Origin of the sequence: Marinicella litoralis, assembly GCF_002591915.1 — a bacterium.
GTDB lineage: Bacteria > Pseudomonadota > Gammaproteobacteria > Xanthomonadales > Marinicellaceae > Marinicella > Marinicella litoralis.
Window position 1 is genome coordinate 115,343 of the sequence record NZ_NIHB01000002.1, and the last position, 57,671, is coordinate 173,013.

Sequence of the window (57,671 nt, forward strand, 5' to 3'; positions counted from 1 at the left end):
CACTTTAAATTTGCCAATAAATCCACATATTAAATACTGAGCTATCACATTAATATTAATAAATTAAGGAGTTATTATATGTCATTTGAACTACCCAAATTACCTTACGATATTTCAGCTTTGGAACCTCACATTTCTAAAGAAACTTTGGAATATCATCATGGTAAACACCACAATGCTTATGTAAATAATTTAAACAAAATGATCAAAGGCACTGAATTTGAAGGCAGTTCTCTGGAAGACATTGTGTTGAATTCAGAAGGTGGTATTTTCAATAACGCCGCACAAATTTGGAATCACAGTTTTTATTTCAACGGTTTTTCACCACAAGGTGGAGGTGAACCCACTGGAGTATTGGCAGACAAAATAAATGCCGCGTTTGGTGACTTTGCAACTTTTGTTGAGCAGTTCAATCAAAAAGCCGCCAGTACATTCGGTTCTGGCTGGGTTTGGCTGGTACAAAATAAAGCCGGTGATTTAGAAATTGTAAACACCTTCAATGCTGGCAACCCAATGACAGAAGGTTATCATCCGTTGTTAACCTGCGATGTATGGGAACATGCCTATTATGTAGACACCAGAAATGACCGAGGTGCTTATGTTAAAAACTTCTGGAACATCGTCAATTGGGACTTTGTTGCTGATAACTTGAAATAATAAACTTCAATCCAACCAAAAACCGATAAGTCAGATATGACTTATCGGCTTTTTGATACTCAGTGAATTTTTCAATTAACTGACCACAGAGACTCTTTCATTCTCACTTTCACCGGAAGTTGCCTTATTCCTTTTGAATAACTTTCTGGCTCCTTCTTTGATGTCCAAACCAATGCCATACAAGGAAGGCACCATCAACAAAGTAACAAAGAATGCCATAAATACCCCAAAGGCCAATGACACTACAATGGGTTGTAAGAACGCCGCTTGAATTGAACGTTCCATCATCATTGGAACCAGGCCAACGATGGTGGTCACCGAAGTCAACAAAATGGGCCTGAACCTTGCCACACCAGCCTCAACAATGGCTTCTTTGGCCGCCATGCCCTTTTCACGTAACTTATTGCAATAGTCCATCAATACCAAGTTGTCATTGACTACCACGCCAGCGGCAGCAGCAATGCCGAAATAACTGAAAATTGCCATGGTCATATCCATAGCAGCATGTCCAACCACAGCGCCAACAAAGGCGAATGGAATGGCAATCAAGATCAATAGAGGTTGTGAATAACTCTTAAAGGCAACGGCCAACAAGGTGTACATGGCAAAGAAAGCCATCAAATACAGCCCCATCACTTCTTTTAAGAACCTCGCTTCACCTTCAGCTTGCCCAACTGAACCGCGGATGATGCCAGGGTATTTGGCTTCCCACGTTGGGTAAAAATTTTCATCCAAATCTTTGTTGATATCATCTCGAACATCTTCTTTCAAGTCTGCACTGATGCGCGCCGCTCGGTTGCCATTCCACCTTTGAATGCTTTTGATGCCAGGGGCGTACTCAAGATCTGCCACTGCCAACAAAGGCAACTCACGACCATCAGCAGTTCTGACATAGAAATTATTTAAACTTTCAATCGACCTTCTTGATTCAACCGGATAGCGAACTTTAACCCGCACATCTTGACCGTTTCTGGGTACCCTTTGAACTTCTTCACCAAAATAAGCTTGTCTGACTTGGCGGTTGATATCAGCCAAGGTCAAACCCAGTTTCGTGGAACCTGGCTTAAGGGTTAGCCTGATTTCTTCAGAAGCACCTTCTAAGTTATTGCGCACGTCATAAAGGTTTTCATACGTTCGCAATTGTTCTTCTAATTCATTGGTGGCAGCTCTGAGCACATCCAGATCTGGGTGACGAATGGATAACTCATATCCCGGATCGTTGTTGCCTTGGGTGTACTGGACAGAGACTTCTTTGGCATCTGGGACATCGCCCATCAGTTCGCGTAAGCGCACCGAAGCGTCTTTGGCTGACATGTTTTGTACTGCCAATGGACGGTCTTCTGGCGGAGTCAATTTTACAATGGCAATCACGCTGTCTCTGCGAGAACGGGTATACCAATTCTCAATCAAACCACCCTGACCATCGGTTTTTTCATTGATTTCTTCTTCAAGGGCTTTTTCGGCGTTTTGTAATTGCGCCAAAATTTCCAAAGCACGACTGTATGGCGCACCTTCAGGTAAAACCACATTAACAATGATTTCATCAGATTCGATGTCTGGCATAAAGCTTTTCTTAACCAGGCCGTTGTTGAACATACCGAAGCCAATAATCAAGATGCCAATAAAGACGCTGGTGGTTAAATACCGATGATTCAATGAAAACTGGCCAATTTTACGGTAATGTTTATGAGCAAAATTAATGATGCTTTGCGAAATGGCTTTTTGCATGCGTCCAAAACGATTCTGATCTTTGCGTGGTTTCATGTTGGACAGGTGCGATGGCAAAATCAACAGTGATTCAATCAAGGAAAACGCCAATGCCAGAATCACTACCCATGTGATGTGACGGGTGAACTCACTGGTAGAGCCACCTAAAAACAACCACGGCATGAATGCCATGATGGTGGTTAGGACACCAAATATAACAGGTTTTGCCACCAACTGAGCACCTGAAATGGCCGATTTGGTGCCGCCACCTAATCGATTAGATTCACTGTGAATGCCCTCACCGACTACAATGGCATCATCTACCACAATCCCTAGCACCAGTAAAAAGGCAAAGGTAGACAGCATGTTCAGAGAAACACCCACCGTTGGCAAGAAGACAAAAGCCCCTGCATAGGCCGTACCAATCCCCACAGCCACCCAAAAGGCCACTTTAGGCCGCAAGGTCAGCATCAAGACAATCAACACCAACAACAAGCCCAGCATGGCCGAACTACCAATGGTTTGCATCCGACCTTTGAAATCTTCTGCTTGGTCATTCCACAAGGTCAACTTGGCTCCATTGGGCAAGGTTCCTTGTTTTTCACCAATCCATTTTCTGACGGAATCTGATGCTTTAACGATGTCCATGATCTCAGTGGTCATCACTTGAATCAAAACACCGGGTTCACCGTTAAGGGTCGCTAAAATTGGGTTGTCTTCGAAACCATCTATTACAGTCGCCACATCACCCACTCGGATCACCCCGCCATCTGCCGTCTCTTTAACAATAATCGCAGCAAATTCTGATTCGGTGTCTGCTTGGCTTCTGACTTTAAGTTGATAGGTTCCGACTTCGGTCCTGACTGTGCCGGATGATTGGTTCATGGAGGAATTTCTGATGGCAGCGGCGACTTCGGAAAATGTTATGCCATATCGTTTCAATGCATCTTCACCAACCTCTATGGAAATTTCTTCTTCTCGTGTCCCAAATAATTGCACCACTGTGATGGCAGGTAATTGAGCCACTTCACGACGTAATTTTTCAGCCAATCGTTTTAAGTCTCTTTCTGACAAGTCGCCATGCACGGCTATGCGGATGAATTCATCGCGATTAACCCATTGTTGAACGATGGGTTGTTCCATGTCTGATGGGAAGGTGGAAATTGAATCAACACGAATTTTCACATCATTCATAAATTGATTAAAGTCGACTTGTTGTTCAGCCAATATATACACTTGGCCGACACCCTCTCTGGAAGATGATCGCACCCATTCAATCGCATCCATATCACTGACAGACTCTTCGATGCGTGCGACCAATTGTTCTTCTACATCTTGTGGAGATGCACCCGGCCACCCTACATTGATTTGCAGCCCTGGGAACCTGACTTGTGGGTCCATTTCACGTTCTAAAGAGTTAAAGCCAATAAAACCAGCCACAAAAATACCAATCATAACCAAGTTGGCTGCCACTGAATTATTTGCCCACCAAGCAATTAATTTATTCATCATTTCACCTGTTTGTTATGAAGTTAAAGCTGAGAAACTAAATCGGCATTGATCACATCTTTGCTGATGGGTTGCACCAACATACCGTGTGAAGCATTGGGCACTGTTGAGATAGCCACTTTTTCACCAACACTGACACCGGCACTCAGCAGCACCTGCTCTTCTGAAGTTGAAATCACTTCAACTGATCTGATGTCCAGCTTGTTGTTGCTGTCTACCACATAAACTTTATCGGCATTCCTCAATGCATCTCTCGGAATAACCAAAACTTGTTTTGACTCAACCCCTTGTATTTCTGCAGTGACAAACATACCCACTGCCAATGGAACTCCAAAATCCGCTCCTTTACCATAAGGGTCAATGACTTCAGCAGTGACATAAATCAATCGAGTTTGTTGATCTACAGATGCATTGGTTCTGATGACCCTTCCTTGCCATTGATGTTGTGATCTCCCCATGCTGGTAGAAAAATTAACCACAGGACCTTTACCAGGTTCAGCCATATAACCCATGGGCAAATCCAGTTCGGTCAACTGTAAATCAGTCAAGGGCAACCGCACTTCAACGGAATCAACCGAAAATACTTTACCCAATTGAGTGCCCGCAGTTATGTATTGACCCAGGCCAACCAATTTGCTGACAACCCTGCCGTTGAATGGAACTTTGATTTCAGTTCTTGTGACATTCAATTTGGCTTCTTTCAAATCTGCTTTCGCAGCCCTTAAATTGGCTTCAGCTTCCAGAACCTGAGGTTTATTAAGGGCAAATGCAGATGGCGTTACATCACCACGTTTTTGCAACCAAGTGTCTTTTTTCATTTTGGCGTTGGCCAATTCTCTTTCTAATCCCACTTCGGCAGAAGCCACTTTGGCTTCAGCCCTAATCACTGCCACCTTATAATCAGTGTCATCAATTTTAATTAATGTGGTTTCTGAATTGAATTCAGCACCTTCAGCAAAAGAATCAGAAATGCTTACGACATGGCCGGTCACTCTTGAGGTTAAATTAATTTCAGTTTTTGGTCTCACTTCTCCTTGTGATTTAATGCCTGGTGTGATCTCTTCGGATTTAACTTCATCCACATAAAGTGAAATCAGTCTCTGTGTAGGTTCTTTCTTTTCAGGAACAGGTTTAGAGGCAGCCAGTGCTTGTACGATAAAGACACTGATGATCAGTACAGAAATTGGCGCAACAATCTTGATAAACTTTTTCACAATTCAATCCTCACTTCTTGAAATATAGGTTATTTGCTTGATTAACGAGGGATTAACTAGATAGTTACATTATTTTTAACATTCAGTACTAATGGCCTATACCGACCACAAATGAATTGTTTTTGTAAAAAACAACTGGTCCCAAATCGTCTTCTACTATTATTTGAACACAGATATTTTTAAAAAAGTATGGGCTAATGGTCATCAATTACAGCTTGTTTCGTAGGCCAATAGTCACGGTTCTTGGCCTAACCATGACTTTCGACCTGTTATTTGATTGCTGGATATACCAAACCAAATAAAAAGAAATTAATGGCAATCATCAACAATTGCCGCTTAAGTCAACAATCAAAACTGACATGCAGATTGATCAATCTGCTTGCAATGGCCCGTAAGGTAAAACTTCCAATCTTTAATGGGTTGTTTGCCTTCAGTGGTGATGGTTTCAGTATTCAAATGACTGGTTAAGTAAAACAGTCGTTGAATGTCTTCTTTTTCACCAGGACCGATGTGAGCGTCACTGAACCGGTCTTGTAAATAGGCGGGTGGAATGGACTGGTTGAATAAATTAACAGTGACATAACTGACTTTTTCCATTTCTGCTTCACTCAATTTAATTTGATAGGATATGTGATCACTGCCGGTTTTGCTTTTATCATAATAATCAGCATCATTGGCCGCATTGCCAATCAACACGCCCAACATTTGAATGTATGGAGATTGATTGTCCAAAAAGAATTGAGGATCAAAACCTTTACCTCTGATTCTGTTGTCTTTCTTGTCTGCGACTCTTCTGAGGAATGAGGTGGTGTTGTGTCCTGCTGAATCTTGGATGATTTCCTGGTAAATTTGCACTTGGTCAGGCGCTGAAATGACTTCATAATGAGGCTGATACAATTTTTTATCTTTTCCACCCTGCTCTGTTAACAATGGTTTATCAGTTAAGCCATCAAGAATAACACCCAATTCATTGGTTCGACCCGAAGCCCACAGCGGCTGATCATCTTGGTCATAAACAATGGTTTCTATAAATACCCTACGAAATCCAACGCCTGATGGTAAAAAATGTCCTGTTAGATTTTTAACTTCAACGTCAACTGTCAGTGTGTCTTTGTTAACGGGCTTGATTTGTTCAATGTTCACTGCAGCAGTTTGCTTTTCAGCCATTTCAATCATCGAATCACGCCCAGTGATTAACGCTGGTTGCACATTTGAATTGACCATGTAATCCATTTGGCGCAAGCCAAGAATCATTGGGAATTGTTGAAACATCTCATTGATAAACACATTCAGACCATGTAAAGAATGCCTGGCAAACTCATCCCGCGGGGTTAAGGTAATGTCTTTGTCTGGTAAACGATGGGTGGTTGGAGCAAAATCATTGCTTTCTATGTTGGCAATTTTCATGCCTTTTAAATCATTGTGTGTGTCGCCTACTTTGAACTCAGTTGGCATATGACAGTCCTGACAACTTTGGAAGTCTTGCTTTTTCGAAAAATCTGAATTAACCCACTCTAAATGTGTGGTTTGTTCATAGGTGGCATTGACTTTTTGACCATCAGGTGCGGTGTAATAATGTGCTGTACCATCATTATTGTAGGTAGGCAGCAATATATTATGACAAGACCCACAGATATCAGAATTTTGAATCTGTTGACCAAATTCAGGGGTGATTCCCAAAGCATTTTGCATGGGCTTTTGAATGACTTCTGCAGAATCATAGGGACCGACAACTGTGCCTGGTTCATTGGTCACAAAATTTCCTGTATACCCAGCTTCGGTACCCAAACCGTTGTTGTTGATTTGGTGACAAACCATACAAGAAATACCATCTCTGGCTAAAGCGCCATATTGTGCATCGTGGTTATTGGGTAAATTGTCTTGCCATCGAGTGACTGTGGATTTAGCAAATGGCTTACCAAAAGGCACCCCTTCAGGTGGTGCAACGGCAAAGATACTTTTACATTCATCCGATGGTCCAGAATCAATGGCGTATTGTCTTTGACCCATGACACCATGACAATGCAAACAGGTATTTTCAATGCATTTTTTGGCCGCTGGCAGGTTATTGGTTTCACTTTGTAACTGTGAAAAGAAAATGGGGTCTCGACCGGCCAATCCCATTGGTGACACCCGCCATTCACCATAAGGTGACACATTAATTTTACTGTCACTGTTGGCTTTATCAATCAACATATTGGCTTCAGCTGAATTGGCATATGTGGCATCATGACAATTGATACATTGGTCTGAGGTTAAATACTGATCCAGATCATTTAAACGAGACAAATGATGATCAAATGATTCAGCAGGTAACCTCAGGTTCCATGCTTGGTTAAATTGATTGATACCCAATTCGCCATAATAATCAACAAAGGCTTTATTGATGGACGACAACGGTTGTGAGAATGGGCTTTGTTTGGTCTTAGATTGAGTTGATAAAGAATTTTCTACCTGCCGATGAAGCCCTTGTTTCAAATCAAGTTTGGTGCTTTTTTCTGGCTTTTCAGGATACCATTTATATTGCAAGCCCTCACTGACCACATTATCTAAAGATGAAAATGTCAGTTGACTTTCTGCGGTGGCATGACAATTGATACATGCAGCACCGTACAGGCTATATGGATACACCACTGTATTGATTTTACTTGATCCAGCATAACCGGTTGGGTACCATGCTTGGTTTCTAGTCACAGGGTTATTGGGTACATTTTTTGCCCAGGTGAATGCTGATTTATCTATTATGGGCGGGTTGCCGTCTCCATTGACTGCATCAATTACTTTCGGTGTATTGGTTGGATTGGCCCAATACCATTGATCATGTGTCACATCAGTACGATACATCACGGTCCATGAATCAGGAAGCCGATCTTTGTCATCTGGAATGTGCATACAATCATCGGTTTTTACAATGCCTAATTTTTGATCAATACTGGCCATTTCTTTGATGATCATGGCGCCTTTTACCAGCTCAGACTTTCTATCACTACACATCCAATCTACCATTTCAGGAGAGTAATACACCCTCACTGCTGGATGAACTCCGTAACTTTGGCCTTGGCCAAATTCCCCAACATATGGCCCAGTCATTCGCCAATTCAAATCCTTGGCCCATTTAAGCTCACTGGCATAAACGCGAGACCTTAAAAAATTCCTTAATTGGCGGTCAAATGCGTTTTTTTTATCCAGGTCAGTCATTTGTCCTGGTTCAAGCACAAAACCCACATTGAGTCGCCAGTTTAAATCAGTCAAATTGGGTTTATTGGCATCACACCAGGCTGCAGATTTTCTTTCTATTTCAGCTGTGTGAGCGGTAGAACAAACCCAATCATTTGGGTTGTCAGGTAATTGTGCATGGCTTGCACCTGTTAACATGAATATAGCCATGAAGGCCAGAAGTCTTGAAATTGTTGGCATGAATCCCCCGTTTTTTTAACCAAGTTAAAATAATTTATTCACACACACAGTTATGATAAACAATTGTTAATTTAATTACAACATTATTGTATGTGCGAATTCAATGGGGTAAACAGAGAATAAAGCTGGCTTAACCAATCAATCTAAATGCAAGAAGCGATCCTTTTTGGTTTTTAAGTAGGCTTTGTTGTGGGTGTTGTGTCCCACTTTGATGGGCAATCGATCGACCACTTGAACACCTTGCGACTCGATGGATCGAATTTTATCTGGATTGTTGGTCATTAACTTAACCTTAGATACGTTCAAATGCTTAAAAACATCAGCCAACATGTCATAACTGCGACCATCAGGCAAATGTCCCAATTGAACATTCGCATCGAATGTATCTAGTCCCTGGTCTTGTAATTGATAGGCTTTTATTTTTTCAGTCAACCCAATGCCACGCCCTTCTTGACGTAAATAAACAACCATACCCACACCTTCATGCGCGATTTGCTCCATTGCATAAGCCAATTGAGGGCCACAATCACACCTTAAACTGAACAAACCATCACCGGTTAAACACTCTGAATGGACCCGCGTAAGTATGGGTTCACCACCAATAAAATCACCTTGGGTCAACACCAAATGCTCTTGTCCATGGTGTTCAAACACATGAATAACAAACTCACCAAAAGCCGTGGGTAATTTGGCTTGGGTGATAAATCGTGTACTGTCAGATGCCTTCATTGTCTATTGAGTTCATGCTGCATGCGCAGTAAAGCCACAGTGGCTTGTGCCGCTTCTTTGCCTTTGTTTTCTTTGCCCAAGCTTTCATCCACACTGGAACGAGCCAAGGCTTGTTTTTCATCTTCTACGGTAATGATGCCATTACCAATAGGCATGTTATTTTCCAATGACACATTCATGATGCCACGAGCACTTTGTTCACAAACATGATCAAAATGCGCCGTTTCGCCTCTGATCACAGCACCCAAAGCCACAATCCCATCAAACCTTTCTGTTTTTGCAATGTACTGACAGGCCAATGGAACCTCTAAGGCACCAGGTACGTCAAACCTTTCGTATTCGACATTTTCACGGTTCAGGTAGTTGGTGGCACCTTCAAATAAACCATCACTGATGTGGCGATAAAAAGGGGCTGTTATGATAGCTATTTTCATGTTGTTTCCTAAAGTATTATTTGTTGTAGGAAATAAATTCGGTGATTTCCAAACCAAATCCAGACAAGGCTGGAAAACGAATTTCCGGACTCATTAATTTCATTTTACCTACACCCAGGTTTTTTAATATTTGAGAACCTATGCCTACATTTTGATAGGCATAATTGTCCTTACTTTTGCGGGCCCCTATTTCATCAATTTCAATGGGTACTGATTCGTTCGAGTTAAGCACCACCATCACACCACTGCCATTGTCAGCAATGGTTTTCATCGCCCTTTGTGCCGTCCAATAATCATCATTGGATTCTAACCCCCGAAGCTCTCTGAAAAAATGACCATACTGAACCCTAACAGGAACCGCTTTCTCAGCGTTGAGTTCACCCTTAAAGAATGCCAAATGTTCAGTTTCAGTGATTCGATCTTTGAACTTTTTAACTTTAAACTCACCCCATTGGGTGGCATAAACAAATTCATCTTCAACCGAAACAGTGGTTTCATTCATCATGCGATATTCGATCAGATCCGCAATGGTACCAATCTTTAAATCATGTTTTTGTGAAAACTTGATCAAGTCTTCGCGTCGCGCCATGCTACCATCATCGTTCATGATCTCAACGATCAATGCTGCTGGTGTTCTTCCAGACAACTTAGCAATGTCACATCCTGCTTCTGTGTGTCCAGCCCTTGCCAACACACCGCCTTGCTGGGCCATCAATGGAAAAATGTGTCCTGGTACCACAATGTCGGCAGGTTTGGCATTGACCTGTACCGCATCAATCACTGTTTTGTACCTGTCATAAGCAGAGATTCCGGTGGTAATGCCTTCAGCTGCATCGATAGATACGGTGAAGTTTGTTGCCAGCTGTGCGGTATTGTTGTCCACCATCAATGGTAACTCCAACCTTTTACACTGTTCAGGCATCAAAGTTAAACACAACAATCCCCTGGCGTATTTGGCCATAAAATTAACCACTTCAGGGGTGACCGCATTGGCAGCAATCACCAAATCACCTTCATTTTCTCGATCTTCATCATCCATTAAGATGACCATTTTGCCATCTTTGATATCGGCGATCAGTTCCTCAGTGCTGTTTAATTCTAAACTCATGTTTTTCTCAGGTTATTGGTTCAAATGAGGTCTCAGCATTTTCTCAACGTAACGAGCAATGGTGTCGACTTCTATATTGACGGCTTGATTGGGCATTAACTGGCCTAAATTGGTGTGTTCCATGGTATGTGGAACCAAATTAACAGTCAATTTATTGTCATCGATGGTATTGACCGTCAAACTAACTCCATTGATTGTGATCGATCCCTTGGTCACCACAAATCGACACAGATCATGCGGAATTTCAAACTCAAAAATTTCAGACCTGCCACTGTCGACACGACTTAAACAATGTCCTATGGCATCAACATGCCCAGATACCAGATGTCCACCCAGTTGATCTTGTAAGGTCATCGCTGGCTCTAAATTGAGTTGACTGCCCACCTGCCACTGTGCCACCGTTGTCTTGTTGACTGTTTCAATCGAAACATCCACTTCGACTTGGTCTGAGTTGATTCGGGTTACCGTTAAACAAACCCCATCCATGGCAATAGAATCACCCAGTTGAATTTTTTCTGGGGCATTGAAATGGGTTTTAATGGTGAACCGCAAATCACCGGAAAGCGCTTTCTTTTCAATGACCTTGCCGATGGATTGAATGATACCTGTGAACATAACTATTTAATGATCAGCGCCCGCAGTCGCCAATCTTTGCCTATGGTTTTTAAAGAGATGGGCTTTATATGGAGCCGTTGTGACATTTCTTCAATATTTATTTTTAACAATGGTCTTGCTGATGAACCCATAATCACTGGTGCAGTGTAAACCAACAGTTCATCAATCAATCCTTCATTCAATAAGCCCCCAGCCAAGGTGGCTCCTGATTCAACCAAAACTTGATTGATTTGCTGTTTACCCAGGTAGGCAATGAGTTGGGCTAAATCAACCGATCCTGACTTGCCTTTCATGACTTTGATTTGAACACCTAACGACTTGAGCTTTTTGGCTTTGTCATTGTTATCTACAGTGCTAACCATCAGTACTTGGTTGGGCTTATGCAAAATTTTTGCATTCAATGGAATCCTCAAATGACTGTCTACAATCACTTTTAATGGCTGTTTTTTATCAAAATCATGAGGTATTTTTCTGTTGCTTTTTGAAAATGATTCAGGTCTGACTGACATTCGACAGTCATCCAGCAAAACGGTATCGATGCCTGTGATGATGGCACCACTGCGGCCACGCCAAAATTGTACATCAGCCCGAGATTTATCCCCAGTGATCCAATAACTCTCTCCACTGGACATGGCAGTCCGACCATCTAAAGATTGGGCCATTTTACAACGCACCCATGGTAAATCGGTTTTCATCCGATGGAAAAAACCACGATTGAGGTCAATCCCTTGTTTACTCAGTACGCCTGTAATGACTTTGATGCCCGCTTGCTTTAACAAATGATAGCCTTTCCCTGCGACCAATGGATTGGGGTCGTCATTACAAACCACCACTGTTTTGACCTTGGCTTTTACCAAGGCTTCAGCACAGGGTGGATTTTTACCATAATGACTGCAAGGTTCCAGGGTAACGTATACGGTAGAACCTTCAGCATCGTTGCCTTTGATTCTTGACAAAGCATTGACCTCAGCGTGTTTGCCACCCACTCTTTTGTGGTAACCCTGAGCGATGATTTGATCATTTTTAACAATAACACAACCGACCCGTGGATTCGCTCCTGTAGTGAACACGCCCTTGGCTGCTAACTTCAGTGCTTTTTTCATGTATTTTTTGTGCGTGCTCTTGTGCTTCATTCTGTGGTCAAAGATAATGTCATATTATTAAATCAATGATCGGCATTTTAACAGCCTGAAGACAGGCCTGCGACAGAAAAACTTATGAACCCAGTAAATTATCGACACATCATAGCCAGTGCATTGTTAGAAGACATCCAAACGGGTGATTTAACCAGCGAAGCCATATTCCCAGCAGAACAAGATTGCGAAGCCAAACTCATAGCCAAACAAGACGGTGTCATCGCTGGCCTGCAAGTTTTTAAGGAAACCTTCCTATTGTTTGATTCATCGGTAAAAGTGGAACTGTTGTTTAACGACGGCGATCGATGCCTTGACCGTGATGTCATCGCCAGAATACACGGACCTGTGTTGTCTGTGTTGGGTGCTGAAAGGGTGGCTTTGAACCTGCTACAACGAATGAGTGGAATCGCAACACTGACCAATCGATTCGTCCAACTGGCAAAAGGAAAGTGTCGTATTTTAGACACCCGAAAAACTGCGCCCAACCTACGTGTGCTGGATAAATGGGCCGTGACTTTGGGTGGCGGAGTGAACCACCGACATGGTTTGTATGACATGGCAATGTTGAAAGAGAACCACATCAAAGCAGCAGGTGGCATCACTCAGGCTGTTGATAAATTATTGAAGTATGACAATCACCAAAGACCGATCGAAGTAGAAGTCACCAACTTAACTGAATTGCGCGAAGCCTTGACCTGCCCAGTTGATAGAATCATGTTGGATAACATGGACAATGAAACCATGGCTGAAGCAGTTAAAATCACCGCTGATAAAATTGATTTAGAAGCTTCTGGCAATGTCTCATTAAAAACCATAGAAGGTATTTCATTAACGGGTGTTGATTATGTATCAATTGGCGCCCTCACCCATTCAGTCAAAGCAATGGATTACAGTTTATTGGTGGTTTAACCCAACCGATGAATAAAACAAAATCAAAAACTCTCATGAAAAAACCCAATATCAACATTGCCATGGCTCAACTCAACGTCAAAGTCGGTGACCTGGCTGGCAACCAACAATTAATTTTAGATGCCATTCAAGAAGCACGCAATGAACACATCGATATCTTGGTTTTTACAGAGTTGGTGGTGTGTGGCTATCCACCTGAAGATTTGTTATTTCACCAACAGTTTCTAGATGATTGTTTGGACTCAGTCAAGTTCATTGCTGACCACACAGATAACATCACCGTCATTCTGGGTTTTCCAAGAAACCACCCGAATGAACCGGAATTGCTGCACAATTCGGCGGCCTTGATCCAAGACGGTGAAATCAAAATGGTCTATGACAAACACAAGCTACCTAATTATTTGGTGTTTGATGAAAAAAGATATTTCAGTGCCGGTAAGCATGACGGCATTGCTGAAATAACCATTCAAAATCAGCTGCTGAAAATTGGAGTCACCATTTGTGAAGACATTTGGTACGAGGCTGAACCTGTGGTTTACCAAGCCAGTGAAAATGTGGACTTATTGATTAATATTTCTGCGTCTCCTTATGCCACTGATAAAATCAACAGTCGAATTGCGATGTTACAAAGAAGGGCCAAGAGGTTTGCCACACCCTTGGTTTATTGTAACCTGGTCGGTGGCCAGGATGAGTTGATATTTGATGGAACCAGTTGCGCCATTGATGCCGAAGGTGAATTAATGGCATTAGCACCTTCCTTTGAAGCGGCGTTTACCCAAGTCAATTTTGCCAAAGATCAAAAATTCATCACCGTTACAGAACCACCACTGGCAGAACTTTATGATGCCTTGGTATCATGTACCCGCGATTATTTTCAAAAAAATGGTTTCAGCCAAGCCGTACTGGGCTTGTCAGGCGGCATTGATTCTGCCTTAACTGCGGTGATTGCTGCCGATGCCATTGGCGCAGAAAATGTTACTGGCATTTTAATGCCATCTAAATTTTCATCTGACCATTCCATAGCCGATGCTCAGGTGTTGGCTGATACCCTTGGTATGAACAGTCAATTGGTGCCAATAAAAACCATGCACGATTCATTTCATGGTTTCCTGGCACCTGTCTTCAATGAATTATATGGTGATTATTTTCAAGGCCAAACCGATGAAAACATCCAAGCCAGAATTCGAGGTGTGTTGTTGATGGCTTTCTCCAATAACAACAATGCCATATTATTGTGCACCAGTAACAAAAGTGAAACCGCTGTTGGTTACACCACACTGTATGGTGACATGGCCGGAGGGTTTGCACCCATCAAGGATTTATTCAAACTGCAAGTATATGCCTTGAGTGAATACCGCAACAGCATCGACCCTGCAGGTCCGGTTATTCCCGTAAACACCATCACCAAACCACCCTCTGCTGAACTGAGACCCGATCAAAAAGATTCTGACTCTTTGCCTGAATATGAAATTTTGGATGCCATCTTAAAAGCTTATTTACACCATCACAAAGATGCAGCACAAATTGCCAAGTCTTTAGATCAAGAACTGGCACTGGTGATCAAAGTACTTAAAATGGTCGATCGAAACGAGTACAAACGACAACAAGCTGCTCCTGGTCCCAGGGTCACCCAGATGGCATTCGGTAAAGACCGCAGGATGCCCATTACCAATGGTTTTGTTCATTGAAATGAGTGTGACTTTGCTGAACGCCTCCACATCAGTCAACATTTTACCGCACGAGCCGAACCTATCTTGATGCAAAGTGGCCAAAAAGTCTGTGTGTAAAAAAAATCAACAAAAATCCCATACCTTGGTTTTCGGCTTGACCGCAGATCCCATCCATCAGGGACATAAACAAGTCATACTCAACAGTTTCACTTTTGCCAAACAACAAAACTTATCCCTAGAAAAATTCCTGTTGGTTCCCACCTACCAACCCAATTTGATAGCCGACAAGCAACGACCCAGAACGGCATTTAATCACCGGCTGGAAATGTGTGAACTGGTGGCAAATGAAATTATAAAGAGGTATAAATATCCTGTCTATGTGTCTGATATAGAAAAACAATTATTTTTAAAATTCAATAACAAAAGTTTTAGTTTTGAAACATTACAGGCCATCAGTGCGCCGCACAAACTGTTTGTGTTAAGTGCTGACCACTTCGCCGGGCGTTGGCCAAAATTCAGAAAATGGTTAAACTGGAAACAGCTGGTAGAAGCCAATGGCTTAATGATTCACCAACGACCCGGCCATGGCATCAATCATGGTTTTATAAACCGGCTAAGAGACATCAATTCTGATGTTTTTGTGGTTAAAGATTTACCTACAATTGAGATTTCATCCACTCTATTGAGGGCTGAATTAATAAAGCATGAAAAACCTGATGACAGCTACCTGTCTGAAAGGGTATTTAAATATATTCAAAAACATTCCATTTATGCAAAGTCAGTCTCGTCAACCAATGAATAATTTAACAGAATTGTTGAACTGACGACAATCGCCCATACAATTAAGTCCTTAAAGAGCTGCTTCTGACATATGGGCACTCTCAATCAAATAAAATAAATTGGTATCTGGAGAAATCATTGAACTCAAGCACTGCTGTACTGAAATCCATCAAAGATCTGTTGAAAAACATGCCGCAAGACTGGCTTAAACTCACCACCCATCGTCTCGACATATACCATGAAGACGCAGCCAAAACAGAATTCTTGGATGAGTTAAAAAAACTCATAAAAACAAACAATGTCAATACCACCACCTTGAATCAACTACCTACAGCATATGATTACATCCGCTTGGGGCACCAATTATCAAGTTTACTTGAATGGGTGTTGGCAGAGATTAATCAAGTGGTTGACGAACAAGTCATCACTTTTGCTTCTAAAACCATGCCTATTTTGGCTGTTTTGCGTCAGAATGCCATCAAGCACACAGCCACTTATATTTATTACGATGTTGATACTGCGCCACTGATAGATGAGCCAAGATTGAAAAATATTTATGGTTATCAGTACCAACTGACCCAAGTCAATCACAGTAAAGAAATTCCGCAACATCCAGACGGCACGGTCGTTTTTGTAACTCAACAAGACTTCAATAAAAATTTAAATAACAACCCGGTCATAGACCTTACCGTCAACTTACATCATGACTTGGGCTCTTACATACTTATACACCAACCCAATGCCAAACAAATGGTCCAAGCCATTCAGCACGTGAGGAGACGAGAAACCATCGCCATGTCGCCACAGAACTGTTTGAGTATTTTGCATGAATTGGTTGGTAACGAGGGACCTTTTTCGAGTGTTGAACACATCAACAAAACCAGTGAGAACAAACAAACTGTGGCAACATGTATACGTCAAAATACAGGCAGTCAGTCCTCACCATTAATCGCCTCCAGTGGGTTGTCAATTCAATATGCTATTTTGATGGGCTTGGTAGAAAATGCCATTACAGCACACCCAGACAAGCCGATTAAAATTATTTTACCACCTAATTGTTACGGTGGAACCAACGACCAATCCCGTCGTGTGGCCGATTTAATTCCACAAGCAGAAGTGTTGGATTTACTGGTCGATGGTGGTGCGGATATAGTCAACAGCTTAGAGTCCGTTTTATCTGCGGCTGCTGAAGTCGATGGGGTGCCAATTGTTTTGGCTGAGATTCCAACCAATCCCAGGGTTGAAGTGCCTGATTTACCCGCATTAAGCGAAGTTCTCAGCAAAACAAGACTGACACCCAAAGCTGAAACAGCTGTACAAGCCACATTTATGGTGGACCAAACTTTCTGCCCCAACGTCAATTTATTGAACCAAGACAGTGAACTTAGCAGTGTCAGTACCATTTCATTTTCAAGCGGTTCAAAATTTCCAAGTGGTGGTCGCTGTATCGCGGGCTATTGTGCAGCCAACCAAAAAGCTGAAGAGTTGATGCCTTTGGTGGCAGCCCATCTGTCATTGTCAGACAACCATGCCGACGCCAATCAAATGAATATACTGGCTGAAACCATGCCTTCGATGCCGGAACGCATCGTTCAAGCCTATGCAAAAACCCGAGATTTTGTTCAACAAATTCATGCCTTGATACCAACCGCTAAAATATTTTATGTCTCTGATGACATGGCGCTCAGAGGTTTTAAGCCCTCGGTTTTTTCACTCGATTTGCCTGTCTCAGCTGACAGCCTCAAAGAACGCCAAGACTTACAAAAACAATTGAACAAAAAATTGATCGAATTCATGATTACTAGGCATCCCGAAGATTGCAAAAACTGTGTCAGCTATGGCCAGCTGAAAGGCAGCTATTGGACCATACCTGCCACTTCAACCCAGGGCACCACCAAAGAAGGTGACAAAGATTATGTGGTAAGGGCCTCTATTTCTCCGGAAGTTGATGTGGCTAAATTGTCGCAATCTTTTAAAGTGTTTTGCCAAACGCATGATTTAATTTAAACCCATTCATGGCTCGACTGGGGCAAGCAAAGGACCAATGATTTCACGGAGTTGCCCGTGAAATCCAATGGGTAATGTTCGCAATTTAAGCACCATCAATTATTTAAAATAATTTTTCCGAAAGTCTAAAAGCTGTTTTATACTAATGGTATGCGTAGAAAAAAGACCAATTTAGTATCCATGCTACCGGTTCTGATGATGTGCTTACTGATCACTGCCTGTGGCCCTGTTTCCCAATACCAAGTTAAAAACAACTTCTCTGAACAAGACATTTTTCAAGACGGTTTGTTTGGTCCACCCGCTTCTATTCTGTCTATGGATGAGGTATTTGCCTTGACTGAAGACCAAAAACAAGATTTTTTGAAACACTTCCATAGCAAAGAATACCGTGACTTGTCTGACAGTCAACGCATATTCAAATACTTAAAAAACAAACTGGAGTATTTTAACTTTCATTCAGAAACTTTGATCGCCACAGATGCCATGGCCTTGAATTCAGGTAATTGCATGTCATTAGCCATTTTAACCAGGGCCTTGTCAAAACTGACTCATGTTGGGATCAGTTATGAATTGGCTCGCACGCCACCCGTCTTTCAACGTGAAGGCAATCTAGAACTCAATTCGCAGCACATCAGAACAGTCATATTTAACAAAACCACTAAAACCACAAAACAGTTTGTCAGACCCAACGACAAAGTAAAAATTGATTATTTCTCTACCGCAGGTTCTCGCACCTTGCGATCCGTCAAAAAAGAAGAATTCCATTCTTTGTTTTACAGCAATCGTGCGGCTGAAGCCATGATCAGGAATGAAAGCAATCGTGCCTACTGGTTAATTAAAGAAGCCTTAAAGATCAAACCCGATAACTTGATCGCCATCAATATGTTGGGGGTGTTATATCACCGCATAGGTGAAGAAGTGTATGCTGAAAACACATATCGATACGGACTGTCACATGGAGGTGACCAACTTGAATTGCTCAATAATTACCATAAATTTTTGCTCCAAGCAGGCAGGAATGAGGAAGCATTGATCATTGCGCAGACACTGGAAAACTATGACGATCCTGACCCATTCAAATGGATTGATTTGGCGGATGCAGAATTCAGGGAGGGCAATTACCACAATGCCATTAAATTTTATGAAAAAGCCCAAGAATTAGCCAGTTACTTACACCAACCCTACGCTGGTATTGCCAAAGCGAATTTTCAATTGGGGCGAAATAATCGCGCCATAAAAGCCATGCAAATGGCCATTGAAAACTCTCACAGGTTTCAAACCACCTCAATATACCAGGCCAAATATGATTACATGAAGTCGTTACAAAACACCAACTAGTCAGCTTCACTGCCGCCATAATCCTGCTACAATAACGGGTTTTTAATTAACTGAGTGTATGCAACACATCATATGTAGCAGCAGTGAGGTGGTTAAACAAAACCTCACCGGCGAAGGATTTATCAAGACCCATAAAAACATTTTTGATTTGAACCAAATCTGGATTGGTCCAAGACCTCATTTGGAACAAGATGAAAATTTCAAACAAATCATTCCATATATCATTCTCTCCTATCAAGACCAAATTGCCGTTTACCAACGAACCAAGCAAGGTGGAGAGTCTCGACTTCATAACCTTAACTCGATTGGTTTTGGAGGGCACATAGATGCATTCGATCTTGCCTATCAGACAGATGGAACCATTGATTTGGATCAAACCATAGAAACTTCTGGTCAACGTGAAATAGAGGAAGAATTGAAAATTGATCGCATCGTAAACAAAACCAAATTAGGCTATATATTAGATAACAGTAATCCTGTTGGTCGTGTGCACATTGGCGTGGTTGAACGCTGGGAGCTGTCTTCTGAGTCAATCAACAGCAATGAAGCTGAAATCAAAGTCCTTGGCTTGTTTGACCTAAAGACTTTAAAAACCATGTCCAATCAAATGGAAAATTGGAGTGAACACATCGTCAATGGTTTGTAAGCTGTGATTATCAATCAAAGAAGCGAGCACTGTTGCTCGCTTCTTAAGTTTTCAACCCGTCTTAAAAATCATGGTGACTCTGCTGTTCGATACTTTTCAAACCAAGCCAAAATGCTGACCACTTTAGCCACTAAGTTACTGGGGCGGTTGGCTATGCCATGTCCTGAACCAGGAATTCTGACCATAGCACTGTCAACTTTCTGTAACTTCAATGCCGAATAAAACTGTTCAGATTCAGCAATCGGCGTTCGATAATCTTCCTCTCCTGTCAACAACATGGTCGGTGTTTTTACATTGCCAACATAAGAAAGCGGCGATCTTTTTAAGTAATTTTCTGGGTCTTCCCAAGGCTTGGTTGGAAACCAATACTTGTAGAAAAAGCCCGGATTATCCGCATACAACACAAAACTGATCCAGTTGATCACTGGCTTGGCCACCACGGCGGCTTTGAATCGATCGGTTTTACCGATGATCCAAGCGGTTAGCACACCACCACCACTGCCACCCGTGACAAACAACTGCTCGTCATCAATGAAGCCTTTTTCAATGGCTGCATCGACCCCAGACATCAAATCATGGTAATCATTGTTTGGGTAATCATGATGAATGAGGTTGGCAAATTCTTGTCCATATCCGGTACTACCACGTGGGTTGGTATACAAAACCACATAACCGGCGGCGGCAAACAATTGCACTTCAGTAGAAAATACCGAACCGTAACTGGCAAAAGGGCCACCATGAATTTCTAAAATCATTGGGTATTTTTTGTTTGGATCAAAGTCAGGTGGTGTCACCAACCAACCTTGAACTTCACGTTGATCGACAGAAGACAACCACCTCAATTCTGTTGTTTGACCCAGTGATTTGTAATTAAACAAATCAGCATTGACGTGGGTCAACCGATGACTCTTGTTGTTCTCAGTCACGGCCAAATCTGCTGGGTGCTCAGGTCCGCCTAAGGTATAAGCCACCCTACCATTGTTAGATACTGAAAATGCCGCCGCGTTATAAGGCCTGCCCAAAGACAATCCACCCAGTTGACTGGCAATGGATTTGATTTTCCCGTTTAATTTTATCAATGCCAATTTTCCATCACCCTGATCTGTGTATTGAATGTACAAGCCCTTGGAGTCATTGGCCCAAGCCATTGACTGAATTGACCGATCCAACCCAGCTGAGATCACCCTGGGATGAGTGCCATCTTGATCCATGACATATAAATCACGGACCGTGTGGCCTTGAAATGTATCATCAAAACCAACATAAGCGATTAATTGACCATTGGGTGACAATTGCGCATTGGTATCTGGGCCAAATCGATGGGTCAAGGCTTTGACAGACAAATCTTCCAGTTGTAACTGATAAATTTCGGCATTCAAGGGTTCATACAGATGATTCTCATGCATGTTGGCCGTAAAGTAGATAGCCCTATTGTCTATCGACCAACTGGGAGATTGGTGGTTGTGTTCAGAAAATGTCAATTGTCTGGGCGTCCCTCCGTCCACGGAAAGGATAAAGATTTGATTGTTGCCCGCTGTTAAATACCCCTGTCCATCTGCGCGGTATTTCATGTCATCAATGTAGACAGGTGGTTGGTTCCATTTTGCACCAGCTGGTTTTGCTGGCATTTTAAGTATCGAAGGTCTAGACTTTGCTACGAATTGTGTGAACACCAAATATTGATCATCATGCGACCAGGCAAGCTGATTAGGTGCGGTGGCTGTATTGGTTAACGCCACAGATTGCTTGGTATCCATCCACATCAAATACAGCTTGACCTTATCATCAGCTTGATTAGACAGGTAGACCACTTTTTTTCCATCATGAGACCACCTGGCAGCATAATCACTCTGGTTGCCTACCGTTAAAGGTCTTTGGTTTTTCCCATCGAAATCAGTTATCCATAAATTTGAATGATTTTTATCTGTCATCACATCTTTAAAATTTCGGGTATAGATAATTTGTTTACCATCTGGCGAAATTTGTGGGTCAGCAATGTATTCCAGATTAAACACATCCAATAACTCTAATTGATTAGATTCTTGACTGAATGATATGTCGGCAAAAAAGATCAATGCCAGAATGAAGGGAAATTTTCTCATGATAAATGCTCACGCTTAATACAGAGTCATGAGTATACGTTAAAACTCAGGCATCATCAAAACCCGCTTAAAGTATCATTGACAACATCAAGTGCAGGTGAATCAACCATCCATTCACTGAATATAGCCAAATCTATTGCACAATGGTTAACACGGAATATAGAAATCAGTTAAACTGTGCCACATTCTTAAAAACACCCAATTTAGTCAGGTTATACATTATGAACAACAACGACATCATTCGCAGAGTTCGCTATATTTTAGATCTCAAAGACAATCAAATTACCAAAATATTTAAGCATGTCGATACAGTGGTCAATGAGCAACAGGTCAACCATTGGCTGAAAAGAGAAGAAGACGAAGGCTTTGTTGAATTACCTGATGAGTTATTGATCGACTTTTTAGATGCCCTGATCATTGAAAAAAGAGGCAAAAAAGACGGCCCCAGCGTACGCTTTAAACAAACTTTAGATAACAATTTAATTTTAATGAAGCTAAAAATTGCTTTTCACCTAAAAGCAGAAGATGCCTTGGCCATCATGGAATTGGCAGAATTCAAAATCAGCAAGCATGAATTCAGTGCGCTGTTCAGAAAAAAAGACCACAAACATTACCGAGTTTGTAAAAATCAAATGTTGCGGAAATTCATGAAAGGATTACAAATCAAATACCGCGGTATGCCAAAGCACAATGAAAATGTTCCAACGGCCGATGTTGATACAGTAGAAGCACCTGTAGAGAAAAAAACATTAACCAGAAAACCAACAAAAACCCAAGCGAAAGAGTCCAGTCATAAAAATGTGCCGTCAACAACTGAAAAATCTGACAAGCCCAAATCTGCAGCCAGCGTTTGGAAAATACCAAGTAAAAAGAAATGAATCACTGACATCAGTAACGATAATTTGAAATGGGCTCAATTAAAAATTCATCGCATTAAATACAACAAGAACAACAACAGAAGTTACCCTTCATATGGATTTACGCTGTTTTTGGCAAGGTACTGACCACAGGTATAGCCCAAATATACAGTCACAAACCACACCCAAATTGCATAGCCGTCGGTGTTTTTCATCCAGTAAATAGGCCAAGTGATTGCTGTAACGAAATTCATCAAAGAATTAATAAAAAAGCTGATCAAATCACTGAACCCCAATGAACTGATTGTGTCCACAAAACTTGATTCACTGCTGAGAAAATCTACAATTTCAAAGAACTCCACAATCACATAAGTTAAGACAGCCATAACACCATAAAAACCACCACCAAAAGCCACCCATTTACTCATCAACACATTTTGTACGGTCCATCGTTCTTGTTTGAACTCCTTTTTCAGGCGCTTCATGCCTGCCTTGTCTTTGGTTTCAATGATAGCAACAGATTCTTTGTTACTTTGTTTCAACATGAAGTAAAACAATATGAAACTGATGGCTCCAGTTCCTAAAAAAGCAAAAAGTAATTTAATCGTGGCCATATATGGTTTTCAGTGTTGGTGTTGTATTGTTGTGATGGGTAGACACTTCATCTGTAACCCATGCAATAAATTTATCAAGAAATTGTCGTGACAAATCGAATCAAGGTGCATTCTATCATTTTAACAATTCAATGCAGCAAACGTTTCCCCCTATTCCTCGAAGCCTTCTATCTGCTTATAAATCACCAACGAATAGACAAATGGAACCAATGCAGCAGCAACAAAACCACCTATTAACCATTCAACCGGCCACTGTAAAAACCCACCCAACAAGGCCACAATTCCAGCAAGTACAAAAGTCCAAGAACCCAGTCGATGCGTTTTATACCAAACCACATCAGAGGCCAATGTCCAAGGTGTGCGAATACCCAGAAAAAAATTCTTGGGGACTTTACTTAAATAGTTGCCAACAATGATAAACAGACTCCCAATGCCAACCATCATCCATTGATTCATATCTATGTTTTTATTCATTCCAGCTTCAAAAATTAAAATCATCACACCCAGCATAAAAACTGCCATAATCAACACGATAGTTTCATACACGGATTTGGCTGATTCCAGTTTAAACCCTTTGGGAGCTATTTTTGGTAATAACATCAACACCACAGAAGTGATGGTTGAAATAATGGGCAGCATATAAACGCCCCATGGTTTATTCATATATCCATCAACTTCACCTTCAATGTTCCAATGACTGGGAATTTTTTCAGGCAGTTTTGCCTCGTACCAGAATGCAACTATCCAAGTGACTATCAGTAATAATCCCAAAGCAATCAAGAACTTTTTGTTCGTGTTATTTTTCATCTTCTTTGCTCACAAAAATTTGATTAAATATTAATAACAACTCTTCTACTACACTGAGGTTCAATGTATATATTCGTTGTTGTCCCTGCCTTCTGACTCGTACCAACTCTGCATTTTTTAAAATATTCAAGTGGTGTGACAAAGTCGCACCAGAAAATTCAAAATGACTTTTGATTTCAGCCACTGACATTTCACTGCGTTTCAATATGTTTAATATTTTCCGCCGTTGAATGTCTGCGATTGCAGTGAACATGGATTCGTGTTTTATCGTTTCGTGCATATATTTAGATTATCATCTAAATATCACATTGTCAAATACATTATAATGAATCAATCCAAAAATAAAATAATTCTAGCAATGGACGTCGTCTCAAACTATACAGATTTTCTCAGCGTATTTATGGCTTTGATCATTGTTGGTGTTGCAGTTAAATTGGCTTTAGAAAGTCAAAGCGATAAAACCTATGAAATAGCAGGAAAAAATTATTCCAGACAGAAAGTGCATACAGCTGTCATGTTGGGATTAATGGGACTGGTGATTCAGATTGTGTCAAATTCAATCAAAGCGCTGGATGGAAAATCCTTGTTATTTGATGAAAAAATTTTAGCGGCCTATTTAGTGGCCATATTGGTTATGGCATCAAAAAAATAAACACCTGACTGTAATCATGCTCACAACTTAAGCTAAACCAAATAGAGATAAACATCCATGCTTTAAGCAATAAACAGCCATCGACAGCGTTAAGCATAACAGTTAAAATCATAGGACAAACTAAATTGAACTGACATCAATTCAATAACAGTCAACATAAAAACTGGGAGTAAACATGAACCAAGATTTAAAAATTGCCATTGTCGTCATTGCCATTATTTTACTGGTGGCCATTATAGAAAGCTCACCTTCACAACCATCAACGAGCCTAGATGCAATGATGTCTGGCAACACTTCAGCTGCCACAAAAACCACCACCGATGTGAAAAGCAGCCGTTCCGAAAAATCATGCCATCACAATGGCATCGAATTAAAAGGTTCGGTTCAATTTGTAGATTCATTCCCCGACTTAAAAATCAAATACGTCAGTTCATTTGCCGATATTGATGTGGAATTTGTTTCTTCGTTCCCAAGTAATTGCGGCCAATGGCAAGTTGTGAGTTCATTTCCAGATTTTACCGTACAAGTGGTGGATTCATTTCCAGACATTGAAGTCAAAAAAGTATCTTCTTTTCCTGGGATGAATTAATCCAGAACCTATCAATAATGTAAAACCACATTGAAAATGACAAGACATTCTTTTCATTCAACACAGCCTGAGAACCACTCATGAAAACGCGTTATCCTGTCCATCCAGAATTTGCCACTCATACACTATGTGATAATGATAAATATTTATCTATGTACCAGCAAAGTATCGAAAACAATGAAGCTTTTTGGGGGCTTCATGGTAAACGTTTGGATTGGATCAAACCTTATATCCAGATTAAGGATGTGTCATTTGATCAGCAAGATTTGCACATCAAATGGTTTGCCGACGGTCAATTGAATGTCAGTTATAACTGTATAGATCGACATTTACCCACCAAAGCAGATCAAACTGCCATCATTTGGGAAGGTGACAACCCAGCCGAATCAAAAAACATCAGTTATGCCGAATTGCATCAAGAAGTTGGTCGCTTTGCCAATACATTGAAGAAGCTTGGTGTCATCAAAGGTGATCGGGTGACTTTATACATGCCTATGATTCCCGAAGCGGCTTATGCGATGTTGGCTTGCGCACGTATTGGGGCCATTCATTCTGTGGTGTTCGGTGGCTTCTCACCTGAAGCTTTGGGTGACAGAATCATTAATTGTAAATCTAAACTGGTGATAACAGCTGATCGAGGCGTTCGTGGTGCCAAATCGATTGGCTTAAAGGCCAATGTGGATAAAGCGACAAAAAAAGCAGGCGTCAAAGATTATCTGGAGTCAGTTTTAGTCATTAAGACGGCTGATCACGAAGTGGATTGGTATGACCATGACCACTGGTACCATGAAGTCAGCCAATCTGTTGACACATTCTGTGAGCCAGCGATCATGAATGCCGAAGACCCTTTGTTCATCCTTTACACTTCAGGTTCAACGGGACAGCCCAAAGGCGTGCTACATACATCCGGCGGCTACCTGTTGTATGCATCAATGACCCATGAATATGTATTTGATATCCAACCGGGCGATGTCTATTGGTGCACTGCTGATGTGGGCTGGATCACCGGACACAGTTATGTGGTTTATGGACCATTGGCCAATGGCGGCACCACATTGATGTTTGAAGGGGTTCCTAATTACCCAGATCACAGTCGATTTTGGCAAATTTGTGACAAGCACCAAGTGAATATTTGTTACACCGCACCCACCGCCATTCGAGCCCTGATGAAAGAAGGCGATGAACCGGTAAAATCCACATCAAGAAAATCATTGCGGGTTTTAGGTTCAGTTGGTGAACCGATCAATCCCGAAGCATGGAAATGGTATTACGAAGTGGTTGGCGAAGCGCGTTCACCCATTGTAGACACATGGTGGCAAACTGAAACTGGCGGCATCATGATCAGTCCATTACCTGGCGCCACAGCATTAAAACCCGGTTCTGCGACCAGGCCATTTTTTGGCATCAAACCGGCCCTGCTGGATAACGAAGGCAATGAACTCAATGGCGTGGCTTCCGGCAATCTGGTCATTACCGATTCTTGGCCGGGTCAAATGCGCACAGTTTATGGTGACCATGCAAGATTCTATACCACCTATTTTGCAGCTTTTAAAAATGTCTATACCACAGGTGATGGGGCCAAACGTGATGAAGATGGTTACTACTGGATCACTGGCCGTACCGATGATGTGCTTAATGTTTCAGGACACCGCATGGGAACCGCTGAGGTTGAAAGCGCCTTGGTTGCCCATCCGGCCGTGGCGGAGGCTGCCGTTGTTGGATACCCGCATGACATCAAAGGCCAAGGCATTTATGCTTATGTGACATTGGTCAATGGCATGGCGGAAAGTGAAACGCTCCTTTCAGAGTTGGTTAACTGGGTCAGAAGTGAGATCGGTCCCATTGCCACTCCTGATAAAATTCAATGGGCACCTGGACTGCCTAAGACGCGTTCGGGAAAAATCATGCGACGTATATTGCGTAAAATAGCCGCCAATGAACATAAAAACTTGGGCGACACATCCACTCTGGCAGAACCCGAAGTGGTGGTCAATTTAATCAACAACAGACTCAATAAATAAATCCCATTTAACTTAACGAGAAAAAACATGTCATCAAAATCAAACAACTCCGCCTATTGGCATGCCAACCTTAAACTTATGGGCCTCTTGTTAAGTATTTGGTTTCTGGTTTCATTTGTTTGTGGCATCTTGTTGGTGGATCAACTCAACCAAATTCAATTCGCCGGTTTTAAACTGGGCTTTTGGATGGCTCAACAAGGCTCGTTGTATGTATTTTTATTGCTGATCTGGATTTACACCAAGCGCATGCAAGTCCTCGATAAAAAATTTGGCATGGATGAATGATTATGGATTTAGCCTTGTTAACTAAATTATTTGTCGGTTCTTCATTTGCTTTGTATATTGGCATTGCAATTTGGTCAAAAGCCAAAAACACAGGTGATTTTTATGTCGCTGGCAAAGGTGTACATCCCATTGCCAATGGCATGGCTACTGCAGCAGACTGGATGTCAGCGGCTTCATTCATTTCAATGGCTGGTATCATTGCCTTTGCCGGGTATGACGCCTCAGTCTATTTGATGGGATGGACCGGCGGTTACGTCTTACTCGCCTTATTATTGGCACCTTATTTGCGTAAATTTGGAAAGTTCACTGTACCTGAATTCATTGGTGACCGCTATTATTCTAAAACCGCCAGGATTGTCGCCGTGGTGTGTTTAATCATCATTTCATTCACTTATGTGGCAGGACAAATGCGCGGTGTTGGGATTGTATTTTCCAGATTCTTGGAAGTTGAAATCATCACTGGCTTGCTTATAGGCATGGGAATTGTATTCTTTTATGCGGTATTGGGTGGCATGAAGGGCATAACTTATACCCAAGTGGCCCAATATTGTGTTTTGATATTTGCCTATATGGTTCCGGCTGTTTTTATTGCGATTCAAGCCACTGGCAACCCCATTCCCCAGTTGGCATTTGGTAGTGAGGTGGTTGGAGAAAGCGTACACTTGTTAACCAAACTTGATCAAATCGTCCAAGACCTCGGTTTCACTGCTTACACCGAAGGATCAAAAAGCAGCATTGATGTGTTTTTTATCACTGCAGCACTGATGGTTGGGACTGCTGGCTTACCTCATGTGATTGTTCGGTTTTTTACCGTTCCCAAAGTATCTGATGCCAGAAAATCAGCTTTCTGGGCTTTGTTTTTCATCACCATTTTATACACCACAGCCCCAGTGGTCGGCGCATTGGGTCGAATGAATTTGATTGAAACGATTCAACCAGGTGAAGTGGGCACCGCTTCAGGTAACTTAGAATATGCCAACAAACCCAATTGGTTCACTACATGGGAAAAAACTGGCTTACTGGCATTTGAAGACAAAAATGGCGATGGCCGCATTCAATACTATAATGACAAGAATCCAAACTTCAAACCGACAGCCGACAGTTATGGATGGCAAGGCAATGAATTAACCGTCGATCGTGACATCATGGTTTTGGCCAATCCAGAAATTGCCCAACTACCTGATTGGGTCATTGCGTTGATTGCTGCGGGAGGTATTGCTGCGGCTTTATCCACCGCCGCCGGTTTGTTGTTGGTCATTTCAGCCGCCATATCTCATGATTTAGTCAAAGGGATAATGGTACCAAACATTTCTGAAAAGAAAGAGTTAATGGTTGGTCGTGTGGCAGCAGCTTTTGCCATAATGGTGGCAGGCTATTTAGGTGCCAACCCGCCTGGGTTTGTCGCCCAAGTGGTGGCCTTGGCCTTTGGCTTAGCAGCGTCTTCATTGTTCCCAGCCATCCTGATGGGTATATTCAGCAAAAGAGCCAACAAAGCAGGAGCCATTGCTGGCATGATTGTCGGTATAGTATTTACCTTAGGCTACATCATATATTTCAAAACGCTGCATGTCGAATTCAATAATGCTGACCATTGGTGGTTCGGCATTTCACCTGAAGGCATCGGCACTTTGGGGATGTTGTTGAATTTCCTCGTCGCTTCAGTGGTCAGTAAATTGACGGCCCCGCCACCGGCTGAAATTCAAGCCTTGGTTGAATCAATTCGGATACCAAAGACCGATTGAAACAGTTTAAAGCTCGTTGGATTCCAGGGCAGAAAAATCACTTTTAAATATCAGGTCTGCGACTTCAAAGGCACCAATGTCACATTGGGTATTGATACCACCATGTTGTGGTCTTGACACGCCCCTGATATCCTTCGGTTCACAAGCCGAAGCTGAACCAGAATTAACATCAGCCACATGCCCACTGTCAATCAAAACACTGCCATCCAATGGATATTGCAGCATAAAAAATGAAAACTCAAGTATGTTGAATGAACCATACACGTCACTCAATTCAGGGTCAACTCCTTCTATATTCATAGCCAACTCAGATAAATCACAACTTAAATCACTGCTGACAATATGCGCCGGGTCCAATTCCTCACCAAAGTCTTGAATGCCTTGCATCACACCACAATTGGCATTTTCGTTATGCGACAAGACTGAATTACGCATCGTTAAAACATGGTTGTTGTTACTACTGAACCGCATGCCATATCTGGTGTTTGTGCTTATATTTGAATTATTGATAAATACATTGGCTTGATTGGCGCTTATTCCATCGATGACTGATGATGTTGAGCCGGTCAACTGACCGTTGTCAGCCACCAAAGAGTTCAATACATTGACGGTAGAATCGACCCCGTTGAGGCTTAATGCAGACAGCAAAAACCCATTGTCTTCATTGGTGTAGTTATGATGTACTGAACTTTTTGATAGGGTAAAACTATCACCCACGTGATAAATGCCCGCTCCCCCGGCTCCCAACACAATCGCTGCTGGAATGATGGCCGTGTTGTAACTCACATCCGATGATTCTATCCAAGTTGACTGAGCCGCACTATAAATGCCAGCGCCAAAAGCCGCTTGATTGAAGGCAACATAAGAATGGATTAAATGAAACTCAGTTACCAGCTCCGCCACATAAACACCACCACCACGTCTTTCGTTGACTGCACTGTTTTGGGCATTTCCATGGGTAATTCCGATTCCATAAAATGTAATGTTGCCACCATTTTGTAATTCAAATATGCGGTCATTGAAAGCAAGACCCGCGGTTATTTGTGGTATTTCTGCAAATGAGGTCACAGGGGTTTCAGGATCAACAATTGACAAGGTTAAAGTGTCCCTGATATCCAAATCATTCACCTGTTCACTGTCGACACCTGCATCAACCAAGTTCAATGTGAATATTTCATTTCTCGGCAAGTAAATAACATCATCGGTGGCAAAACGATTGGTTTGCATAATGGCTGCACGCAATGAACAGTGGCCATTGATGTCTTCGCAAAGACCGTCAATGACATCCACATCAATGGTATCCTCAGTGGTATCAACGGTGAATTCCAAAGCCGTGGCCTGTTTGCCTAAAATCAAACAAAAAATAAATACGCTCAGCTTCATGTCATTCACCTGGCCAAAATATTTTCAAAACCATCTATGAAGATGATGTCGTTAACATAGCTTTCATCGGCACCCGCATCATGAAAAGCACCTATACCATGGGCATTTTGTGGGTCATCCCACCCCCTATTTTCTGTATCAATATCCAAGGCATTCAACATCGCAATGTCATCACACAGATCAATGGCTGGTGAAATGGGATTGAGGTGAAAATTCCCACCCAATCGATCAAAAAATTGTGGATCTGCCACCAAAACACCTGAACCACTGAATGAACTGCTTTCATGAGCCAAAATACAGTTGACGAGCAAAGTGCCGCTGACTGGACCAAATAAGTCACCTGACCCTGGGTCATGAACAATTGAATTGAGTAAATTCAATGAAGAATCGGAAGCCACTCCAATATCAAACACCGAGCCTTGCAAACTATTATCTGCCAGGGTTGAATGTCTGATTGTTATTTCTGCACCCAATGAAGCCCTGACCACACTGAAATCTGAAAAACCATCATTACCATCATCACCATTGTCATCGAAAATTGACCCCTCCACTGTCACCTGGGCCGTTTCACCAGTGGCATTTATCGCCGTACCAACGTCTGCGCGATTTTCCTCAAAGTAAACTTGACTGACGGTTAATTGTCCGCCATCAACATAAAAAGCACCGCCCAAACCAGTGTCTGTTCCTGAAGAATTATCTATAATCAAATTACACCGATCCGGTGTCCAACATGTACCCACCCTCCGTTCAATCACCACTACACTGCTGGCATCAATGAATCCACCACCGCCGTCTTCCCTGGCTGAATTACTGGTCATGTACAAACCGTTGGCATAAAAATGGTTGGGATTTGCAGACTGTGCCATAAAAAAACCACCACCATTGCCTGCTAAACCAGCAGAGTTGCCTGATTGGTTGCCAGATAAATGTATCGGTACTTGATTCGAACCCAAACAACTTGAACCATCACACATCCTTTGACCAAACAAAAACAACTCACTACCATTGAATAAGTACGCACCACCTCCATTTGAAGCACTGTTGTTATTGAAAATACCGGAAACGAATGTCAATGCGTCATAGAACAGCTCCGAATACATGGAAACCACACAACCATTGCGCAGGTAAACACCACCGCCCAGATTTCCGTCGTTGTTATTAATCAGGCTCATGCCAGCCAGTACAATACTTGCTGGGCCTTCACAGCTTAATCCACCGCCAATACTGGGAGAATCATTGTCTTGAATAACCACTTCCCGTCCCGTCACGGTGATGGCTCCAGCGCCCGCATTTATATTGACACCAGCACCGGATGGTCCGTTGTTGTTACGAATAACCACACGCAGCATTTGTAAATCAACCGCCGCTAGGTCAACTGAGAGGCCGCCACCAAATTTGGGGAAAACAGAAGTGCCTCCTTCTAAACTTAAATTTTCTAGGCGAATTTGTTGTACGGCATCAGCACCACTGATGTAAATTACTGGCTCCATCAAAGCACTGCCATCAATCAATGCGAAGTGACTAAAGACTTGAAGGTTAATATCGGCATCTGCACAGTCGGCAAAACCACCCCGAAGGGCAATGGATTGATTGTCCAGAATTATATTTTCTTGATAGCTACCATTCGATGCAATCCTGACTTCTGAAGCACCCGATTGAATGGCTGCTTGAATCCCGACCACAGTTGAATCAAAATCACAGGCAGCATCCGCCCCGATGGTGACAAATCCACCTTGCTCAGTTGAGTTGATTGATTGGGAAACTGATTCAAATGCTTGGTACAAAGCCAGATCATGACTGATTCTGCTTTGAACTTTTCCAGATGATGCAAGTAAAACATGAGGACCACATAAACAAAAAAACATAACCCAAGGCTTTGATACTGATTTACACAATCCGCTGAAACATACTGCTGCCAACACATTCGTTTTCATGCCCTCTCCTGATTAAATATTTATTCAATACTTCATCATAGTAAATCAGCAAATAATTACATGATGAATTCATGATGATTGGCTGATGATGGCGTGCAATGCCAATTTGGCTTTTATGTCAATCAGGTGTTGTTAATTCAGTAATGGTAGCTATTTCAGGTTCTAGGTTAAATTGTTTGGCAAAAGCAATGTGCCTTTGACTGGCTTGTTTAACAATGTCAGAAAACTGTTGGGTATTTTTGATGCCATGTAGGGCGGGATCTTGTAAAAAATAATTCGCTGGAAAGAATCCTTGATTCACTGAAGTTTGTAAATATTTAAGGGCCATTTCATCGGCGCCAGCCAAAGCATAAAGTTGCACCAATTTATAGGTCATTTCACCATCGCTGTGATTTTTTTCAATGCGTTGATCAACTATTTTATTGACAAGATTTATGGCATTTGAATAACCTTGCTCAATAACAAATAACAAGGCCTGTGACAGTTGACTGAATAAATCAGGTGATTTTCTACCTACGACCTCATTCAATATGGCTTTGGCCTCTTCAACATGGCCTGATAAATACAGATTCAAGCTTCGATAGTAATCATGGTAGGCATTTCCAGTTACGGCAAGTAAGGCCAGGTGCTCTTTATACCGATTTTGGTACAGCAATGTATTGGGAGCTTGGTTGATGGGTTTTTGACTGAAGAAGAATGGATCCAGCTGTAAAATCCTGTCTATGTACTCACTGGCAAGCTTAAGAAAACCAGCGAACCTTAGCCCATAAACAATACGGTTAATTGCATGAGGGTCATCCCAACTGCCTTCTCGGGCTATCTGATAAGCCTTTTCAACTTGATTTGACTCAACCAAAATGGTATTTATTCCGATGGCCATTGGACTGTATGAATTGGGTGCCAAGCGCTCAACCTTTTCAGCCATCGCTAAGGCTTTTTGGTGGTAATCGATGGAGTCTCCACAAACCCAGACCCGTTTAAAATAATTAGCGAACAATTGATAATAAGCGTAAGCAAATTCATCATCACGTTCGACGGCTTTGAGTAACAATTTTTCAGCTCGTTGCAAGTCCTCGCATTGATCAGCTCGAGACATGTGATGTGCCGCAATAACCAACCGATAAGCTTCAAAATCACTCGTTTCATTGTCACCATTGTCTTTAACAACCACGCCTGGTTTAATGATTTGAATGATGCTTCTTACTGTGACCTTCCGTTGTTTATATAATTCGCTGAGTTCTTGAGCGTTTTTGGGAAATGAAAATGAAAATGCACCCAGTGAAATTGGGGTTAATTGTCCACTGATGTCTTTCTTAAATAAATTTAGATGTAATTTAATTTGTTGCTCAGAGACCGATTCAACAAAGCCTTGGATCATAAAGTTTGATCGGGTGGCTCTTTGTATGGCCCAGACATCATCCAGCTGATCACTCATGCTGACCAAACTGTCAGGGTGAATCACTTTCATATTCAAGTTCAATGCCAATTGATGGGTTAAATAATCAATCAATGACTGTACCAACATCGACAATTCTTCATTACCTGACTCCACATCGATGGGTAACACCGAAACTATTGGATATAAATTTGGTTTTGATTGCGGCGCACCATTCCCAGAAGTATTTAAGTTTGGATTAGCTTGGAAAAAAAACACATTGCCGAAGAATAACACCATGGTAAGCAAGACCGCAGTCAATAAAACTTTTAGAATGTTTTTAACAGATGGTCGTTCAGTAAAAACTGGATGATCCTCGTGGCTTTTTGCCATTTTTTCAATGGGCTCAATGAATTGGTAGCCTTTGCCACGAACCGTTCGAATGTGAGAGTTTTGATGATTTTTATCATCCAAAAGCTTACGCAATTCATAAATAATACGGGTAATGACATGGTCAGTGACTGGTCTCCCATGCCAAATTTCAATTAACAACTCATCTTTGGTAACCACCCGCTCACGGTTTTCAATCAACAACAATAAAGTGTTGAAAACCTGAGGTTCTATTTCAATCTCTTGATTATTTTTAAACAATCGAACTGAAGCAGGATCAAGTTGATACGAACCGAATTTAATCATTGTTATGTATTAATAATCTCAAGTGGGTGGTTACTACAGTCATTATTTTATCGTTTATTCGCAGTCGATGTTGTAGATTATTTTGTTGGCTGTTATTTTTTGATATTCCTGTGTAATTTAAAAAGACAGTATCGATGCGATTAGCAATGACTTAACTCGCTTGAATCCAATGCACTGCATACAAAATGCCTGCATGGTTCTGTCAGACCGTTTTGCTGAGAAATACATGATTCAGTAGGCCGCTTAAAACAATCAATCATGACTTTTGACGGATTGATGAATTACTTTGATATGATAGATTCATTGTCAATAATTTAAAAGAGGAAATTCAATGCGTTATTCTATCAAACTGATGGCCATCAGTGCCGTCTTGGTATTTTCTTGTGGGTTCAGTCAACCTTTGGATGCCAAAGCCAAAGAAAAAGCCGTCCCTCATCCATTGGCTAATATGCCACTGAGAAACATAGGTCCTGCCATGATTTCGGGTCGTATTTCTGATTTTGCATTTCACCCCACCAAAAAACACCAATTTTATGTCGCCACAGCCGCTGGAAACTTGTGGAAAACCACCAACAACACCATCACTTGGGAACCCATTTTTGATGGAGAAGGTTCTTATTCAATTGGCGTGATTGAAATGGATCCAAATAACCCGAATGTTTTGTGGGTGGGTTCAGGAGAAAATAACTCACAACGTTCCGTGTCCTATGGCGATGGTGTTTATAAAACCACTGATGGTGGCAAAAATTGGCACAACATGGGCTTGAAAAATTCTGAACACATTTCTCAAATTTGGATCGACCCAAATGATTCAGACACTGTATTGGTGGCTTCTCAAGGTCCTTTGTGGAGTGATGGTGGTGATCGTGGCCTGTACAAAACAACAGATGGCGGTCAATCATGGGATCGCATATTACACATCGATAAATACACCGGTATCAATGAATTTGTGATTGATCCAGACAATACCGACCACATTGTAGCCAGCAGCTATCAAAGACGCAGGCATGTATGGACCTTGATTAACGGCGGTCCAGGCAGTGGCATCCACAGAACCACTGATGGTGGTAAAACCTGGAATAAAGTCACCAACGGATTACCAAAAGACCACATGGGCAGAATTGGCCTGGCCAATGCCCCCTCTTCACCCCATACTGTCTATGCCATCATCGAAGCCAATGACAAAGAAAAAGGCACCTACCAATCTATAGATTTTGGTCAAACCTGGCACAAACAATCCAGCTATGTGGCAGGCAGCCCTCAATACTACAATGAGTTGATTGTTGATCCGCACAATGAAAACCGGATCTATTCAATGGATACATTCACCCAAGTTTCAGAGGATGCAGGTAAATCCTGGACCAAACTATCGGATAAATTCAGACATGTCGATGACCATGCCTTGTGGATTGACCCAGATAACACTGATCACCTATACATCGGCGGCGACGGTGGGGTATATGAAACCTATGATCGGGGGCAAACTTGGCGACATGTCAGAAATTTACCCTTGGGCCAGTTTTACCGCATACAACCAGACAATGATGAACCTTTTTACAACATCTGTGGCGGCACCCAAGACAATAACACCCTGTGTGCACCTTCGAGGACCACAGTGATTCACGGTGTGACCAACTCTGACTGGCGCATCATACTGGGAGGAGACGGCTATGAACCGCAGTTTGATCCCAATGACCCTAACATCATCTACCCCCAATACCAATATGGTGGTTTGGCTCGTTATGACAAACGCACCATGGAAAGGATTTACATCACACCTCACCCTAAAGAAGGAGAACCTGCTTATAAATGGAATTGGAACACACCTTTGTTGGTCAGCCCTCATATGAGTACACGTTTGTATTACGGAGCTGAAAAATTATTCAGATCAGATGATCGCGGTGATTCATGGGAAATCATCAGTCCAGATTTAACCCAACAAATTGATCGCAATCAATTGAAAGTCATGGACCGCATTTGGAGTGTAGATGCCATCGCTAAAAATGTATCCACTTCCAAATACGGCAGCTTAATTGGCATCACTGAAAGTCCGGTTCAAGCTGATTTATTGATGGTGGGATCAGATGATGGCGTCATCAGTGTTTCAACCAATGGTGGTGAAAACTGGTATTCGGTGAAAAAATTTCCTCAAGTACCCAATATGTCATACATTTCGGACGTGTTATTTTCCAATCATGATGCCAATGTCGCCTATGCCACCATTGACAACCACAAACGAGGTGACTATAAACCTTATGTTTTGAAGTCAACAGATCAAGGCAAGTCATGGAAACAAATCTCTAGTAACTTACCTGATCGTGGGTCTGTTCACACCATAGTTGAAGATCACGTTGATGCTAATTTGTTATTCGTCGGTACAGAGTTTGGTGTGTTTTTCACCCAAAATGGTGGCGGAACCTGGCATGAGTTGACACAATTACCAACCACCGCAGTGCGCGACTTGGAAATTCAACAACGTGAGAATGATTTAGTCATAGGTACTTTTGGTCGTGGGGTATACATCCTTGATGACTACACTCCGCTGAGAAGCTCAGTCAAACAGCTGAATAACAACACCGCAACGGTATTTCCCATCAAAGACAGTTGGTTATATATAGAAGGCGATTTGTTTGATGACCGCGAAAAAGGTTCCTCAGGCAGTGAGTTTTATACCGCCAACAACCCTGCCCTGGGTGCCACCTTTGCCTATTACCTAAAAGATGGGTTCAAATCATTACAAAAACAACGCCGTGCTGCTGAAATTAAGATTGAAAAAGAAGGCGGAGACACGCCCTACCCAAGTTGGGAGGCATTGCGTGCCGAAGACAATGAAGAGGCACCCTCGGTGTTCTTCTTGGTTGAAGATGACAAAGGCAACGTGGTCAGTCGGGTTCCAGCCAAAAACAGTAAAGGTTTCCACCAAGTTCAGTGGGACATGCGTTATCCAGCACCTGATCCAGTCAGCTTAAAGAAAGCCAAGTGGATTCCTTATTGGGCCAGTGAACCGATGGGGCCTTTGGCAAAACCAGGCACCTACCAAGCCACATTGATGAAACGCCAAGGAGGCGAATTGGTGGCTTTGAGTGATGCCCATGCTTTCAACTTGAAATCGATGGCCAACAGTCCAGAAATCAGTAAAAACCCTGAAGCCGTGCTGGCATTCAAACAACAACTGGCCGAATTACAACGATCAGTGAATGGTGCCAACAAAAAATTGAGCGAAATGAATAACCGCATCAAACACTTGATCAAAGCCATTGATTTAACACCTATGGAGAATGAAGCTGCAGCACAAGAAATTCGTGAATTATCAACACGATTAATTGCGCTGAATGTTAAGTTCAGGGGTGATTCAACCATTGCTTCCAGACAAGAAGCGGTGCCTTGGTCCATTTCACAACGTGTGGGTAACTTATATGGCGGTTTAATTGAATCCCAAGCTGACATCCCAGGCAATTACCAAGAGTCAATGAAAGTGGCCTTATCAAGTTACTCGTCAGCTTTGAAAGAGCTACACATGATTGAGGCGGACTTATCCGCATTCGAGGCCGAAGCCGAAGCCAATGGCGCACCATGGACACCCGGTAGACTGCCTTCTTTAGGAATTAACTCAAACAACCTCTAAATAGCTATCCAATGCACCCAGCTTACTTTATGTTTGCTGGGTGCTTTTTGTTATTAATCCATTGAAGTACAGCCTTTGACAAAATTGGCTGTGTTTATCTGGTTGCACGAATTGTTTGGCAGTCAAGTGACTGGAGTATTGATGAAAAAGGAACCCACGTCAATACCCTGGAAACTATCGTTATTTTCTGAACAAGCACCAAGCACAAAGCATCCATATTAATAATCAAAACCCGCTGGCATCAAAATCCATACATTGTGTATCAGATTGACTTAATAAAGCCAAAGTTGTTTCGATAGCGGGCAATTCATAGGTCATGAAATACATGCAGGTTTTAATTTTACCTTGGTAAAATGCCCGATCATCATCATTCACAACAGCTTGTATTCTGTCAGTAGCACAGATGGCCTGATTCAACCACATCCAAGCCACCACCACATGGCCAAATGCATCTAAGTATAATGTGGCATTGGCTAAATAGGCCGACATCCCCTTACTGGGAATTTTTTGTTGCATGGTTTGTGTGGTCTGCATCAACAAATCAAGGTGTTTTTGTAAAGCGGTGGCATAAGTCGACAAGTCATCAATGGCCTTTGCCTGTTCAACACTGTGCATGATTTCTGTAAACAACAATTTAGCCGAAGCGCCCTCATACTGCGTGACTTTGCGTCCCAGTAAATCCAAACCTTGAATGCCTTTGGTGCCTTCATGAATGTGATTCAACCGGTTGTCACGATAAAACCTTTCTACTGGATAATCTCTGGTGTATCCATAGCCACCATGTACTTGAATCGCTTGTTCATTGGCTCGTAAACCATATTCAGATGGCCATGATTTGGCTATCGGCGTGAGGATATCCAGCAATAAAGTATACTGCTTCAATCCATCAGCATCGCCTGCTTGCTTTGCAATGCGTTGTAAATCAACCAATTGAGCACAATAAAGCCCCAGTGCCAATCCACCTTCGGCATAACTTTTTTGCTGTATCAACATGCGTTTTACATCACTGTGCTCGATGATGGGTATCATTGGCGATGCGGGATCTTTCTGCGATAAATACCTGCCTTGTCGGCGTTCTTTGGCATAGGACAAAGCATGTAGATAACCGGTATACGCCAAAGAAGTTGCCCCCATACCAACACCAATTCTGGCTTCATTCATCATATGAAACATGTAATTCAGGCCTTTGCCCTCCTCACCCACCAAAAAACCTTTCGCTCCGTCATTTTCACCAAAATTCAGCACGGTATTGACCGTGCCACGATAACCCATTTTGTGATTAAGCCCAGCCAAAACCACATCATTCCTGTCACCTAAACTGCCATCATCATTGACCAAATATTTAGGTACAATGAACAATGAGATTCCTTTCACACCCGCTTGACCACCTGGTATTTTAGCCAACACCAAATGAATGATGTTTTCACTCAAGTCATGCTCTCCTCCAGATATCCACATTTTATTGCCTTGCAGTAAAAAGCCACCATCTTGCTGCAACACGGCTTGGGTTTTGATGTCAGCCAATGATGAGCCTGCTTGGGTTTCTGATAAACACATGGTGCCAAAAAACCGGCCTTCAATCAGCGGCTTGAGGTATTTGCTTTGTTGTTCTTTATTGCCATAAACACTGAGTAAATTAGCCACCCCCACTGACAACATTGGATAGGCTGCAGTGGACACATTGGCTGCAGCGAAGATGAATGTCATAGATTGGGAAACCAGATAGGGTAATTGCATTCCACCCATCTCAAAATCAAAAGATGCAGCTGTCAGACCAGATTCATTATAGGCATCTAAAGCTCGTTTAACTTCAGGATTAATGACAACTTTGCCTTCTTTAAACACCGGCTCATGTTCATCAACCAAGGCTGCATGGGGTTGGAATAATTCTTCCGCCATGCGTTCGGCCAGATCGAACAACTGCTCAATAACTTCTTTGGAATGATCTTGATACCTGGGCGCTTGGCAAAGTTGCTCTGCGTGCAAAACTTCATACAATTGAAAACTTAAATCGCGTCGGTTATAGATATGTGGCATGCTTGCTTTTTATGTTTGACTGAACAGACTATTGTAGAATAAAAGCCATCCATTTTTGGTCAAATTACCTGTAGTCTTAATATTTCTACTGGGTGATTGATAGGTACAAATCTTCAACCGCTGTTCTGGCCCACTGGGTTTTGCGTAAAAATTTCAAGGATGATTTGATTGAAGGGTTACTTTTAAAACAATTGACGTTTATTTTTTGTGCCAGCCCAGCCCAACCAAAATGAGCCACTAATTGGGTTACCATCATTTCCAAAGTGACACCATGTAAGGGGTTGTTTGCTTGGTCTTTACTCATTAGCTCAATGGACTCTTGTGATGAATTCAGGCACAAAGAGGTTAATCAACCAATCGAATTTTATCTTTAAGTATTTCAATTTTCTTTTGTTTGTACAAAGCACCAATGGCTTTCTTGTAGCTGCCTTTGCTGACTCGCCACTTTTGTTTGATGTCTTCTGGGCTGCTTTTGTCGGTCAAGAATGAAACTCCGCTACCAGCTTGTAAATCAGCCAAGATTTTTTCAGCCAACTCACCCAATTGTTCTTTGTTGGGTATGTGTAGCGTTAAATTGATTTTACCTTCTGGACTGATGGATTTGATGTAGGCCTTTTTGGCCAAACCAATCATGATGTTTTGGAATGCATCACTGTGGTGTAACAACCCCAAATGGGTGTTGTTCAATACCGCTTTATAACCCAAATCACTGCGACCACAAAACAAGGCATCCACTTCATCACCTGGTTTAAAAAAACCGCCATCGACTTCAATACCTTCACCCAGGTTGTTTTCCTCGTGTAGATGCTTGTCTAAACGCGCTGAAGCGCTGATTCTTTTTGAAGCCTTGTCGATGTAGGCATAGACCACTTTAAACATGCCTGGCCTCAGAGGTTTGGGTTGTTCAGCAAAGGGTAACAACAGGTCTTTGGGCAAACCCCAATCCATAAATGCGCCGACTTTATTGACATCAATCACTTTTAAATAAGCGCATTGGCCGACCATCACCTTGGGTGTTTCTGTGGTTGCAATCGGTTGGTCATCGGTGTCTAAATAGACAAATACTTCAATTACACTGCCCTCTTGAATTGAATCAGGCATGTGCCTGCGAGGCAACAGGATATCACCCAGCGCGCCACCATCCAAAGTGGCTCCCATTGTTAACAGGTGTTTGACCTTCAGTTTGTTCAGTTTTCCTAGTTTAACCATTGGTACGCTCAAATTCTTTCATGAAAGCAATCAAAGCATCGATGCCTGCTTCTGGGACTGCATTATAAATACTGGCACGCATGCCACCGACGGCCATATGGCCTTTCAACGCTTTTAAACCGGCATCACTACTGGTTTTTAAAAACAAGTCATTCAGCCTCTCATCCTGCAACCAAAATGGCACATTGACAGCTGATCGACAAACGGGATCCACCTTGTTCAAATAAAAATCACTGTGATCTACAAAATCATACAGTTTACTGGACTTGATTTGGTTAGTGGCTTCTATTGCTGCGACCCCACCTTGTGCTTTGACCCAACGCAGAACCAACAACATCACATACCAAGGAAAGGTCGGTGGCGTGTTGTAAAAAGACCGCGTATCGGCATAAGTTTTGTAATCGGTCATGGTGGGTAACAAATTTTTTGATTGGCCAATCATGTCACGTTTCATGATGACAAAAGTGATGCCTGCTATACCCATGTTTTTTTGTGCACTGGCATAAATCATTGAGTAGTCATTGACATCAAAAACCCGGGTTAATAAATCTGAAGTCATGTCACAACACAATGGGATGCCATGCGTCTCTGGCAATTGATGCCATTGAACACCTTCTAAAGTTTCATTGCTGGTGTAGTGGAAATAATCGGCAGATGGATTCAATTGACTGGCATCGTATGGCGGAATACTGGCATAAACCTCATCACTGATGGGTGCCGTGCTACTGGCTTGGGTGAACCTGGCAGCTTCCTTGATGGCTTGTTTGCCCCAGTGTCCATTGATGGCATAAACGGCCTGACCGTCTGTAGATGAAATATTGGTGGGCAACATCGAATATTGTAATCGTGCACCACCCGGAATCAACATCACGGCATATTCATCTGAAATATTTAACAACTCACGAGCCAAAGCTTCATTTTCATCTGCCATGTCAGTGAACTCTTTACTGCGATGTGAAACTTCCATGACTGAACAACCAGTGCCATTCCAATCATAAAGATCATTGGCTATTTGTTGTTTAACAGACAAAGGTAAAGCGGCCGGTCCAGCCGAAAAATTAAAGACGGTCATTTTATTTGTAAGGTATTTTCACGTTTGAGTGTCTTGAATTGTAGTATATTTATGCGAAATGCCAAGCTAAACTGACTATGAAATTTAAAAACACCCACAAAGACCATCAAATTACCGATGAATCCATTTATCAAAGTCGCAGAAAATTGTTAAAAGCAGGATTGATTGGAACAGCTGGCATGCTTTCATCACCCAACTTTGCTTTGACCTTACCTAAATCTGAACCTAACTCAAAATTTGTTATCGATGAGCTCACCAGAGAACAAGATGCCACCACCTACAACAATTTTTATGAATTCAGCCTCAGTAAATCGGGACCTTCAGAAAAGGCCGGTGGCTTGAAAACCGATCCATGGTCCGTTGAGGTTGGTGGTTTGTGTGAAAAGCAAGGCACTTTTGATTTAGAAAAATTAATCAATCAGTTTCAATTAGAAGAACGCATCTATCGCATGCGGTGTGTCGAAGCTTGGTCTATGGTTATTCCTTGGAACGGTTTCAAATTGTCTGACTTAATCAAATACTGTAAGCCTTTAAATTCGGCTAAATACCTCTATTTCGAAACTTTGTATGACCCCAAACAAATGCCTGGACAAAATGGCCGTTCAATCCCTTGGCCTTATCGAGAAGGCTTACGTATGGACGAAGCCATGAATGATTTGACCCTCATGGCTGTTGGCATGTATGGTAAAAACTTGCCTAATCAGAATGGAGCCCCGCTGCGCTTGGTAACCCCATGGAAGTATGGATTCAAAGGCATCAAGTCGATAGTAAAAATTCAATTCATGGATAAACAACCGATCAATTCTTGGCAAGCCATTGCTCCCAATGAGTATGGTTTTTATGCCAATGTCAATCCGCAAGTCGACCACCCACGATGGTCACAGGCCACTGAACGACGAATTACTGGTGGGTTTTCATTATTCAACAGTCGCATCGATACACAAATGTTTAATGGGTATGGCGATTATGTGGCTGATATGTACAATGGCATGGATTTACGCAAAAACTTTTAATGACACGTTTTTTATCTCCTATCAAAGTTCTGTTATTCATTGCTTTAATGATTCCATTGGGAATAATTGTATTTGATGGCTTTCAAAACAATTTAACTGCCGACCCAATTGAAGAACTATTGCATCGAACTGGTATTTGGTCATTGCGCCTATTGTTGCTGACAATGTTGATGACGCCTATGAAAGTCATCACGGGTTCATTTGTGTTCATCAGGGTCAGGCGCATGATTGGATTGTTTGCCTTCTTTTATGCCAGCTTACATTTGCTTATTTATGTGTGGTTAGATCTGGGCTTGGACTGGGCACACTTGCTTGAAGACATCATTGAGCGCACGTTCATCACTGTAGGGATGTTGGCATGGTTACTTATGTTACCAATGGCCATAACCTCTAATAAACGCATGATGCGTAAATTAGGTAAAACTTGGAAGCGAATTCACCAAGCTATCTATCTGGTCATCTGTTTGGCCAGTTTACATTTTATCTGGCTAGTTAAATCAGACATCACTGAACCCTTGATATATACTGGAATCGGGTTATCATTGCTGCTTTTTAGAGTCGCACATCATTACCATGGTAAAAGATCAAAGCATAAAGGGTCGACAAACACAGGATAGGCAGACCAGAGACCGACAAACCAGAAGAAAACAGGCCAATATTTTACTTCATATTTGTCGTGCGATTTCTGAAGCAGGTGCGCCTGCACATCGTTTGGAATCTTATATGCTGGTTATTTCTGAAAAATTCAAACTTGAAGCCAGCTTCTTTGCCATGCCAACTGCCGTTTTGGCCAGCATAGGTGAAGATGAATACAGCCAACGATCTTACATGATCAAAACAGACCCCAATGACATCAATTTAGCCACTTTGCACACCATCAATGAGGTGATCAATGAATTGGAAAGCGATGTAATTGATTTAGACACGGCACTTAAAGCCATCAAAGACATCACCAGTAAACCTGCTGAATATCCAGACTGGTTATTTGCCTTGTGTTTTGGTCTGGTGGCGGGCGGCTTCACCACCTTGTTTTCCGGCAGTTGGAATGACGTACTGGCGGCCTCATTTCTGGGACTGTTAACAGGTTTAATTACCATCTACAGCAAACCATATAAATATTTGTCACAGTTGTTGACCCCATTGGCAGCCATGATTGTTGGATTTTCCGCCATCACCATCAGTCATTACTGGCAAACCATTGATCATTTTCTGGTGTCATTGGCTGGATTAATCATCTTGGTACCCGGCCTGGGAATCACCATTGCCATGCGAGAACTGTCAACCGGCCACTTGGTTTCTGGCAGCAGTCGCATGGCAGGAGCCGTAACCACCTTGTTCTTATTGTCTTTTGGCTTGGCCTTGGGTTATTTGATTGCTCAAAGTATTTACGGTGAAACAGCCGTTCATAAAATGGCCAATGTACCTGCTTGGTTTAATTATTTGGCGTTGGTGGTCACAGCCTTGTGTTTTTCTGTTTTATTCAAAGCCAGATTTGCCGATACTTTTTGGATTTTCCTGTCCATCGGCTTGGCCTTCGCGGGTTCCAGCTTGATTGGATTATGGATGGAACAACCCTTTAAATCTTTGGGAGCCGTATTGTTGGTGTCGATAGCTGGCAACATTTATTCACGCATCAGTTCGAACCCTGCATCGGTGATGCACATTCCTGGTATCATATTATTGGTTCCAGGCAGTATTGGTTTTAATTCATTATCGGCCATGTACACCAACGACACCATGACTGGCGTTCAAGCTGCATTCAATGCCATCATCATCGCTGTGGCCATTTCTGTGGGCTTATTGGTAGGAAATTTAATTGTGCCTCCGAAAAAGGACCTTTGAGCCCATATACATTAAAGGCAATTAAAAAAACCAGGGATAAATACAGAAACAATCCAGCGAGTAATCACATTGACAATGATAGACTATAAAGTCAATTGAATAAAAAACATGAATCAATGGAAAGAATAGATAAATGGCTCTGGGCCGCACGATTTTTTAAAACAAGGACTTTGGCCAAAAAAATGGTTGAACAAGGGAAAATCAAAGTGGATGGTCAAAAATGTAAGCCTTCTAGGAATATTGCGATTGGAAACCACATCAGCATCAAAAAAAATGATCAATTATGGGAAGTTAAGGTGTTACAAATGGCCGAAAAAAGAGGTTCAGCCACCATTGCACAAACGTTGTATGAAGAAACAGCAGAAAGTATTAAAAACAGAGAATCAGCCATCCTGTTAAGTAAGATGGAATACCACTCCACACCCAAACCTGACAAAAGACCCACCAAAAAGCAAAGAAGGGACATCAAGAGTTTTAAATCACAAGGATAAAAAAAGGAAAGGTTTTTACCCCTTTCCTTGCTTAAACATTAAACCCTTAGTCTATATTTTATATATCGACCCAATGACGACTTTTATCACCAAACACCATAAAATGTGGGTTCAATAAAGATTCTTTTGTATTATATATCAGTGGTTTACCGTCCATTGTTACCACATGACCTCCAGCTTGTTCAACGATGCATTGTGCTGCCGCTGTGTCCCATTCAGACGTTAAACCTAATCTTGGATATAAATCAGCTTTACCTTCAGCCACCAAACAAAACTTCAATGAACTGCCCATACTGACCAGTTCATGTTGACCCAGTCGACCCAAGTAATCTTTCACTTCATCACTCATGTGTGAACGACTGCCAACCACAGTCGGTTTAAATCGACTGTTCTTTTTAACCATGATCGAACTTCTTTTACCCTCTGCTTTTTTAAACACACCCACGCCTACAGCCGCTGAATAGTTTACGCCAGAAACGGGCACATAAACCACTGACAATATAGATTTACCCTGTTCAATCAATGCAATATTGACTGTGAACTCGCCATTTTTTTTGATGAATTCTTTGGTGCCATCCAATGGGTCAACCAACCAATACTTGGTCCAAGCCTGTCGCTCTTCAAAAGGTATGGAAGCTGACTCTTCTGATAACACAGGAATTTCAGGTGTTAATTTATCCAGTCCTGCAACAATGACATTGTGGGCGGCCAAATCGGCCTTGGTTAACGGTGAATCATCGGACTTATGATCGACGCCAAAGTCCCCAGATTCGTAGATTTTCAGGATTGCATCACCAGCTTCAATGGCCAGTAACTCTATATCCTTAAGTAATTTATTCATTCAATTCTCTTATTCCTATCCCATGAGTTGATTCTGTTCCTGCCAATATACTGCTTGTTTCCAATCCAATTGGCTTCCCTTTGAGGTCAGTTATTTTTCCACCCGCTTCCCGAACAATAACGGTCAAAGCCGCTATATCCAAAATATTCACATCAGATTCGACCACCAAGTCGATTTTCCCAGATGCCAATAAATGATAATGGTAAAAATCACCGTAACCTCGTATTTTACTGAATTTTGTTAACAGTTGCCCTAATCTTTGCCAATTATTATGTACCAATGTTTGGATGTTGCCTGTTGAAACACAAGAGCTGTGATGTTCAAATTTTTCACTCACATGAATTGACTGACCATTGAGAAAAGCGCCCTCACCCAAGCTGGCCCAAGCCATTTCGTCAAACATCGGTGCATTTGACACCCCCATGACCAACTGGTCTTGATACATCAGTGCAATTTGAGTAGAAAAGAATGGATACTGTCGCACAAAACTTTTGGTACCATCAATGGGATCAATCAGCCACAAAAAATCACTGTCCTCATTGTCTGACCGCCCGAATTCTTCACCGTAAATCCCGTGGTCAGGGAATGTTTTAGCAATTTCAGCCCTGATCACCTGTTCACACTCTTTGTCTGCAATGGTGACCGGGGTTTGGTCACTTTTTACTTCAGTTGATAAATCACTGCCTTGATAATATTGTTTGATAACTGTTTCAGCCTTTCTGGCTGCTTGTTGAGCCACCAGTAACGCTTGTTCAATAACCTGATTAAGTGTTGGCTTGTTTGTCATCTATTCTTCCATAAATATCTTCGAACCTTTCAATATCATCTTCACCAAAATAACTGCCGCATTGAACTTCAATCAAAGCAATATCAGTGTCTGTTGGATTCTCAAGACGGTGCAATGTCTCAACGGGAATATAAACAGACTTGTTGGCTTCGAGCAAGAATTCATCGTCTCCCACCCGCACTTTAGCCGTGCCTGAAACCACCGTCCAATGTTCGCTGCGTTTGTGGTGTAATTGTAAAGACAACACTTGACCTGGTTTGACGATCAATCGTTTCACTTTACAATCATCTTCGTCTTCCAAGATGGTATAACTGCCCCACGGCCTGTGTACGGTTTTATGAAATACCGCCGCTTCATGGTCTTTGGCCTTAAGAAATTGAACCACATCTTTAACGCCTTGCGACTTGTCTTTGTGAGCAATCAATACGGCATCAGTGGTATCTACCACCATCAAATCATTAACCCCCACCACAGCCACCAAGCGATCCCCTGCTCTGATGTAACAGTTTTTTGAATCCACGGTTATGGCCTTACCCTCAATTCGATTGCCAGCTTCATCTGAGTCAGACAAATTGGCCATTGCATTCCATGATCCAATGTCATTCCAATCAAATCGAGAATCAACCACTGCCCGTTTATCGGCTTTTTCCATCACCGCATAATCGATTGAAATATCAGGTAATTGCATGAATTGTTTTAATTCAAATTCAACTTGGCTGTTGTTGGTATCGGTTGAATCAAAACAGGCTTTGGCTTGGGTCATTACTTCATTGGCTGTTTTTTGCATCGCCTCAATCAAGCTGCCCACTTGAAATGCGAACATCCCTGAATTCCAGCTGTATTCTCCAGATGAAACATAGGCTTCGGCCACTTCAAGACTGGGTTTTTCAACAAATTGCTCAATCACCGAAGCATGGTCATTTAAACGCTGTCCGGCTTTGATGTAACCATAACCAGTTTCTGGCGCCGTCGGGAAAATACCAAAGGTGGTTAAATAGCCTTTTGCAGCCAATTCAGCAGCTTGATAAACCGTTTTATTGAATGTTTCAATGTTTTTAATCAGGTGATCAGAAGGCATGACAATCATAATCGCATCATCACCATGGGCTTTCTGTACTTGTAAGGCAGCCAGAGCTATGGCTGGGGCTGTATTACGTCCTATGGGTTCCAATAAAAAACTTTGTTTGTCGATGTCACATTTTTTGTTCTTTTTATAGATGTCTTTACACAAAAAATAATAATCTCTTGAGGTAACCGTGACGACCTCACCTTCGGTGGCGATATCCAAAGCGCGGTCAAATGTTAACTCAGCCAATGTTTTGCCATCGGCCAGTTGCATAAATGGTTTCGGGTAAGCTTTTCTGGATACTGGCCACAGTCGTGTTCCAGCACCACCTGACAAAATGACAGGGATAATTTTCATGGTTTCATCCTTTGCATACATAGTTGTAGAGTGGTTTGCCAATGAGGTAGTTTAACATTAAAAGTACCTTCAAATTTTTGGTTATTGAGCACCGAATATTTGGGTCTTTCGGCTGCTGTAGGAAAGTCTTTGGTAGAAATGGGAATCAATTCTGGCACGCGGTCAATCAAGCCAATTCGGTGGGCTTGTGAAAATATTCGTTGGGCAAAACCAAACCATGTGGTTGAGCCATTGGAGGTTAAGTGATACAAACCAGTTTCTGGAATGTTTAAGGCCAACATCGTTGCCAATGCAATGGTGGCTGCCCAAGTGGGCGATCCTTGCTGGTCATTGACAATACGCAATTGCTGGTTGTTTTCAGCCAACCTCAACATGGTTTTCAGGAAGTTATTTCGTCGCGTTGAAAATACCCAAGCTGTGCGAAAAATCATGTATTCACAACCACTGTTTATGATCGCTTGCTCGCCTTCAAATTTAGTCTGACCATAGACGGATTTCGGGTTGGTGATGTCATTTTCTTTCCAGGGAAATTTATGGTCACCTGAAAATACATAATCTGTAGAGTAATGCACCAATAAACATTTATTTCTTTTGGCTGCTTGGGCCATCATTGAAACGGCATCACGATTGATTGATTCGGCAGCACTTTGCTGTGATTCAGCATCATCTACTTGAGTAAAGGCCGCTGCATTACAAATCACATCTGGTTTGATGTTATCAATTTTTTTATCGATATCAGACTCATCAGACAAGTCCAACTTAATCGTTGTCATGCCATCAACTTCTCTGCCATTCGAGGTGGTCGGAATCACTTCCCGGTTAAACTGTAAAGTACGCCACAACTCATACCCCACTTGCCCATCTGCACCAACCAACAAAACTTTCATGAGCGGTTCCTCATGGTTCAAACCTGGGCAATTTATTTATATTAAAGTCTTTTAACTTCAATGCATTACTGTCTTTATCTGACAATTTAGCTTGCTTGATCGGCCAATCAATATTCAATTCTGGATCATCCCATGACAAGGAAGCTTCTGCACTGGCATCGTAATAATTGGTACACATATAACAGAAGGTTGCTGTTGCTGAAAGCACACAAAAACCATGTGCGAAGCCTTCAGGCACATAAAATTGTTTGTGATTCTTTTCACTCAGCACAACAGATTCGTGCTGTCCAAAGGTGGGTGAACCGACTCGGATATCAACGGCCACATCAAAAACCTCACCTTCGAGCACATAAACCAATTTCCCTTGAGGCTTTGGGTTTTGAAAATGTAATCCACGCAAAACACCACATTCAGATTTAGACACATTGCTTTGAACAAATGGCTGTTTGATGCCGGCCTCTTGGTACCTTTGACTTTGCCACGATTCCATAAAATATCCTCGCTCATCGCCAAACACTTGAGGTTCTATGGTTAAAACACCCGATAATTTTGATTCAATTATTTTCATCAATGTCCCTTAACCAATGAAATTAAATACTGACCATAACCATTTTTAGCGATGGGTTGGGCCAATTGCATGACTTTTTCAGCATCTATCCAACCATTGTTATAAGCAATTTCTTCCGGGCAGGCGATTTTAATGCCCTGACGTTTTTCGATGGTTGAAATAAAATTGGTGGCCTCTGCCAACGAATCATGCGTGCCAGTATCTAACCAAGCATAACCCCTGCCCATCAGTTCGACATTCAAAGATTTTTGCTCTAAATACACTTTATTTAAATCAGTAATTTCTAATTCACCTCGATGTGAAGGTTTTAATGACTTGGCAATTTCCGTGGCTTGCCCATCATAGAAATACAGACCAGTGACGGCATAATTTGATTTGGGTTTGGCAGGCTTTTCTTCTAGATCAACCACCACGCCATTGTCATCAAAAGCAGCCACGCCATACCGTTCTGGATCATGTACCCGATAACCGAATACAGTTGCACCGTGCTCACGTACACTGGCATTGAGCATCAATGCCCCCATACCTGCACCATGAAAAATATTGTCGCCTAAGATCAAACAAGATTCGTCACCTGCCACAAACTGTTCACCAATCAAATAAGCTTGAGCCAGACCACCTGGATCTGGTTGAACCGCATACTGTAAATTCATACCCCATTGTGAACCATCGCCCAAAAGTTGTTGAAACAAGGCTTGTTCATGAGGGGTGTTGATGATTAAAACATCTTTGATTCCCGCTTCCATCAAAGTGCTTAAAGGGTAATAAATCATTGGTTTGTCATAAACCGGTAACAGCTGTTTACTGATTGAGTGTGTAAGTGGATACAAACGTGTCCCCGATCCACCTGCCAATATGATGCCTTTTCTACTCATGTATTCATTGCTCCTTAAGCATTTTCGCCCAGACGTTGGCCTTGATAGCTGCCGTCCTTGACTCGGTCTGACCATGTTTGATTGTCTAAATACCATTGTATGGTTTTTTTGATGCCAGATTCAAAAGTCTCTTTAGGTTGCCAATTCAATTCGTTTTGTAATTTACTTGAATCAATGGCATACCTTCGATCATGACCCGGTCGATCCTTGACATAAGTGATCAACTCGCGTCTGGATTGTTTTAATGGCTTAATCGCATCCAACAAGTCACACAGCACATGGACAATATCAATGTTTTGCCTTTCTTCGTTACCACCCACATTATAAACCTCGCCCAAGCTCCCTGCCGAGATCACTGTTTCTATCGCTCGACAGTGGTCTTCAACGTACAACCAGTCCCTGACATTTTTACCATCACCATAGACCGGTAAAGCGTCGCCGTTCAACGCCTTCTCAATCATCAGTGGAATGAGTTTTTCAGGGAATTGATACGGTCCATAATTGTTTGAACAATTGGTGGTCAAGACCGGCAAACCATAAGTGTGGTAATAAGCCCTGACCAAGTGATCCGAACTTGCTTTTGAAGCTGAATAGGGAGAATTGGGGGCATAGGGTGTGGTTTCGCTGAATGCACCTGTTTCACCCAATGAACCGTAAACTTCATCGGTTGAAACATGTAAAAATCTGAACTTTGATTGCCGCTCAACAGACAATGATTGGTAATACTTCAATGCCTGTTGCAACATATTGAAAGTACCCATGACATTGGTTTCAATAAAAACTTGTGGTCCCTCAATGGAGCGATCCACATGTGACTCAGCTGCGAAATGCACTATCGCATCAGGCTGGTGTTTTTGTAACAAATCGGCCACCAATTCAGCATCAACAATATCGCCTTGTACAAATTGGTGATTGGGGTGGTTGGCCACTTGCTGCAATGTATCTAAATTACCGGCATAACTTAATTTATCTAAGTTAATGATATTTCTATTATTTTTTAATATTTGGCGCAGCACAAAATTGCCACCAATGAATCCAGCTCCACCCGTCACTAACCACTTATCTGTCATAAATCAAAGTTGTAAAAAAGGCGCACATTATAGCAGACTGAATGGCTAATAACAGGCACTGCAGTGTCATCTCATCAAGCGTCTTCAAAGTCATACTCAAAAGCATTGACGTCCTCTTGCCACAAGGTTCTGACTTGTTCTCTTAACGGTTTGTCATAATAACTGCGATAGTCTCGTCTTTTCACTTGATTGATGTGCGGTAAATCAGCAAAACTGACTCCTATGTTTTCTGCAATCACACCCAGCGATTCATTCAGAGATTCAAGCTTGCCAATATAGTCACAACCTAAGTTACCATCCTTTAATTTCAAAACATTGACCTGATGAGCAGCCGGTCTTTGGCTTTGGTAAATAACATATTCACTGAATGACAACTTGGCAAGCTTATTGAACCTTGAATGTGTGGGTTGGGTTTTGATGTACTCATACTCAGACACCAAACGATCCCAAGGATTCCTGACAATGGCAAACTTGAAATATTTTTCAAACAGCGCATTTGGCATCGACCTTTCTGCTTCAAGTAGAGCAGAATGCTTGCGGAATGAATGTTTATGGTAATCAACCACAAAGCCATTGCGGCTTAAAAACTTATACCAAAGGTTGTTGTTTTTGGGCAAAGAAACCTGCTCCAATATTTGACGCAAACTGGTTCCAGCAGCCTTCCTGATGTGTACAAATACGAACTGATGGCTGTCGGAAATCAACATAGATTGAATATTTGGTAAAAACAGCCATTAAACAATAAAAGTTTGCCCCTCGCAAGGATGATATTCAATTGACAAAGTGATATAATCCCTCGCCTTTTAACAGACCGTAAAACTCACATGAAAATTCTTGTAGCAATCAAACGCGTTGTTGACTACAACGTAAGGGTTCAGGTTAAGCCTGACGGCTCAGGTGTGGCCACCGATGGCGTCAAAATGAGTATCAACCCATTTGACGAAATTGCCATTGAAGAAGCACTGCGAATCAAAGAACAAGGCAAAGCAGATGAAGTCATCGTTGTAACCATAGGCAGCAATGATTCTCAGCAACAACTCAGAACTGCCATGGCCATGGGTGCCGATCGTGCCATATTGGTTGAAACCACTGCTGCAGTACAACCATTACATGCCGCTCAAGTCTTATTGAAAGTGATTGAACATGAACAACCTGGTCTGGTCATTACTGGTAAACAAGCCATTGATGATGACAACAACCAAACGCCACAAATGCTGGCGACCTTATGGAACCGACCACAAGCTACATTTGCCTCCAAGGTAGAATTCGTTGAGGACAACAAAATCAACGTCACTCGTGAAGTGGACGCCGGATTGGAAACCATTCAAGTTGAATTACCGGCAGTGGTATCAACCGATTTACGCTTGAATGAACCACGCTTCGTTAAATTACCAGACATCATGAAAGCCAAGCGTAAACCACTGGATGTACAAAGCATTGATGAATTGGTACCAGCACCCAAAGGCACAGCCATTGAAGTGCTGAAACATGAATCACCACAACCCCGACAAAAAGGGGTGATGGTAGAAACAGTCGATGAATTGATTGAAATCTTAAAAGACAAGGGGTTGGCATCATGAGTAAAGTATTGATATTGGCCGAACACAACGGCTCAACAATTAACCAATCAACAGCCAAAGTTTTGACTGCTGCCAAACAATTGAATGCAGACAACATCGATGTGTTGGTTTTTGGAAATGACTCCGGACTGGCCACACAGGTTGCGGTATTGAACGGCGTCAATCAAGTGCATTATGTTCAATGTGATGACAACCATGACCAATTGGCAGCTTCTATTGCGCCCACCATTGCTGACATGGCTAAAAACTACAGCCATATTTTTGGCCCATCCACCACCTTCGGTAAAGACGTGATGCCACGTGTTGCCGCATTATTAGAAGTAAATCAGCTCAGTGATGTGATGGAAATCATCGACGCCAATACATTCAAACGTCCGATCTATGCCGGTAATGCAATCATCACCGTCAAGACAGATACAACGCAAATTGTGGCCACCATTCGCACCGCCTCATTTCCAGCTGATAAATCAAGCGATGGCCAAGCCTCTGTTGCAGAGTCATCATTATCGACTGCAGCCACACACACAAAATTCGTGACATTGGCCAGCGGCAATTCTGACAGACCTGACTTACAAACTGCCAGCAAGGTAATCTCTGGCGGGCGCGGCGTGGGTTCGAAAGAAAATTTTGAAATCGTCTATAACTTGGCCGATAAAATGGGTGCAGCCACCGGCGCATCTCGTGCTGCTGTCGATGCGGGCTATGTACCCAATGACATGCAAGTCGGTCAAACCGGTAAAATCATTGCACCTGACTTGTACATGTGTTTTGGCATTTCGGGTGCGATACAACATTTAACTGGGATCAAAGATGCTGGCACCATTGTTGCCATCAATAAAGACGGCGATGCCCCCATATTTGAAGTGGCCGATGTAGGATTGGTTGGTGACTTATTTAAAATTATTCCTGAAATGATGGAAAAACTCTGAGGATATTATGATGGATTTTATGAAAGAATTAGGCCTTAAAGACGTTAACTCTGGAACGTGTACAGGTCCGAATGAATGGTCAACAGATGACTCTGCTGGTTTGATTGAGTCTCACAACCCTGCCACCGGCGAGTTGATGGGCAAAGTGATGTCATCATCAGATGCCGATTACGAAAACGTGGTAAACAAAGCGCAAGAAGTGTTCAAGGAATGGCGTAAAGTACCTGGACCCTTGCGAGGTGAAGCCGTGCGTTTGGTTGGTGAAGCCTTACGTAAACACAAAGATGCCTTGGGTTCATTGGTGGCTGCTGAAATGGGTAAAATCAAATCAGAAGGCGATGGTGAGGTACAAGAGATGATTGACATGGCAGATTTCGCTGTGGGTCAATCTCGCATGATGTACGGTAACACCATGCACTCAGAACGCCCTGGTCACAGAATGTATGATCAATGGCATCCAATCGGCGTGGTTGGTATCATCTCTGCCTTTAACTTTCCTGTGGCCGTATGGTCATGGAATGCTTTTGTGGCAGCCATTTGTGGCAATGTTTCCATTTGGAAACCTTCACAAAAAGTGCCATTGTGTTCAATTGCAGTACAAAACATCTGTAACGAAGCCCTGAAAGAGGCCGGATTCCCACCAATCTTCTTGTTATTCAATGACAACAGCAATGAACTGGCGAAAAAATTCGTTGATGACAAACGCGTTAACTTGGTTTCATTTACCGGTTCAACCAACGTAGGTCGTCAAGTCGGAGTACAAGTGGCTAAACGCATGGGTCGTTCATTGTTAGAATTGGGTGGCAACAATGCCTTAATCGTTGACAAGACGGCTGATTTAAAATTGGCCGTTCCTGCGATTGTCTTTGGTGCTGTTGGCACTGCCGGACAACGTTGTACAACAACGCGCCGTTTGTTCGTACATGAGGACATCGCTGATGAGCTGATTGCGACAGTGGTAAAAGCCTACAAACAAGTCCCGATTGGCAATCCCTTGGATGCCGATACATTGATGGGTCCATTGATTGATGAGCCATCGGTACAAATGTACTTAGATGCGGTCGAAAAAGCCAAAGCTGCTGGCGGTGAAGTACTTACCGGTGGCAAGCGTGTTGACGGCCCTGGTCATTTTGTAGAACCTTGTGTGATCAAAGCAGAAGGACACTGGGATGTGGTTAAAACTGAAACCTTCGCCCCTATTCTTTATGTGATGACATTCAGTGATTTGGATGCAGTGATTGAGGCGCAAAACGACGTGGCTCATGGTTTGTCTTCTGCCATATTTACCAACGACTTGCGTCAAGCTGAGCAATTCCTGTCATCCGCTGGTTCAGACTGTGGAATCGCCAACGTCAACATCGGAACATCAGGTGCTGAGATTGGTGGCGCATTCGGTGGTGAAAAAGAAACGGGTGGCGGTCGTGAAGCCGGTTCTGACGCTTGGAAAGCCTACATGCGCAGACAAACCAATACCATCAACTACTCAACTGAACTGCCATTGGCACAAGGCATCAAATTTGACATCTAAATGTCAGTTTGATTACAGCACTAAAAAGGGCCTGACGGGCCCTTTTTTAGTTGTTTTAACAAATAATCACATGTCATTCTGAGCGAGCGAAGGCCAGGCAATTAAATGATTGCGGTTTGACGCAGTCAAGAAGCGATATTGTAATACCGTAGGCCGTGAGTCGAAGAATCTCCGAACGCAGGGGCATATCTTATTTTCTGTCATCCTGAGCGAAGCCGAAGGATCTCATTGGGGTTCGTAACTTGCTTTTATTGTTGGGTCTCTGATAGATTCAAATAATTTCTAACTGACTCACGGGTAAAGTGTTTCCTTAATTCAGCCACCTAAGTATATTTATTACCTTTCATGACCTGTTAAGTGGCAGGTAATTAACCTATTCACAGGACATACCAACTGTTTGATTCCAATCAACGAGGTGGTCTATACTGAAACAACAGAACACGGAGCAATTTAATGATCAAATCAATTCAACTATATTTTTTCATTGGTTTATTGCTGATAACTGGTACCTGTACCAGCTTGCAATCACAGGCAAATAACAGCAATGACCGTGATGTCCAAACAACCATGGCTGATGAATTAAAAGCCGCCATTAATCAAGGTGGCGTGGCAGCAGCCAAAAAAAGATTCGCCGAAATTTACCCCGCACAAAAATCAAAATACCCATTTGATGCCTCAGCCTTTATGCAACTGATTACAGAATACGTTAATTCAGGTAACATGGAAGTGGTGCAAGTTTTGGCTGAAATCAATGCAACCCTCAGCCAGGAAATGATTCAGACACAATTGGCTGCTGCGCAACCTCAAATGTCAGCATTGATGGCACAACATGAACAGGCATTGGCCCTAGCCAATCTGCAGCAACAACAATTGATTGAACAAATGGAACAGGGGGAGAAACCCCAACTTAAGCCAACAAGCAAAGGTTCATTGCGTTCTGATTTAGATCGATTTATCGGCT

At 42.2% G+C, this 57,671-nt stretch carries 49 protein-coding genes (1 of these 49 cut by a window edge); 22 read left to right on the top strand and 27 right to left on the bottom strand.

Features of this window, described 5'->3' with window-relative positions:
• Nucleotides 1-78: 78 nt before the first annotated feature.
• Complete coding sequence (locus CCS90_RS07075; protein ID WP_099018856.1) at nucleotides 79-657, top strand: superoxide dismutase; 579 nt, start codon at nucleotides 79-81, stop codon at nucleotides 655-657.
• A 75-nt stretch (nucleotides 658-732) separates the two neighbouring features.
• Here CCS90_RS07075 and CCS90_RS07080 read toward each other — a convergent pair whose 3' ends face one another.
• The 8 genes from CCS90_RS07080 to ribD all read right to left on the bottom strand — a co-directional run bounded on the left by CCS90_RS07080 (nucleotide 733) and on the right by ribD (nucleotide 12,523).
• Nucleotides 733-3,873 (bottom strand): efflux RND transporter permease subunit, encoded by a 3,141-nt coding sequence (locus CCS90_RS07080; RefSeq protein ID WP_099018857.1) that lies wholly within the window; start codon nucleotides 3,871-3,873, stop codon nucleotides 733-735.
• A 23-nt stretch (nucleotides 3,874-3,896) separates the two neighbouring features.
• Nucleotides 3,897-5,087 (bottom strand): efflux RND transporter periplasmic adaptor subunit, encoded by a 1,191-nt coding sequence (locus CCS90_RS07085; protein ID WP_211337070.1) that lies wholly within the window; start codon nucleotides 5,085-5,087, stop codon nucleotides 3,897-3,899.
• A gap of 348 nt (nucleotides 5,088-5,435) precedes the next feature.
• A complete protein-coding gene (locus CCS90_RS07090) occupies nucleotides 5,436-8,474 on the bottom strand; it encodes a hypothetical protein (RefSeq protein ID WP_218961653.1) in 3,039 nt (1,012 codons plus the stop codon).
• 168 nt (nucleotides 8,475-8,642) lie between these two features.
• Nucleotides 8,643-9,233, bottom strand: a complete 591-nt coding sequence (gene ribA / locus CCS90_RS07095) for a GTP cyclohydrolase II (RefSeq protein WP_099018860.1) — start codon at nucleotides 9,231-9,233, stop codon at nucleotides 8,643-8,645.
• The gene (gene ribH, locus CCS90_RS07100; RefSeq protein WP_099018861.1) at nucleotides 9,230-9,667 is read right to left on the bottom strand and encodes a 6,7-dimethyl-8-ribityllumazine synthase; all 438 of its coding nucleotides are present in this window, start codon (nucleotides 9,665-9,667) and stop codon (nucleotides 9,230-9,232) included. The genes ribA and ribH overlap by 4 nt, the downstream gene beginning before the upstream one ends.
• Before the next feature lie 16 nt (nucleotides 9,668-9,683).
• The gene (ribB, locus tag CCS90_RS07105; protein ID WP_099018862.1) at nucleotides 9,684-10,775 is read right to left on the bottom strand and encodes a 3,4-dihydroxy-2-butanone-4-phosphate synthase; all 1,092 of its coding nucleotides are present in this window, start codon (nucleotides 10,773-10,775) and stop codon (nucleotides 9,684-9,686) included.
• 12 nt (nucleotides 10,776-10,787) lie between these two features.
• A complete protein-coding gene (locus CCS90_RS07110; protein ID WP_099018863.1) occupies nucleotides 10,788-11,390 on the bottom strand; it encodes a riboflavin synthase in 603 nt (200 codons plus the stop codon).
• Nucleotides 11,391-11,392: 2 nt separating this feature from the next.
• Nucleotides 11,393-12,523, bottom strand: a complete 1,131-nt coding sequence (ribD, locus tag CCS90_RS07115) for a bifunctional diaminohydroxyphosphoribosylaminopyrimidine deaminase/5-amino-6-(5-phosphoribosylamino)uracil reductase RibD (protein ID WP_099018864.1) — start codon at nucleotides 12,521-12,523, stop codon at nucleotides 11,393-11,395.
• A gap of 84 nt (nucleotides 12,524-12,607) precedes the next feature.
• Between ribD and nadC the strand changes: the two genes are divergently transcribed.
• From nadC to CCS90_RS07145, 6 genes are all read left to right on the top strand, one after another.
• Nucleotides 12,608-13,435, top strand: a complete 828-nt coding sequence (gene nadC / locus CCS90_RS07120; RefSeq protein WP_099018865.1) for a carboxylating nicotinate-nucleotide diphosphorylase — start codon at nucleotides 12,608-12,610, stop codon at nucleotides 13,433-13,435.
• A gap of 35 nt (nucleotides 13,436-13,470) precedes the next feature.
• Nucleotides 13,471-15,123 carry an NAD+ synthase gene (locus CCS90_RS07125; protein WP_099019440.1) on the top strand — a complete coding sequence of 551 codons (1,653 nt, stop codon included), beginning with the start codon at nucleotides 13,471-13,473 and terminating at the stop codon, nucleotides 15,121-15,123.
• Between the two features lie 91 nt (nucleotides 15,124-15,214).
• Nucleotides 15,215-15,907, top strand: coding sequence for a nicotinate-nicotinamide nucleotide adenylyltransferase (locus CCS90_RS07130; RefSeq protein ID WP_218961654.1), 693 nt, complete (start codon nucleotides 15,215-15,217; stop codon nucleotides 15,905-15,907).
• Nucleotides 15,908-16,023: 116 nt separating this feature from the next.
• Nucleotides 16,024-17,892 carry a PLP-dependent aminotransferase family protein gene (locus tag CCS90_RS07135; protein ID WP_211337071.1) on the top strand — a complete coding sequence of 623 codons (1,869 nt, stop codon included), beginning with the start codon at nucleotides 16,024-16,026 and terminating at the stop codon, nucleotides 17,890-17,892.
• Between the two features lie 150 nt (nucleotides 17,893-18,042).
• Entirely contained in the window at nucleotides 18,043-19,230 is a 1,188-nt protein-coding gene (locus CCS90_RS07140; RefSeq protein WP_099018868.1) for a tetratricopeptide repeat protein, read from the top strand.
• A 58-nt stretch (nucleotides 19,231-19,288) separates the two neighbouring features.
• Complete coding sequence (locus CCS90_RS07145; RefSeq protein ID WP_099018869.1) at nucleotides 19,289-19,876, top strand: hypothetical protein; 588 nt, start codon at nucleotides 19,289-19,291, stop codon at nucleotides 19,874-19,876.
• Nucleotides 19,877-19,944: 68 nt separating this feature from the next.
• Here the strand turns inward: CCS90_RS07145 and CCS90_RS07150 are convergent, their stop codons facing one another.
• Entirely contained in the window at nucleotides 19,945-21,978 is a 2,034-nt protein-coding gene (locus tag CCS90_RS07150) for a S9 family peptidase (protein WP_099018870.1), read from the bottom strand.
• Between the two features lie 221 nt (nucleotides 21,979-22,199).
• Here CCS90_RS07150 and CCS90_RS07155 point away from each other — a divergent pair, with 221 nt between their 5' ends.
• On the top strand, nucleotides 22,200-22,856 hold the full coding sequence (locus CCS90_RS07155; RefSeq protein ID WP_099018871.1) for a YehS family protein: 657 nt from the start codon (nucleotides 22,200-22,202) through the stop codon (nucleotides 22,854-22,856).
• Nucleotides 22,857-22,939: 83 nt separating this feature from the next.
• Here the strand turns inward: CCS90_RS07155 and CCS90_RS07160 are convergent, their stop codons facing one another.
• The 3 genes from CCS90_RS07160 to CCS90_RS07170 all read right to left on the bottom strand — a co-directional run bounded on the left by CCS90_RS07160 (nucleotide 22,940) and on the right by CCS90_RS07170 (nucleotide 24,536).
• Nucleotides 22,940-23,449: a hypothetical protein gene (locus tag CCS90_RS07160; protein ID WP_099018872.1), complete on the bottom strand. Its 510-nt coding sequence runs from the start codon at nucleotides 23,447-23,449 to the stop codon at nucleotides 22,940-22,942.
• A gap of 150 nt (nucleotides 23,450-23,599) precedes the next feature.
• A complete protein-coding gene (locus tag CCS90_RS07165) occupies nucleotides 23,600-24,256 on the bottom strand; it encodes an SdpI family protein (RefSeq protein WP_099018873.1) in 657 nt (218 codons plus the stop codon).
• Nucleotides 24,246-24,536, bottom strand: a complete 291-nt coding sequence (locus CCS90_RS07170; RefSeq protein WP_099018874.1) for a metalloregulator ArsR/SmtB family transcription factor — start codon at nucleotides 24,534-24,536, stop codon at nucleotides 24,246-24,248. Before CCS90_RS07170 ends, CCS90_RS07165 begins: the two co-directional genes overlap by 11 nt.
• 78 nt (nucleotides 24,537-24,614) lie before the next feature.
• On the opposite strand from CCS90_RS07170, the gene CCS90_RS07175 reads away from it, so the two are divergent.
• The 5 genes from CCS90_RS07175 (at nucleotide 24,615) to CCS90_RS07195 (ending at nucleotide 29,545) form a co-directional block, all read left to right on the top strand.
• Nucleotides 24,615-24,908, top strand: coding sequence for a hypothetical protein (locus CCS90_RS07175; protein ID WP_133566543.1), 294 nt, complete (start codon nucleotides 24,615-24,617; stop codon nucleotides 24,906-24,908).
• Nucleotides 24,909-25,083: 175 nt separating this feature from the next.
• Entirely contained in the window at nucleotides 25,084-25,497 is a 414-nt protein-coding gene (locus CCS90_RS07180; protein WP_211337072.1) for a 7(1) septoil knot domain-containing protein, read from the top strand.
• 80 nt (nucleotides 25,498-25,577) lie between these two features.
• Complete coding sequence (gene acs / locus CCS90_RS07185; protein WP_099018876.1) at nucleotides 25,578-27,518, top strand: acetate--CoA ligase; 1,941 nt, start codon at nucleotides 25,578-25,580, stop codon at nucleotides 27,516-27,518.
• Nucleotides 27,519-27,545: 27 nt separating this feature from the next.
• On the top strand, nucleotides 27,546-27,803 hold the full coding sequence (locus tag CCS90_RS07190) for a DUF4212 domain-containing protein (RefSeq protein ID WP_099018877.1): 258 nt from the start codon (nucleotides 27,546-27,548) through the stop codon (nucleotides 27,801-27,803).
• Between the two features lie 2 nt (nucleotides 27,804-27,805).
• Complete coding sequence (locus CCS90_RS07195; protein WP_099018878.1) at nucleotides 27,806-29,545, top strand: sodium:solute symporter family protein; 1,740 nt, start codon at nucleotides 27,806-27,808, stop codon at nucleotides 29,543-29,545.
• Between the two features lie 6 nt (nucleotides 29,546-29,551).
• Here CCS90_RS07195 and CCS90_RS07200 read toward each other — a convergent pair whose 3' ends face one another.
• From CCS90_RS07200 to CCS90_RS07210, 3 genes are all read right to left on the bottom strand, one after another.
• Entirely contained in the window at nucleotides 29,552-30,928 is a 1,377-nt protein-coding gene (locus CCS90_RS07200; protein ID WP_133566544.1) for a choice-of-anchor Q domain-containing protein, read from the bottom strand.
• A gap of 5 nt (nucleotides 30,929-30,933) precedes the next feature.
• Complete coding sequence (locus tag CCS90_RS07205; protein ID WP_099018880.1) at nucleotides 30,934-32,862, bottom strand: hypothetical protein; 1,929 nt, start codon at nucleotides 32,860-32,862, stop codon at nucleotides 30,934-30,936.
• A gap of 118 nt (nucleotides 32,863-32,980) precedes the next feature.
• A complete protein-coding gene (locus tag CCS90_RS07210; RefSeq protein ID WP_099018881.1) occupies nucleotides 32,981-34,933 on the bottom strand; it encodes a winged helix-turn-helix domain-containing protein in 1,953 nt (650 codons plus the stop codon).
• A gap of 331 nt (nucleotides 34,934-35,264) precedes the next feature.
• On the opposite strand from CCS90_RS07210, the gene CCS90_RS07215 reads away from it, so the two are divergent.
• Nucleotides 35,265-38,558: a WD40/YVTN/BNR-like repeat-containing protein gene (locus tag CCS90_RS07215; protein WP_099018882.1), complete on the top strand. Its 3,294-nt coding sequence runs from the start codon at nucleotides 35,265-35,267 to the stop codon at nucleotides 38,556-38,558.
• A 225-nt stretch (nucleotides 38,559-38,783) separates the two neighbouring features.
• Here the strand turns inward: CCS90_RS07215 and CCS90_RS07220 are convergent, their stop codons facing one another.
• The 4 genes from CCS90_RS07220 to serC all read right to left on the bottom strand — a co-directional run bounded on the left by CCS90_RS07220 (nucleotide 38,784) and on the right by serC (nucleotide 42,876).
• Nucleotides 38,784-40,595: an acyl-CoA dehydrogenase gene (locus CCS90_RS07220; protein ID WP_099018883.1), complete on the bottom strand. Its 1,812-nt coding sequence runs from the start codon at nucleotides 40,593-40,595 to the stop codon at nucleotides 38,784-38,786.
• 85 nt (nucleotides 40,596-40,680) lie between these two features.
• A complete protein-coding gene (locus CCS90_RS07225) occupies nucleotides 40,681-40,899 on the bottom strand; it encodes a VF530 family protein (protein ID WP_099018884.1) in 219 nt (72 codons plus the stop codon).
• Between the two features lie 41 nt (nucleotides 40,900-40,940).
• The gene (locus CCS90_RS07230; protein WP_099018885.1) at nucleotides 40,941-41,804 is read right to left on the bottom strand and encodes a CvfB family protein; all 864 of its coding nucleotides are present in this window, start codon (nucleotides 41,802-41,804) and stop codon (nucleotides 40,941-40,943) included.
• Nucleotides 41,797-42,876, bottom strand: a complete 1,080-nt coding sequence (serC, locus tag CCS90_RS07235; RefSeq protein WP_099018886.1) for a 3-phosphoserine/phosphohydroxythreonine transaminase — start codon at nucleotides 42,874-42,876, stop codon at nucleotides 41,797-41,799. The genes CCS90_RS07230 and serC overlap by 8 nt, the downstream gene beginning before the upstream one ends.
• A 77-nt stretch (nucleotides 42,877-42,953) precedes the next feature.
• On the opposite strand from serC, the gene msrP reads away from it, so the two are divergent.
• The 4 genes from msrP to CCS90_RS07255 all read left to right on the top strand — a co-directional run bounded on the left by msrP (nucleotide 42,954) and on the right by CCS90_RS07255 (nucleotide 46,222).
• Complete coding sequence (gene msrP, locus CCS90_RS07240; protein ID WP_099018887.1) at nucleotides 42,954-43,889, top strand: protein-methionine-sulfoxide reductase catalytic subunit MsrP; 936 nt, start codon at nucleotides 42,954-42,956, stop codon at nucleotides 43,887-43,889.
• Nucleotides 43,889-44,506 (top strand): protein-methionine-sulfoxide reductase heme-binding subunit MsrQ, encoded by a 618-nt coding sequence (gene msrQ / locus CCS90_RS07245; RefSeq protein ID WP_099018888.1) that lies wholly within the window; start codon nucleotides 43,889-43,891, stop codon nucleotides 44,504-44,506. The genes msrP and msrQ overlap by 1 nt, the downstream gene beginning before the upstream one ends.
• A complete protein-coding gene (locus CCS90_RS07250; RefSeq protein WP_099018889.1) occupies nucleotides 44,463-45,731 on the top strand; it encodes a threonine/serine exporter family protein in 1,269 nt (422 codons plus the stop codon). The genes msrQ and CCS90_RS07250 overlap by 44 nt, the downstream gene beginning before the upstream one ends.
• A gap of 116 nt (nucleotides 45,732-45,847) precedes the next feature.
• Entirely contained in the window at nucleotides 45,848-46,222 is a 375-nt protein-coding gene (locus tag CCS90_RS07255; RefSeq protein ID WP_099018890.1) for an RNA-binding S4 domain-containing protein, read from the top strand.
• A gap of 58 nt (nucleotides 46,223-46,280) precedes the next feature.
• Here CCS90_RS07255 and cysQ read toward each other — a convergent pair whose 3' ends face one another.
• From cysQ to CCS90_RS07295, 8 genes are all read right to left on the bottom strand, one after another.
• Nucleotides 46,281-47,063, bottom strand: a complete 783-nt coding sequence (gene cysQ / locus CCS90_RS07260; protein ID WP_099018891.1) for a 3'(2'),5'-bisphosphate nucleotidase CysQ — start codon at nucleotides 47,061-47,063, stop codon at nucleotides 46,281-46,283.
• Nucleotides 47,056-47,850, bottom strand: coding sequence for an inositol monophosphatase family protein (locus tag CCS90_RS07265; protein WP_211337073.1), 795 nt, complete (start codon nucleotides 47,848-47,850; stop codon nucleotides 47,056-47,058). Before CCS90_RS07265 ends, cysQ begins: the two co-directional genes overlap by 8 nt.
• Nucleotides 47,828-49,273, bottom strand: a complete 1,446-nt coding sequence (locus CCS90_RS07270) for a mannose-1-phosphate guanylyltransferase/mannose-6-phosphate isomerase (RefSeq protein WP_099018892.1) — start codon at nucleotides 49,271-49,273, stop codon at nucleotides 47,828-47,830. The genes CCS90_RS07265 and CCS90_RS07270 overlap by 23 nt, the downstream gene beginning before the upstream one ends.
• Nucleotides 49,270-50,160 (bottom strand): dTDP-4-dehydrorhamnose reductase, encoded by an 891-nt coding sequence (gene rfbD, locus CCS90_RS07275; protein ID WP_099018893.1) that lies wholly within the window; start codon nucleotides 50,158-50,160, stop codon nucleotides 49,270-49,272. The genes CCS90_RS07270 and rfbD overlap by 4 nt, the downstream gene beginning before the upstream one ends.
• Before the next feature lie 10 nt (nucleotides 50,161-50,170).
• A complete protein-coding gene (gene rfbC, locus CCS90_RS07280; protein ID WP_099018894.1) occupies nucleotides 50,171-50,728 on the bottom strand; it encodes a dTDP-4-dehydrorhamnose 3,5-epimerase in 558 nt (185 codons plus the stop codon).
• A complete protein-coding gene (gene rfbA, locus CCS90_RS07285; RefSeq protein WP_099018895.1) occupies nucleotides 50,728-51,603 on the bottom strand; it encodes a glucose-1-phosphate thymidylyltransferase RfbA in 876 nt (291 codons plus the stop codon). The genes rfbC and rfbA overlap by 1 nt, the downstream gene beginning before the upstream one ends.
• Nucleotides 51,604-51,617: 14 nt before the next feature.
• On the bottom strand, nucleotides 51,618-52,673 hold the full coding sequence (rfbB, locus tag CCS90_RS07290) for a dTDP-glucose 4,6-dehydratase (protein ID WP_099018896.1): 1,056 nt from the start codon (nucleotides 52,671-52,673) through the stop codon (nucleotides 51,618-51,620).
• Nucleotides 52,674-52,747: 74 nt separating this feature from the next.
• Complete coding sequence (locus tag CCS90_RS07295) at nucleotides 52,748-53,380, bottom strand: sulfotransferase family 2 domain-containing protein (protein WP_099018897.1); 633 nt, start codon at nucleotides 53,378-53,380, stop codon at nucleotides 52,748-52,750.
• 117 nt (nucleotides 53,381-53,497) lie between these two features.
• Between CCS90_RS07295 and CCS90_RS07300 the strand changes: the two genes are divergently transcribed.
• The 4 genes from CCS90_RS07300 to CCS90_RS07315 form a co-directional block, all read left to right on the top strand.
• On the top strand, nucleotides 53,498-54,253 hold the full coding sequence (locus CCS90_RS07300; protein WP_099018898.1) for an electron transfer flavoprotein subunit beta/FixA family protein: 756 nt from the start codon (nucleotides 53,498-53,500) through the stop codon (nucleotides 54,251-54,253).
• Nucleotides 54,250-55,182: an electron transfer flavoprotein subunit alpha/FixB family protein gene (locus CCS90_RS07305; RefSeq protein ID WP_099018899.1), complete on the top strand. Its 933-nt coding sequence runs from the start codon at nucleotides 54,250-54,252 to the stop codon at nucleotides 55,180-55,182. The genes CCS90_RS07300 and CCS90_RS07305 overlap by 4 nt, the downstream gene beginning before the upstream one ends.
• A 4-nt stretch (nucleotides 55,183-55,186) precedes the next feature.
• Nucleotides 55,187-56,710, top strand: a complete 1,524-nt coding sequence (amaB, locus tag CCS90_RS07310; RefSeq protein ID WP_442757009.1) for an L-piperidine-6-carboxylate dehydrogenase — start codon at nucleotides 55,187-55,189, stop codon at nucleotides 56,708-56,710.
• Nucleotides 56,711-57,163: 453 nt separating this feature from the next.
• On the top strand, nucleotides 57,164-57,671 hold the 5' portion of the coding sequence (locus CCS90_RS07315; RefSeq protein WP_099018900.1) for a hypothetical protein. It continues 302 nt past the right edge of the window; the window shows 508 of its 810 coding nt (coding positions 1-508); it begins with the start codon at nucleotides 57,164-57,166; its stop codon lies beyond the right edge, outside the window.

Excerpts from the sequence above, each read along its gene's own strand:
- CCS90_RS07140 (WP_099018868.1), top strand. The coding sequence starts at position 18,043 with ATGCGTAGAAAAAAGACCAATTTAGTATCCATGCTACCGGTTCTGATG.
- rfbB (WP_099018896.1), bottom strand. The coding sequence starts at position 52,673 with ATGACAGATAAGTGGTTAGTGACGGGTGGAGCTGGATTCATTGGTGGC.
- CCS90_RS07160 (WP_099018872.1), bottom strand. The coding sequence starts at position 23,449 with ATGGCCACGATTAAATTACTTTTTGCTTTTTTAGGAACTGGAGCCATC.
- CCS90_RS07250 (WP_099018889.1), top strand. The coding sequence starts at position 44,463 with ATGGTAAAAGATCAAAGCATAAAGGGTCGACAAACACAGGATAGGCAG.
- CCS90_RS07220 (WP_099018883.1), bottom strand. The coding sequence starts at position 40,595 with ATGCCACATATCTATAACCGACGCGATTTAAGTTTTCAATTGTATGAA.
- msrQ (WP_099018888.1), top strand. The coding sequence starts at position 43,889 with ATGACACGTTTTTTATCTCCTATCAAAGTTCTGTTATTCATTGCTTTA.
- CCS90_RS07110 (WP_099018863.1), bottom strand. The coding sequence starts at position 11,390 with ATGTTCACAGGTATCATTCAATCCATCGGCAAGGTCATTGAAAAGAAA.
- CCS90_RS07090 (WP_218961653.1), bottom strand. The coding sequence starts at position 8,474 with ATGGCTATATTCATGTTAACAGGTGCAAGCCATGCACAATTACCTGAC.
- CCS90_RS07270 (WP_099018892.1), bottom strand. The coding sequence starts at position 49,273 with ATGAAAATTATCCCTGTCATTTTGTCAGGTGGTGCTGGAACACGACTG.
- CCS90_RS07155 (WP_099018871.1), top strand. The coding sequence starts at position 22,200 with ATGAACAACAACGACATCATTCGCAGAGTTCGCTATATTTTAGATCTC.
- CCS90_RS07190 (WP_099018877.1), top strand. The coding sequence starts at position 27,546 with ATGTCATCAAAATCAAACAACTCCGCCTATTGGCATGCCAACCTTAAA.
- rfbC (WP_099018894.1), bottom strand. The coding sequence starts at position 50,728 with ATGAAAATAATTGAATCAAAATTATCGGGTGTTTTAACCATAGAACCT.
- serC (WP_099018886.1), bottom strand. The coding sequence starts at position 42,876 with ATGACCGTCTTTAATTTTTCGGCTGGACCGGCCGCTTTACCTTTGTCT.
- CCS90_RS07075 (WP_099018856.1), top strand. The coding sequence starts at position 79 with ATGTCATTTGAACTACCCAAATTACCTTACGATATTTCAGCTTTGGAA.
- CCS90_RS07210 (WP_099018881.1), bottom strand. The coding sequence starts at position 34,933 with ATGATTAAATTCGGTTCGTATCAACTTGATCCTGCTTCAGTTCGATTG.
- CCS90_RS07200 (WP_133566544.1), bottom strand. The coding sequence starts at position 30,928 with ATGAAGCTGAGCGTATTTATTTTTTGTTTGATTTTAGGCAAACAGGCC.
- CCS90_RS07180 (WP_211337072.1), top strand. The coding sequence starts at position 25,084 with ATGAACCAAGATTTAAAAATTGCCATTGTCGTCATTGCCATTATTTTA.
- ribD (WP_099018864.1), bottom strand. The coding sequence starts at position 12,523 with ATGAAGCACAAGAGCACGCACAAAAAATACATGAAAAAAGCACTGAAG.
- rfbD (WP_099018893.1), bottom strand. The coding sequence starts at position 50,160 with ATGAAAGTTTTGTTGGTTGGTGCAGATGGGCAAGTGGGGTATGAGTTG.
- rfbA (WP_099018895.1), bottom strand. The coding sequence starts at position 51,603 with ATGAGTAGAAAAGGCATCATATTGGCAGGTGGATCGGGGACACGTTTG.
- CCS90_RS07305 (WP_099018899.1), top strand. The coding sequence starts at position 54,250 with ATGAGTAAAGTATTGATATTGGCCGAACACAACGGCTCAACAATTAAC.
- CCS90_RS07265 (WP_211337073.1), bottom strand. The coding sequence starts at position 47,850 with ATGACAAACAAGCCAACACTTAATCAGGTTATTGAACAAGCGTTACTG.
- CCS90_RS07145 (WP_099018869.1), top strand. The coding sequence starts at position 19,289 with ATGCAACACATCATATGTAGCAGCAGTGAGGTGGTTAAACAAAACCTC.
- ribA (WP_099018860.1), bottom strand. The coding sequence starts at position 9,233 with ATGAAGGCATCTGACAGTACACGATTTATCACCCAAGCCAAATTACCC.
- nadC (WP_099018865.1), top strand. The coding sequence starts at position 12,608 with ATGAACCCAGTAAATTATCGACACATCATAGCCAGTGCATTGTTAGAA.
- CCS90_RS07170 (WP_099018874.1), bottom strand. The coding sequence starts at position 24,536 with ATGCACGAAACGATAAAACACGAATCCATGTTCACTGCAATCGCAGAC.
- CCS90_RS07205 (WP_099018880.1), bottom strand. The coding sequence starts at position 32,862 with ATGAAAACGAATGTGTTGGCAGCAGTATGTTTCAGCGGATTGTGTAAA.
- CCS90_RS07225 (WP_099018884.1), bottom strand. The coding sequence starts at position 40,899 with ATGAGTAAAGACCAAGCAAACAACCCCTTACATGGTGTCACTTTGGAA.
- CCS90_RS07230 (WP_099018885.1), bottom strand. The coding sequence starts at position 41,804 with ATGGTTAAACTAGGAAAACTGAACAAACTGAAGGTCAAACACCTGTTA.
- CCS90_RS07175 (WP_133566543.1), top strand. The coding sequence starts at position 24,615 with ATGGACGTCGTCTCAAACTATACAGATTTTCTCAGCGTATTTATGGCT.
- CCS90_RS07165 (WP_099018873.1), bottom strand. The coding sequence starts at position 24,256 with ATGAAAAATAACACGAACAAAAAGTTCTTGATTGCTTTGGGATTATTA.
- CCS90_RS07295 (WP_099018897.1), bottom strand. The coding sequence starts at position 53,380 with ATGTTGATTTCCGACAGCCATCAGTTCGTATTTGTACACATCAGGAAG.
- ribH (WP_099018861.1), bottom strand. The coding sequence starts at position 9,667 with ATGAAAATAGCTATCATAACAGCCCCTTTTTATCGCCACATCAGTGAT.
- CCS90_RS07195 (WP_099018878.1), top strand. The coding sequence starts at position 27,806 with ATGGATTTAGCCTTGTTAACTAAATTATTTGTCGGTTCTTCATTTGCT.
- msrP (WP_099018887.1), top strand. The coding sequence starts at position 42,954 with ATGAAATTTAAAAACACCCACAAAGACCATCAAATTACCGATGAATCC.
- CCS90_RS07300 (WP_099018898.1), top strand. The coding sequence starts at position 53,498 with ATGAAAATTCTTGTAGCAATCAAACGCGTTGTTGACTACAACGTAAGG.
- CCS90_RS07255 (WP_099018890.1), top strand. The coding sequence starts at position 45,848 with ATGGAAAGAATAGATAAATGGCTCTGGGCCGCACGATTTTTTAAAACA.
- cysQ (WP_099018891.1), bottom strand. The coding sequence starts at position 47,063 with ATGAATAAATTACTTAAGGATATAGAGTTACTGGCCATTGAAGCTGGT.
- acs (WP_099018876.1), top strand. The coding sequence starts at position 25,578 with ATGAAAACGCGTTATCCTGTCCATCCAGAATTTGCCACTCATACACTA.
- CCS90_RS07125 (WP_099019440.1), top strand. The coding sequence starts at position 13,471 with ATGAAAAAACCCAATATCAACATTGCCATGGCTCAACTCAACGTCAAA.
- CCS90_RS07150 (WP_099018870.1), bottom strand. The coding sequence starts at position 21,978 with ATGAGAAAATTTCCCTTCATTCTGGCATTGATCTTTTTTGCCGACATA.
- ribB (WP_099018862.1), bottom strand. The coding sequence starts at position 10,775 with ATGAGTTTAGAATTAAACAGCACTGAGGAACTGATCGCCGATATCAAA.
- CCS90_RS07215 (WP_099018882.1), top strand. The coding sequence starts at position 35,265 with ATGCGTTATTCTATCAAACTGATGGCCATCAGTGCCGTCTTGGTATTT.
- CCS90_RS07080 (WP_099018857.1), bottom strand. The coding sequence starts at position 3,873 with ATGAATAAATTAATTGCTTGGTGGGCAAATAATTCAGTGGCAGCCAAC.